59 protein-coding genes (1 of these 59 running past the window's edge) are annotated in these 55,820 nt (G+C 61.3%); 17 read left to right on the forward strand and 42 right to left on the reverse strand.

What is annotated here, in order from left to right; translation table 11 throughout:
- Positions 1-183 precede the first annotated feature (183 nt).
- The 3 genes from ACODTD_RS25120 to ACODTD_RS25130 form a co-directional block, all read right to left on the reverse strand.
- Positions 184-1,842 (reverse strand): cation acetate symporter, encoded by a 1,659-nt coding sequence (locus ACODTD_RS25120; protein ID WP_011333112.1) that lies wholly within the window; start codon positions 1,840-1,842, stop codon positions 184-186.
- Positions 1,839-2,150 (reverse strand): DUF485 domain-containing protein, encoded by a 312-nt coding sequence (locus ACODTD_RS25125; protein ID WP_011333111.1) that lies wholly within the window; start codon positions 2,148-2,150, stop codon positions 1,839-1,841. Before ACODTD_RS25125 ends, ACODTD_RS25120 begins: the two co-directional genes overlap by 4 nt.
- A 230-nt stretch (positions 2,151-2,380) precedes the next feature.
- Positions 2,381-3,232 (reverse strand): glycine betaine ABC transporter substrate-binding protein, encoded by an 852-nt coding sequence (locus ACODTD_RS25130; RefSeq protein WP_064378654.1) that lies wholly within the window; start codon positions 3,230-3,232, stop codon positions 2,381-2,383.
- Between the two features lie 287 nt (positions 3,233-3,519).
- Between ACODTD_RS25130 and ACODTD_RS25135 the strand changes: the two genes are divergently transcribed.
- Complete coding sequence (locus ACODTD_RS25135; protein ID WP_011333109.1) at positions 3,520-5,115, forward strand: glycoside hydrolase family 17 protein; 1,596 nt, start codon at positions 3,520-3,522, stop codon at positions 5,113-5,115.
- Positions 5,116-5,145: 30 nt separating this feature from the next.
- Here the strand turns inward: ACODTD_RS25135 and ACODTD_RS25140 are convergent, their stop codons facing one another.
- Positions 5,146-5,514 (reverse strand): hypothetical protein, encoded by a 369-nt coding sequence (locus ACODTD_RS25140; RefSeq protein ID WP_201819334.1) that lies wholly within the window; start codon positions 5,512-5,514, stop codon positions 5,146-5,148.
- A gap of 223 nt (positions 5,515-5,737) precedes the next feature.
- Here ACODTD_RS25140 and ACODTD_RS25145 point away from each other — a divergent pair, with 223 nt between their 5' ends.
- On the forward strand, positions 5,738-7,036 hold the full coding sequence (locus ACODTD_RS25145) for a serine/threonine protein kinase (protein WP_201819337.1): 1,299 nt from the start codon (positions 5,738-5,740) through the stop codon (positions 7,034-7,036).
- Positions 7,029-7,817 carry an MlaA family lipoprotein gene (locus tag ACODTD_RS25150; RefSeq protein ID WP_011333106.1) on the forward strand — a complete coding sequence of 263 codons (789 nt, stop codon included), beginning with the start codon at positions 7,029-7,031 and terminating at the stop codon, positions 7,815-7,817. Before ACODTD_RS25145 ends, ACODTD_RS25150 begins: the two co-directional genes overlap by 8 nt.
- Positions 7,818-7,881: 64 nt before the next feature.
- On the opposite strand, the gene ACODTD_RS25155 is transcribed toward ACODTD_RS25150, so the two are convergent.
- Complete coding sequence (locus ACODTD_RS25155) at positions 7,882-8,796, reverse strand: DUF808 domain-containing protein (protein WP_011333105.1); 915 nt, start codon at positions 8,794-8,796, stop codon at positions 7,882-7,884.
- A 134-nt stretch (positions 8,797-8,930) separates the two neighbouring features.
- Between ACODTD_RS25155 and ACODTD_RS25160 the strand changes: the two genes are divergently transcribed.
- A complete protein-coding gene (locus ACODTD_RS25160; RefSeq protein WP_007959290.1) occupies positions 8,931-9,536 on the forward strand; it encodes a TetR/AcrR family transcriptional regulator in 606 nt (201 codons plus the stop codon).
- A gap of 90 nt (positions 9,537-9,626) precedes the next feature.
- On the opposite strand, the gene ACODTD_RS25165 is transcribed toward ACODTD_RS25160, so the two are convergent.
- Positions 9,627-10,067 carry a GlcG/HbpS family heme-binding protein gene (locus tag ACODTD_RS25165; protein WP_011333104.1) on the reverse strand — a complete coding sequence of 147 codons (441 nt, stop codon included), beginning with the start codon at positions 10,065-10,067 and terminating at the stop codon, positions 9,627-9,629.
- 268 nt (positions 10,068-10,335) lie between these two features.
- On the opposite strand from ACODTD_RS25165, the gene gcl reads away from it, so the two are divergent.
- The 8 genes from gcl (at position 10,336) to ACODTD_RS25205 (ending at position 19,786) form a co-directional block, all read left to right on the forward strand.
- The gene (gcl, locus tag ACODTD_RS25170; RefSeq protein WP_064378647.1) at positions 10,336-12,111 is read left to right on the forward strand and encodes a glyoxylate carboligase; all 1,776 of its coding nucleotides are present in this window, start codon (positions 10,336-10,338) and stop codon (positions 12,109-12,111) included.
- A gap of 88 nt (positions 12,112-12,199) precedes the next feature.
- Positions 12,200-12,982, forward strand: coding sequence for a hydroxypyruvate isomerase (hyi, locus tag ACODTD_RS25175; protein ID WP_489105335.1), 783 nt, complete (start codon positions 12,200-12,202; stop codon positions 12,980-12,982).
- 42 nt (positions 12,983-13,024) lie between these two features.
- Entirely contained in the window at positions 13,025-13,918 is an 894-nt protein-coding gene (locus ACODTD_RS25180) for a 2-hydroxy-3-oxopropionate reductase (protein ID WP_085605836.1), read from the forward strand.
- A gap of 170 nt (positions 13,919-14,088) precedes the next feature.
- Positions 14,089-15,363: a glycerate kinase type-2 family protein gene (locus ACODTD_RS25185; RefSeq protein ID WP_221615232.1), complete on the forward strand. Its 1,275-nt coding sequence runs from the start codon at positions 14,089-14,091 to the stop codon at positions 15,361-15,363.
- Complete coding sequence (pyk, locus tag ACODTD_RS25190) at positions 15,360-16,775, forward strand: pyruvate kinase (protein ID WP_011333099.1); 1,416 nt, start codon at positions 15,360-15,362, stop codon at positions 16,773-16,775. Before ACODTD_RS25185 ends, pyk begins: the two co-directional genes overlap by 4 nt.
- 145 nt (positions 16,776-16,920) lie before the next feature.
- Positions 16,921-17,835: an urea transporter gene (locus tag ACODTD_RS25195; protein ID WP_221615231.1), complete on the forward strand. Its 915-nt coding sequence runs from the start codon at positions 16,921-16,923 to the stop codon at positions 17,833-17,835.
- Between the two features lie 21 nt (positions 17,836-17,856).
- On the forward strand, positions 17,857-18,681 hold the full coding sequence (locus tag ACODTD_RS25200; RefSeq protein WP_039769763.1) for an ion transporter: 825 nt from the start codon (positions 17,857-17,859) through the stop codon (positions 18,679-18,681).
- Between the two features lie 106 nt (positions 18,682-18,787).
- Entirely contained in the window at positions 18,788-19,786 is a 999-nt protein-coding gene (locus ACODTD_RS25205) for a sulfate ABC transporter substrate-binding protein (protein WP_489105336.1), read from the forward strand.
- Positions 19,787-19,841: 55 nt separating this feature from the next.
- On the opposite strand, the gene ACODTD_RS25210 is transcribed toward ACODTD_RS25205, so the two are convergent.
- Positions 19,842-20,462: a DUF5666 domain-containing protein gene (locus ACODTD_RS25210; RefSeq protein ID WP_085655459.1), complete on the reverse strand. Its 621-nt coding sequence runs from the start codon at positions 20,460-20,462 to the stop codon at positions 19,842-19,844.
- Positions 20,463-20,703: 241 nt separating this feature from the next.
- Between ACODTD_RS25210 and ACODTD_RS25215 the strand changes: the two genes are divergently transcribed.
- Entirely contained in the window at positions 20,704-21,891 is a 1,188-nt protein-coding gene (locus ACODTD_RS25215) for an MFS transporter (RefSeq protein WP_064378641.1), read from the forward strand.
- Between the two features lie 46 nt (positions 21,892-21,937).
- Here ACODTD_RS25215 and ACODTD_RS25220 read toward each other — a convergent pair whose 3' ends face one another.
- The 12 genes from ACODTD_RS25220 to ccmA all read right to left on the reverse strand — a co-directional run bounded on the left by ACODTD_RS25220 (position 21,938) and on the right by ccmA (position 30,172).
- Positions 21,938-22,342, reverse strand: a complete 405-nt coding sequence (locus ACODTD_RS25220) for a type II toxin-antitoxin system HicB family antitoxin (RefSeq protein WP_011333093.1) — start codon at positions 22,340-22,342, stop codon at positions 21,938-21,940.
- Positions 22,342-22,554 (reverse strand): type II toxin-antitoxin system HicA family toxin, encoded by a 213-nt coding sequence (locus tag ACODTD_RS25225; protein WP_041475177.1) that lies wholly within the window; start codon positions 22,552-22,554, stop codon positions 22,342-22,344. The genes ACODTD_RS25220 and ACODTD_RS25225 overlap by 1 nt, the downstream gene beginning before the upstream one ends.
- A 234-nt stretch (positions 22,555-22,788) precedes the next feature.
- Positions 22,789-23,196 (reverse strand): hypothetical protein, encoded by a 408-nt coding sequence (locus ACODTD_RS25230; protein ID WP_064378639.1) that lies wholly within the window; start codon positions 23,194-23,196, stop codon positions 22,789-22,791.
- 25 nt (positions 23,197-23,221) lie between these two features.
- Positions 23,222-24,424, reverse strand: coding sequence for a c-type cytochrome biogenesis protein CcmI (ccmI, locus tag ACODTD_RS25235; protein ID WP_011333090.1), 1,203 nt, complete (start codon positions 24,422-24,424; stop codon positions 23,222-23,224).
- A complete protein-coding gene (locus ACODTD_RS25240; protein WP_011333089.1) occupies positions 24,421-24,891 on the reverse strand; it encodes a cytochrome c-type biogenesis protein in 471 nt (156 codons plus the stop codon). Before ACODTD_RS25240 ends, ccmI begins: the two co-directional genes overlap by 4 nt.
- Positions 24,888-25,424 carry a DsbE family thiol:disulfide interchange protein gene (locus tag ACODTD_RS25245; RefSeq protein ID WP_011333088.1) on the reverse strand — a complete coding sequence of 179 codons (537 nt, stop codon included), beginning with the start codon at positions 25,422-25,424 and terminating at the stop codon, positions 24,888-24,890. Before ACODTD_RS25245 ends, ACODTD_RS25240 begins: the two co-directional genes overlap by 4 nt.
- The gene (locus ACODTD_RS25250; RefSeq protein WP_011333087.1) at positions 25,421-27,409 is read right to left on the reverse strand and encodes a heme lyase CcmF/NrfE family subunit; all 1,989 of its coding nucleotides are present in this window, start codon (positions 27,407-27,409) and stop codon (positions 25,421-25,423) included. Before ACODTD_RS25250 ends, ACODTD_RS25245 begins: the two co-directional genes overlap by 4 nt.
- Before the next feature lie 3 nt (positions 27,410-27,412).
- Positions 27,413-27,868: a cytochrome c maturation protein CcmE gene (ccmE, locus tag ACODTD_RS25255; protein ID WP_011333086.1), complete on the reverse strand. Its 456-nt coding sequence runs from the start codon at positions 27,866-27,868 to the stop codon at positions 27,413-27,415.
- Positions 27,865-28,041 carry a heme exporter protein CcmD gene (gene ccmD / locus ACODTD_RS25260; RefSeq protein ID WP_011333085.1) on the reverse strand — a complete coding sequence of 59 codons (177 nt, stop codon included), beginning with the start codon at positions 28,039-28,041 and terminating at the stop codon, positions 27,865-27,867. Before ccmD ends, ccmE begins: the two co-directional genes overlap by 4 nt.
- Entirely contained in the window at positions 28,038-28,793 is a 756-nt protein-coding gene (locus ACODTD_RS25265) for a heme ABC transporter permease (protein WP_011333084.1), read from the reverse strand. The genes ccmD and ACODTD_RS25265 overlap by 4 nt, the downstream gene beginning before the upstream one ends.
- A 78-nt stretch (positions 28,794-28,871) precedes the next feature.
- Positions 28,872-29,540, reverse strand: a complete 669-nt coding sequence (gene ccmB, locus ACODTD_RS25270) for a heme exporter protein CcmB (protein ID WP_011333083.1) — start codon at positions 29,538-29,540, stop codon at positions 28,872-28,874.
- Positions 29,537-30,172: a cytochrome c biogenesis heme-transporting ATPase CcmA gene (gene ccmA, locus ACODTD_RS25275; protein WP_011333082.1), complete on the reverse strand. Its 636-nt coding sequence runs from the start codon at positions 30,170-30,172 to the stop codon at positions 29,537-29,539. The genes ccmB and ccmA overlap by 4 nt, the downstream gene beginning before the upstream one ends.
- A 197-nt stretch (positions 30,173-30,369) precedes the next feature.
- Between ccmA and fliK the strand changes: the two genes are divergently transcribed.
- The 3 genes from fliK (at position 30,370) to ACODTD_RS25290 (ending at position 33,814) form a co-directional block, all read left to right on the forward strand.
- Complete coding sequence (fliK, locus tag ACODTD_RS25280) at positions 30,370-31,944, forward strand: flagellar hook-length control protein FliK (RefSeq protein WP_489105337.1); 1,575 nt, start codon at positions 30,370-30,372, stop codon at positions 31,942-31,944.
- Positions 31,941-32,279 (forward strand): EscU/YscU/HrcU family type III secretion system export apparatus switch protein, encoded by a 339-nt coding sequence (locus ACODTD_RS25285; protein ID WP_011333080.1) that lies wholly within the window; start codon positions 31,941-31,943, stop codon positions 32,277-32,279. Before fliK ends, ACODTD_RS25285 begins: the two co-directional genes overlap by 4 nt.
- Positions 32,280-32,410: 131 nt before the next feature.
- Positions 32,411-33,814 carry an RCC1 domain-containing protein gene (locus ACODTD_RS25290; RefSeq protein WP_489105338.1) on the forward strand — a complete coding sequence of 468 codons (1,404 nt, stop codon included), beginning with the start codon at positions 32,411-32,413 and terminating at the stop codon, positions 33,812-33,814.
- Positions 33,815-33,950: 136 nt separating this feature from the next.
- On the opposite strand, the gene ACODTD_RS25295 is transcribed toward ACODTD_RS25290, so the two are convergent.
- From ACODTD_RS25295 to flhA, 14 genes are all read right to left on the reverse strand, one after another.
- On the reverse strand, positions 33,951-34,343 hold the full coding sequence (locus tag ACODTD_RS25295) for a DUF2802 domain-containing protein (protein WP_489105339.1): 393 nt from the start codon (positions 34,341-34,343) through the stop codon (positions 33,951-33,953).
- Positions 34,344-34,829 (reverse strand): chemotaxis protein CheW, encoded by a 486-nt coding sequence (locus ACODTD_RS25300; RefSeq protein ID WP_007959223.1) that lies wholly within the window; start codon positions 34,827-34,829, stop codon positions 34,344-34,346.
- Between the two features lie 73 nt (positions 34,830-34,902).
- Entirely contained in the window at positions 34,903-35,856 is a 954-nt protein-coding gene (locus ACODTD_RS25305; RefSeq protein ID WP_489105340.1) for a CheW domain-containing protein, read from the reverse strand.
- A gap of 2 nt (positions 35,857-35,858) precedes the next feature.
- Positions 35,859-36,647: a ParA family protein gene (locus ACODTD_RS25310; RefSeq protein WP_011333076.1), complete on the reverse strand. Its 789-nt coding sequence runs from the start codon at positions 36,645-36,647 to the stop codon at positions 35,859-35,861.
- A 43-nt stretch (positions 36,648-36,690) separates the two neighbouring features.
- Positions 36,691-37,581, reverse strand: coding sequence for a flagellar motor protein MotD (gene motD, locus ACODTD_RS25315; protein WP_489105341.1), 891 nt, complete (start codon positions 37,579-37,581; stop codon positions 36,691-36,693).
- Positions 37,582-37,593: 12 nt separating this feature from the next.
- Positions 37,594-38,334, reverse strand: a complete 741-nt coding sequence (locus tag ACODTD_RS25320) for a flagellar motor protein (RefSeq protein ID WP_064600715.1) — start codon at positions 38,332-38,334, stop codon at positions 37,594-37,596.
- Positions 38,334-39,470, reverse strand: a complete 1,137-nt coding sequence (locus tag ACODTD_RS25325; protein WP_011333073.1) for a protein-glutamate methylesterase/protein-glutamine glutaminase — start codon at positions 39,468-39,470, stop codon at positions 38,334-38,336. Before ACODTD_RS25325 ends, ACODTD_RS25320 begins: the two co-directional genes overlap by 1 nt.
- Positions 39,471-39,519: 49 nt before the next feature.
- Entirely contained in the window at positions 39,520-41,784 is a 2,265-nt protein-coding gene (locus ACODTD_RS25330) for a chemotaxis protein CheA (RefSeq protein ID WP_011333072.1), read from the reverse strand.
- Between the two features lie 39 nt (positions 41,785-41,823).
- Positions 41,824-42,612, reverse strand: coding sequence for a protein phosphatase CheZ (locus ACODTD_RS25335; protein WP_011333071.1), 789 nt, complete (start codon positions 42,610-42,612; stop codon positions 41,824-41,826).
- A 17-nt stretch (positions 42,613-42,629) separates the two neighbouring features.
- Complete coding sequence (locus ACODTD_RS25340) at positions 42,630-43,001, reverse strand: chemotaxis response regulator CheY (protein WP_003183998.1); 372 nt, start codon at positions 42,999-43,001, stop codon at positions 42,630-42,632.
- Positions 43,002-43,168: 167 nt separating this feature from the next.
- Positions 43,169-43,909 (reverse strand): RNA polymerase sigma factor FliA, encoded by a 741-nt coding sequence (fliA, locus tag ACODTD_RS25345; RefSeq protein WP_011333070.1) that lies wholly within the window; start codon positions 43,907-43,909, stop codon positions 43,169-43,171.
- Positions 43,906-44,736, reverse strand: a complete 831-nt coding sequence (fleN, locus tag ACODTD_RS25350) for a flagellar synthesis regulator FleN (RefSeq protein ID WP_003222917.1) — start codon at positions 44,734-44,736, stop codon at positions 43,906-43,908. The genes fliA and fleN overlap by 4 nt, the downstream gene beginning before the upstream one ends.
- Positions 44,737-44,849: 113 nt before the next feature.
- On the reverse strand, positions 44,850-46,190 hold the full coding sequence (flhF, locus tag ACODTD_RS25355) for a flagellar biosynthesis GTPase FlhF (protein ID WP_007951958.1): 1,341 nt from the start codon (positions 46,188-46,190) through the stop codon (positions 44,850-44,852).
- Between the two features lie 11 nt (positions 46,191-46,201).
- On the reverse strand, positions 46,202-48,331 hold the full coding sequence (flhA, locus tag ACODTD_RS25360) for a flagellar biosynthesis protein FlhA (protein ID WP_011333069.1): 2,130 nt from the start codon (positions 48,329-48,331) through the stop codon (positions 46,202-46,204).
- Positions 48,332-48,859: 528 nt separating this feature from the next.
- On the opposite strand from flhA, the gene ACODTD_RS25365 reads away from it, so the two are divergent.
- Positions 48,860-49,234 carry a DUF6124 family protein gene (locus ACODTD_RS25365; protein WP_201819367.1) on the forward strand — a complete coding sequence of 125 codons (375 nt, stop codon included), beginning with the start codon at positions 48,860-48,862 and terminating at the stop codon, positions 49,232-49,234.
- Between the two features lie 111 nt (positions 49,235-49,345).
- Here the strand turns inward: ACODTD_RS25365 and flhB are convergent, their stop codons facing one another.
- The 9 genes from flhB to ACODTD_RS25410 form a co-directional block, all read right to left on the reverse strand.
- The gene (gene flhB, locus ACODTD_RS25370; protein ID WP_011333061.1) at positions 49,346-50,485 is read right to left on the reverse strand and encodes a flagellar biosynthesis protein FlhB; all 1,140 of its coding nucleotides are present in this window, start codon (positions 50,483-50,485) and stop codon (positions 49,346-49,348) included.
- A gap of 3 nt (positions 50,486-50,488) precedes the next feature.
- Entirely contained in the window at positions 50,489-51,274 is a 786-nt protein-coding gene (gene fliR / locus ACODTD_RS25375; RefSeq protein ID WP_011333060.1) for a flagellar biosynthetic protein FliR, read from the reverse strand.
- A gap of 3 nt (positions 51,275-51,277) precedes the next feature.
- Positions 51,278-51,547 carry a flagellar biosynthesis protein FliQ gene (gene fliQ, locus ACODTD_RS25380; RefSeq protein ID WP_007951951.1) on the reverse strand — a complete coding sequence of 90 codons (270 nt, stop codon included), beginning with the start codon at positions 51,545-51,547 and terminating at the stop codon, positions 51,278-51,280.
- Entirely contained in the window at positions 51,544-52,302 is a 759-nt protein-coding gene (gene fliP / locus ACODTD_RS25385; protein ID WP_221615223.1) for a flagellar type III secretion system pore protein FliP, read from the reverse strand. The genes fliQ and fliP overlap by 4 nt, the downstream gene beginning before the upstream one ends.
- Positions 52,302-52,760, reverse strand: coding sequence for a flagellar biosynthetic protein FliO (fliO, locus tag ACODTD_RS25390; protein ID WP_041475176.1), 459 nt, complete (start codon positions 52,758-52,760; stop codon positions 52,302-52,304). Before fliO ends, fliP begins: the two co-directional genes overlap by 1 nt.
- The gene (gene fliN, locus ACODTD_RS25395) at positions 52,761-53,219 is read right to left on the reverse strand and encodes a flagellar motor switch protein FliN (RefSeq protein ID WP_011333057.1); all 459 of its coding nucleotides are present in this window, start codon (positions 53,217-53,219) and stop codon (positions 52,761-52,763) included.
- Positions 53,220-53,276: 57 nt separating this feature from the next.
- Positions 53,277-54,245 (reverse strand): flagellar motor switch protein FliM, encoded by a 969-nt coding sequence (gene fliM / locus ACODTD_RS25400; RefSeq protein WP_003222890.1) that lies wholly within the window; start codon positions 54,243-54,245, stop codon positions 53,277-53,279.
- Between the two features lie 9 nt (positions 54,246-54,254).
- Complete coding sequence (gene fliL / locus ACODTD_RS25405) at positions 54,255-54,758, reverse strand: flagellar basal body-associated protein FliL (RefSeq protein WP_011333056.1); 504 nt, start codon at positions 54,756-54,758, stop codon at positions 54,255-54,257.
- 145 nt (positions 54,759-54,903) lie between these two features.
- Positions 54,904-55,820, reverse strand: the 3' portion of a protein-coding gene (locus ACODTD_RS25410) for a flagellar hook-length control protein FliK (protein WP_011333055.1). 445 nt of this gene lie beyond the right edge of the window; the window shows 917 of its 1,362 coding nt (coding positions 446-1,362); its start codon lies off the right edge, out of view; the stop codon is at positions 54,904-54,906.

Genomic DNA, 55,820 nt, shown 5'->3' on the forward strand with positions numbered 1-55,820 from the left:
TTTTGGGTTACCTTTTCGGCGTTTGGAAAAGGTGACTCGCCGTAAGGGCGAAACCCTAAGAAGCCGTTACCGCAGCAACGGATATACACCCACCCCCCAAGAACATCCGATAACCGCCCACAAAAAAATGCCCCAATCTCTCGACCAGGGCATTTTCATTCAACTCAACCTACACAAAAAGCCTCAGTGCGAAACCGCCCCACTAGCCCCCAACCCAGTCTGCGAACGCACAAACTGCGGGAAGAACAGCGCACGCTCATTCTCGGCTTCGGCCGACTTATCGGTGACCGAGAAGAACCAGATCCCGATGAACGCAATGATCATCGAGAACAACGCCGGATACTCGTAAGGGAAGATCGCCTTCTCATGATGCAGAATCTGCACCCAGATGGTCGGGCCAAGAATCATCAGACCCACCGCACTCACCAGGCCCAGCCAGCCGCCAATCATGGCGCCACGGGTGGTCAGCTTCTTCCAGTACATCGAAAGCAGCAGCACCGGGAAGTTGCAGCTTGCCGCGATGGAGAACGCCAGGCCAACCATGAACGCAATGTTCTGGCTTTCGAACAGGATGCCCAGGCCAATGGCCAGAACGCCCAGCGCGATGGTGGTGATCTTCGAAACGCGGATCTCATCCTTCTCGTTGGCCTTGCCCTTCTTGATCACGCTGGCGTACAGGTCGTGAGACACCGCCGAAGCCCCGGCCAGGGTCAGACCGGCCACGACCGCCAGAATGGTCGCGAACGCTACCGCCGAGATGAAGCCGAGGAACACGCTGCCGCCCACGGCATTGGCCAGGTGCACCGCCGCCATGTTGTTGCCGCCGAGTAGAGCGCCCGCCGCATCTTTGAAGGCCGGGTTGGTGCTGACCAGCAGGATCGCGCCGAAGCCGATGATGAAGGTCAGGATGTAGAAGTAGCCAATGAAACCGGTCGCGTACAGCACGCTCTTACGGGCTTCTTTCGCGTCGCTAACGGTGAAGAAGCGCATCAGGATGTGCGGCAGGCCGGCGGTACCGAACATCAGCGCCAGACCCAGGGAGAACGCCGAGATCGGGTCTTTGACCAGACCGCCCGGGCTCATGATCGCTTCACCCTTGGCGTGAACCTTGATGGCTTCGGAGAAAAGGGTGTTGAAGTCGAAGTTGACGTGCTTCATCACCATCAGCGCCATGAACGAGGCACCGGACAGCAACAGCACCGCCTTGATGATCTGCACCCAGGTAGTCGCCAGCATGCCGCCGAACAGCACGTACAGGCACATCAGGATACCGACCAGAATCACCGCGACGTGGTAGTCGAGACCGAACAGCAGCTGGATCAGCTTGCCGGCACCGACCATTTGCGCGATCAGGTAGAACGCTACCACCACCAGCGAACCGCAGGCCGACAGGGTGCGGATCTGGGTTTGCCCGAGGCGGTAGGACGCCACGTCGGCAAAGGTGTATTTACCCAGGTTACGCAGACGCTCGGCGATCAGGAACAGAATGATCGGCCAGCCCACCAGGAAGCCGATCGAGTAGATCAGGCCGTCGTAGCCGGAGGTGAACACCAGCGCGGAAATACCCAGGAAGGACGCCGCCGACATGTAGTCACCGGCAATTGCCAGACCGTTCTGGAAACCGGTGATCTTGCCGCCCGCCGCATAGTAGTCGGCCGCCGACTTGTTGCGCTTGGACGCCCAGTAGGTGATGCACAGGGTCGCGCCAACGAACACCACGAACATGACGATCGCGGAAACGTTGAGTGGTTGTTTGTGGACTTCGCCGGTCAGGGCGTCAGCGGCCCAGACGGCCGGAGCGAACGCTGCGATGCTCAAAAGAGCCAGTAGACGCCGGATCATTGCTGAGCCTCCTTGAGAATCGCGTTGTTCAGGTCGTCGAACTCGCCATTGGCGCGGCGCACGTAAATGCCGGTCAGGATGAAGGCCGAGACAATCAGTCCGACACCGATCGGGATGCCCCAGGTGATGGATGATTCGGGGCTGATTTTCGTCCCGAGCACTTGCGGCCCGTACGCGATCAGAAGGATGAAGCCGGAGTAGAGCCCGAGCATGATCGCCGAGAGTATCCAGGCGAACCTTTCTCTTTTCTTGACCAGCTCCTTGAATCGCGGGCTGTTCTGAATCGAGAGGTAAATGCTGTCGTTCATTGTTTTTATCCTCGCAGCACAGATTTTTATTTTTGGAACATATCCACTGTATGCGGCTGCGAGCCGGGTTCCAGACGACCTTAGTAGTAGAACGCCATGACGTTTTTGCCAATTTCCAGACAAGCCGAAAACGCCCATACCTGCTTATTAATAGTGGGCAAACAAAAAAGGTCGCCCGACGGTCATGTCGGGCGGCCCTGGGAAGCGCAGATTAGACGCTTCGGCTTAAATCACTTGGTCCAGTCGGCAACACGCTCAGGGTGCTTGGCAACCCAATCCTTGGCCGCTGCGTCAGGTTTTGCACCGTCCTGAATTGCCAGCATGACTTCGCCGATTTCGTCTTTCGAAGCCCACTGGAAGTTCTTCAGGAACTTGGCCACTTCCGGCGCCTTGGTCGCCAGTTCCTTGCTGCCGATGCTGTTCACGGTTTCAGCCGCGCCATACACGCCTTTCGGGTCGTCGAGGAAGCGCAGTTTCCACTTGGCGAACATCCAGTGCGGCACCCAGCCGGTGACGGCGATGGATTCGTTTTTCTTCTCGGCGCGAGTCAGCTCGGCAATCATGCCGGCGCCGGAACTGGCCTTGAGGGTGTATTTGTCGAGGCCGTAATCCTTGATCGCCTGATCGGTCTTGAGCATCACGCCTGAACCGGCATCGATGCCGACGATGCGATTCTTGAAGGAGTCGTCGGTTTTCAGGTCCTCGATCGACTTGGCCTTGACGTACTCCGGCACGATCAGACCGATTTTCGCGTCCTTGAAGTTCGGGCCGTAATCGACGACCTGATCCTTGTTCTTGGTCCAGTATTCGCCGTGGGTCACTGGCAGCCAGGCCGAGAGCATGGCGTCGAGTTTGCCGGTGGCAACGCCCTGCCACATGATGCCGGTGGCGACGGCCTGCAGTTTCACGTCGTAGCCGAGTTTCTGCTTGATCACTTCGGCTGCCACGTGAGTGGTCGCGACGCTGTCGGACCAGCCGTCAACGTAACCGATGTTCAGGGTCTGTTTTTCAGCGCTGGCGAAAGTGGAGCTCATCGCAAGTACCAGAGCGGCACCTGCGCCTAAAAGTCGTCGCATCTTCATCGTTACTTCCCCGAAATGCTGCGCCCGGCGGATGCCGGGCATCGTCAACGTATTGTTATGGTGCACAGCGCCCCCATCACGCCTGACCGCAAACTCGTTAGAACATCAGCGGAGTACTGACGCTTTTGATCATCAACCTGACGCCCGATAAGACCTGCTCTGCCAGCGACCTCGAAGCAATGAGAAACGACATCAGAAAGCCATTAACTGCGTCCGGATATTTGGCGCCAGACAATCCGCCCGAACTTTGCATGTCAAAATCGTGCGGGCCACCAACCTGCTTATAAATGCAGGTAACATGCGTCGCTTTGCAGCCACTCGGCCTGACCATGTCCGCGACTTCCCGTTTCCCCTTTCTTCCCTATCTGTTCGCCTGCCTGCTCGGGCTGTTTGCCCTGTGCGGTTTCTGGTACGGCCTCGGTAAACCGGTGATCCTGCCGGACGTCGCCACCCCTACCCACAAGCTGCAATGCGCCTCCTATACCCCGTTCGACAAAGACCAGTCGCCGTTCGACGTGCCGTTCAAACTGCGCCCGGAGCGCATGGACGCCGACCTCGCCCTGCTCGCCACCCGCTTTGAATGCATCCGCACCTACTCAATGAGCGGCCTCGAAGCGCTGCCGGATCTGGCGCGCAAACATGGTTTGAAGTTGATGATCGGTGCGTGGGTCAACAGCAATCCGGTGGACACCGAGAAGGAAGTCGACTTGCTGATCGCCTCGGCCAACGCCAACCCGGATGTGGTCAGCGCCGTGATCGTCGGCAACGAAGCCTTGCTGCGCAAAGAGGTTACCGCGACCCAGCTGGTGAAGCTGATCAACAAGGTCAAGAGCCACATCAAGCAGCCGGTGACCTATGCCGATGTCTGGGAGTTCTGGCTCAAGCACCCGGAAGTCGCGCCGGCGGTTGATTTCCTGACCATTCATTTGCTGCCGTACTGGGAAGACGATCCGTCGAACATCGACGCCGCGCTGCATCATGTAGCGGAAGTGCGCCAGGTGTTCGGCAACAAGTTCGCCCCCAAGGACGTGATGATTGGCGAAACCGGCTGGCCGAGCGAAGGTCGCCAGCGCGAGACCGCCCTGCCGAGCCGGGTCAACGAGGCCAAGTTCATTCGTGGTTTTGTCACCCTCGCCGAAAAGGAGGGCTGGCGTTACAACCTGATCGAAGCGTTCGACCAGCCATGGAAGCGCGGCAGCGAAGGCGCGGTCGGCGGTTACTGGGGGCTGTTCGATGCTGATCGCCAAGACAAGGGCGTGCTGGCCGGCCCGGTGTCGAACGTGCCGTACTGGTCGCAGTGGCTGGCGGTCGGCGGGCTGATTTTCCTCGGAACATTGCTGCTGGGCGGTCGGGTTAGTACGACGCGTTCGGCACTGATCCTGCCGCTGCTCGGCGCCCTCGCCGCCTGTTCGATCGGTGCCTGGAGTGATCTGGCCCGTGTCACCACGCGGTTTGCCAGCGAATGGTTGTGGGTCGGGTTGCTGACGGCTTTGAATCTGTTGGTGCTGGCCCATGCCGCGCTGACCTTGAGCGCCCGTAATGGCTGGCGTGAACGGGCGTTCAACGCTTTCGAGCGACGGGCCGGCTGGCTGGTGGCGGCAGCCGGTTTTGCCGCTGCGGTGATGATGCTGGAGTTGGTGTTCGATCCGCGCTATCGCAGCTTCCCGAGCGTGGCGTTCATCCTGCCGGCGCTGGTTTACCTGTGCCGTCCAGTGCGAGTGGCCCGTCGAGAGATTGCCCTGCTGACCTTCATCATCGGCGCAGGCATTGCGCCGCAGCTGTTCCGTGAAGGATTGCAGAATCAGCAGGCGTGGGGTTGGGCGCTGGTCAGCGTGTTGATGGTGGCTGCACTTTGGCGCTGCCTGCGGGTTCGCGAGGGTTGACTCATAGAGATTACCCGCGATGACTGACGATCAGGCGTCGCGGGATTCCCGGACCAGTCGCAACCCGGCAATCACCACCGCAAACACCGCCAGCGTCGTGTTGTACAGCGCCAGCGCCGGCAACCCGAACACCAGCGCCAGCACCGCCAGCCACCACCCTGCCCATCCCGGCACGACAAAACCGATCACCGCAGCCGCGACCGCCGCCCAGCCCAGCATCTGGAAATGAATCATCAGGCCCAGGTTCGAGCGCACCGAGCATTCCCAGCGGCTCGCCTCATCCACGCAGATGCCCACCCACTGCGCGTCCTCCATGAAGCCATAACGCGCGCCATAACTGGCAGCCAGCCACAGCGGCAACAGAACGAGCAGCAGAATCACGGGCAAGCGGCGGGACATGGAACACTCCAATCGATGAAATCGGCGGCCAGCTTAATCTGCCGCCGCGCATACGCAAGGACTAACAACTCTTAACTGGTCATTCCTTCCTTGCAAAGTGTATCGTCCGGCTACTATTACTCCGAATTCCGTCAGTTTGGTGCCGTGGCATGGCACTTTGGCGCAAACCCGGTGGTCATAGCCTGCGAACCTCATTCGGCACCTTCCTCTAAGGGATCTAGTCATGCTCCGTTCCTTGCGCTTCGCCGCCCTGTTTGGCGGCCTTATTCTGAGTGCGTCCGCGCTGGCGGTGGATATCGACGCCGCCAGCTATGGCTATCCCCTGACCAACCCGTTCGAGGCGACCATCGCCACCACGCCGCCGGACTTGCGCCCTGATCTGCCACTGGACGACGACATCGATCAGACTGATCGCAGCGTCACCCTGCGCCCCGAGCGCGAATTCATCCTGCCGGACAATTTCTGGCCGGTGAAAAAACTGACCTACCGCATCGCCACCCAGGACAAGGCCGCACCGCTGATCTTTCTGATCGCCGGCACCGGCGCGCGCTACGACAGCACGCTCAACGAATACCTGAAGAAGCTTTATTACAAGGCCGGTTACCACGTGGTGCAGTTGTCATCGCCGACCAGCTTCGACTTCATGAGCGCCGCCTCGCGTTTCGCCACTCCCGGCGTGACCAAGGAAGACGCCGAAGACATGTACCGGGTGATGCAGGCCGTGCGGGCGCAGAACCCGAAACTGCCGGTCACCGACTATTACCTCAGCGGCTACAGCCTCGGCGCGCTGGACGCGGCGTTCGTCGCCCATCTGGATGAAACCCGGCGCAGCTTCAACTTCAAGAAAGTCCTGCTGCTGAATCCGCCGGTCAACCTCTACACCTCTATCACCAACCTCGACAAGCTGGTGCAGACCGAGGTCAAGGGCATCAACAACAGCACCACCTTCTATGAACTGGTGCTGAGCAAACTGACCCGCTACTTCCAGCAAAAAGGCTACATCGACCTCAACGATGCACTGCTCTACGACTTCCAGCAGTCCAAGCAGCACCTGAGCAACGAACAGATGGCGATGCTGATCGGCACCTCGTTCCGTTTCTCGGCGGCGGATATCGCGTTCACTTCCGACCTGATCAACCGTCGCGGCCTGATCACTCCGCCGAAATTCCCGATCACCGAAGGCACTAGCCTCACGCCGTTCCTAAAGCGTGCGCTGCAGTGCGACTTCGACTGCTACCTCACCGAACAGGTGATCCCGATGTGGCGCGCCCGCACAGACGGCGGCAGCCTGCTGCAACTGATCGATCAGGTGAGCCTGTACGCCTTGAAGGATTACCTGCACGACAGCCCGAAAATCGCCGTCATGCACAACGCCGATGACGTGATCCTCGGCCCGGGCGACCTCGGTTTCCTGCGCCGGACCTTCGGCGATCGCCTGACCGTTTACCCGCTGGGCGGCCATTGCGGCAACCTTAACTACCGCGTCAACAGCGACGCCATGCTGGAGTTCTTCCGTGGCTAAATATCTCCTGCTGATTGCAGCGCTCCTCAGTGCAGGTATGGCCCAGGCCGACAACAGCAAAGCCAATGCACCGGTGGTCATCGACAGCGACGGCTTCAAGGAGCCGCTGTCCAAACTCAAATTCAACCCGGGGCTGGATCAGCGCGAGTTCGAGCGCTCGACCCTCAGCGCGCTGAACGTCTACGACCCGCTGGAAGAGTGGAACCGCCGCGTCTACCACTTCAACTACCGCTTCGACCAATGGGTGTTCCTGCCGGTGGTCGATGGCTATCGCTACATCACCCCGAGCTTCGTGCGCACCGGCGTGAGCAACTTCTTCAACAACATTGGCGACGTGCCGAACCTGGTCAACAGCCTGTTGCAGTTCAAGGGCAAGCGCTCGATGGAAACCACCGCGCGCCTGCTGCTCAACACCACCATCGGCATCGCCGGGCTCTGGGACCCGGCCACCGCCATGGGCCTGCCGCGCCAGAACGAAGACTTCGGCCAGACCCTGGGCTTCTATGGCGTGCCGGGCGGTGCTTACTTCGTGCTGCCAATCCTCGGCCCGTCGAACCTGCGCGATACCGCAGGTCTGGCCGTGGACTACACCGCCGAGTCCGCGATCAACTTCCTCAACGTCTCGGAAGTCAGCTCCAACCATCCGGAAGTCTGGGTACTGCGCGGCGTCGACAAGCGTTACCAGACCAGCTTCCGCTACGGCCAGCTGAACTCACCGTTCGAGTACGAGAAGGTGCGCTACGTCTACACCGAGTCGCGCAAGTTGCAGATCGCCGAGTAAAAATGCCAGCCACAAAAAAGGCCATTCGATGCGAATCGAATGGCCTTTTTGTTTGCTTCAGGATTTAGCCTTTCAGGGCTTTCCAGACTTTGCCGATCACGGACACGCCCGCCAGCACCACCGCACCCGCGATGATCCCCGCCACGCCGTTCAACAGCATCGGCACCACAAACCCGGCGCCACCGGCCGCTGCGCCGACGCTTTCGATCCAGTGATGCACCACCGGCACGCCGTGGGTCAGGATGCCGCCACCGACCAGGAACATCGCAGCAGTGCCGATTACCGACAGGCTTTTCATCATGTACGGCGCCGCACGCAGAATGCTGTTGCCGATGCTTTTGGCCATCTGCCCGGGCTTCTGGGTCAGCCACAGACCGAGGTCATCGAGTTTGACGATGCCGGCCACCAGACCGTAAACGCCTACGGTCATGACGATGGCGATGCCCGACATCACGATCACTTGCTGGGTCAGCGAAGCATCGGCCACGGTGCCGAGGGTGATGGCGATAATTTCCGCCGAGAGGATAAAGTCGGTGCGGATCGCGCCCTTGATCTTGTCCTTCTCGTACGCCACCAGATCGGTTGCCGGATCAGCCACGGCTTCAACCAACTGCGCATGCTCGGCCTCGTCTTCAGCCTTGCTGTGCAGGAATTTGTGCGCGAGTTTTTCGAAACCTTCGAAACACAGGTAGGCGCCACCGACCATCAACAGTGGCGTCACCAGCCACGGCACGAACGCACTGATCGCCAGCGCCGACGGCACCAGAATCAGTTTGTTGACGAACGAGCCCTTGGCCACCGCCCAAACGACGGGGATTTCCCGCTCCGCGCGTACGCCCGAGACCTGCTGGGCATTGAGCGCCAAGTCGTCGCCGAGCACGCCGGCGGTCTTCTTGGCAGCCATTTTGGTCATCAACGCAACGTCGTCCAGAACGGTGGCGATGTCGTCGATCAGCACCAGCAAACTGCTTCCTGCCATGAATCTTGTTTCCTTATGTGAATAATGCCGCGCAGCATACCGCGACTGCAGGCCACACGGGGCATTGTTGAGCGCCGCGCGAGGCCGGTGCTACCATGCGCAACCGCCAGAACAGGCAAGGAACCACCGGGTTTATGAGCACAATCCGCGAGCGCAACAAAGAACTGATCCTGCGTGCAGCCAGTGAAGAGTTTGCCGACAAGGGCTTCGCTGCGACCAAAACCAGCGACATCGCCGCCAAGGCAGGACTGCCCAAGCCCAACGTCTATTACTACTTCAAGTCCAAGGAAAACCTCTACCGCGAGGTGCTGGAAAGTATCATCGTGCCGATCCTGCAGGCCTCGACCCCGTTCAACCCGGACGGCGTACCGAGCGAAGTGCTGAGCGGTTACATCCGCTCGAAGATCCGCATCTCTCGCGACCTGCCCTTCGCCTCCAAGGTGTTCGCCAGCGAAATCATGCACGGCGCCCCGCACCTGAGCGCCGACCTGGTCGAGCAGCTCAACGGCCAGGCCAAGCACAACATCGACTGCATCCAGACCTGGATCGACCGCGGCCAGATCGCCCCGATCGACCCCAACCACCTGATGTTCAGCATCTGGGCCGCAACCCAGACCTACGCCGACTTCGACTGGCAGATCTCCGCCGTCACCGGCAAGGACAAGCTCGACGAAGCCGACTATGAAGCGGCAGCACAAACCATCATCCGGTTGGTGCTCAAGGGCTGCGAGCCGGACTGAAGACCGCCCTCCAGACACAAACAAGCCCGCCCTCACATCATCCTGTGAGGGCGGGCTTGTGCGTTTCAGCGACTATCCGGTTTTAGCCACTCAGGCCGCCACCCCCGCATCCGCCCGCAGGTCCAGAGCCTCCACGGCCTTGATTGCCACCTGCTCATCGATGTCCGACAGATCGCCGCTGATGCCGATCGCACCCAGCACGTTCCCCGCCTGATCCCGAATCAGCACACCACCCGGTGCCGGCACGACGCTGCCCTGCCCCATGCTGTTGAGCGCGGCGATGAACGCCGGGCGTTGTTGCGCGTCCAGCGCCAGCAGGCGTGAGCCCTTGCCCAGGGCGATGGCGCCCCAGGCTTTGCCGATGGCGATGTTCGGGCGCAGCAGGCTGGCGCCGTCTTCGCGTTGCAAGGTGACCAGATGGCCGCCGGTATCCAGTACCGCGATGGTCAGCGGCGCGGCGGAGATGGCCCGCCCTGCATTGATGGCTTCGTTGACCAGCTTGACTGCGACTTTCAAGGTTAAAGCGCTCATGGTGCCGTCCTCATTTTGTTATTGGGAAAGTCGTTGGGCTGCGCTTTTCTGCCGCAGCCAGATGCAACAAATAGAACACAATGAATTATTTTTTTGTATACAATAATTCTCGAAAAGCGCCTCATGCGACGAAAAGCCACAGCAGAACAGGCTTCCGACGAATGAAACAGGCGCTTGAGAAAATGGATTGACCTGCGCCGTCCGCCGTGAATACACTCTGCGCAAAGCCACTTGTATACAATTACAAAACGTAAAGAGGCACAAAACCATGAGCAAAATGAGAGCAATCGAAGCCGCCGTTCTGGTGATGCGCCGTGAAGGGGTTGATACCGCTTTTGGCATTCCAGGCGCTGCAATCAACCCGCTGTACTCCGCCCTGCAGAAAGTCGGTGGCATCGATCACGTCCTCGCTCGCCACGTTGAAGGCGCCTCGCACATGGCCGAGGGCTACACCCGCACCAAGGCCGGCAACATCGGCGTGTGCATCGGTACTTCCGGCCCGGCCGGTACCGACATGGTCACCGGTCTGTACAGCGCCTCCGCGGACTCGATCCCGATCCTCTGCATCACCGGGCAAGCCCCCCGCGCCCGTATGCACAAGGAAGACTTCCAGGCCGTCGACATCACCAGCATCGTCAAGCCGGTGACCAAGTGGGCGACCACCGTTCTGGAGCCGGGCCAGGTGCCTTACGCCTTCCAGAAAGCCTTCTACGAAATGCGCTCCGGCCGTCCAGGCCCGGTGCTGATCGACCTGCCGTTCGACGTGCAGATGGCTGAAATCGAATTCGACATTGACGCTTACCAGCCACTGCCGCTGGCCAAGCCGAGCGCGACCCGCGTGCAAGTCGAAAAAGCCCTGGCGATGCTGGACCAGGCCGAGCGTCCATTGCTGGTGGCCGGCGGCGGCATCATCAACGCCGACGCCAGCGAGCTGCTGGTCGAGTTCGCCGAGCTGACCGGCATTCCAGTAATACCGACCCTGATGGGCTGGGGCACCATCCCGGACGATCACCCGCTGATGGTCGGCATGGTCGGTCTGCAGACTTCGCACCGCTACGGCAACGCCACGATGCTGAAATCCGACGTGGTACTGGGCGTCGGCAACCGCTGGGCAAACCGTCACACCGGCTCGGTCGACGTTTACACCGAAGGCCGCAAGTTCATTCACGTCGACATCGAACCGACCCAGATCGGCCGCGTGTTCACCCCGGACCTGGGCATCGTTTCCGACGCCGCTGCCGCGCTGACCGTGTTCATCGAAGTCGCCCGTGAATGGCAAGCCGCCGGCAAACTGAAAAACCGCAGTGCCTGGCTGCAGGATTGCCAGCAGCGCAAAGCCAGCCTGCAACGCAAGACCCACTTCGACAATGTGCCGGTCAAGCCGCAGCGCGTTTACGAAGAAATGAACCAGGTGTTCGGCAAGGACACTTGCTACGTCAGCACCATCGGTCTGTCGCAGATTGCCGGCGCGCAGTTCCTGCACGTCTACAAGCCGCGTCACTGGATCAACTGTGGCCAGGCCGGCCCGTTGGGCTGGACCATTCCGGCAGCGCTGGGCGTGGTGAAGGCCGATCCGAACCGTAAAGTCGTGGCCCTGTCGGGGGACTATGACTTCCAGTTCATGATCGAAGAACTGGCGGTCGGCGCTCAGTTCAAACTGCCGTACATCCACGTCGTGGTGAACAACTCGTACCTGGGGCTGATCCGTCAGGCCCAGCGCGGGTTCGATATGGACTACTGCGTGCAGCTGTCCTTCGATAACCTGAACGCGCCGGAACTCAACGGTTATGGTGTCGACCACGTGGCAGTCGCCGAAGGCCTTGGCTGCAAGGCACTGCGTGTGTTCGAACCGGCTGACATCGCTCCTGCCCTGCGCAAGGCCGAAGAGCTGATCGAAGAGTTCAAGGTGCCGGTGATCGTCGAGATCATTCTGGAGCGTGTGACCAACATCTCCATGGGGACCGAGATCAACGCCGTCAACGAATTCGAAGACCTGGCGCTGGTCGGCAACGATGCGCCTACCGCGATTTCGTTGCTCGACTGAACGTAACCGGCTCCCTCTCCCTCCGGGAGAGGGGACTTGATCGCGTTCAGTCTGACCAACCGTGTCAAAACTGTTTTAGGAGACCACCATGCCGCGTTTCGCAGCCAACCTGTCCATGCTGTTCACCGAACAGGATTTCCTTGCCCGTTTCGACGCCGCCGCCAAGGCTGGCTTCAGCGGTGTCGAGTACCTGTTCCCGTACGATTTCAGCTCCGCCGAAATCAAGGCCAGACTCGACGCCAACGATCTGACCCAAGTGCTGTTCAACCTGCCGGCCGGCGACTGGGCCAAGGGCGAGCGCGGTATCGCGTGCCTGCCGGACCGGGTCGAAGAGTTCCGCGCCGGGGTCGATCTGGCCATCGCTTACGCACAGGTGCTGGGCAACACCCAGGTCAACTGCCTGGCCGGTATCCGTCCGCAGGGCGTGGACGATGCCACCGTTGAAAAGACCTTCGTCGCCAACCTCAAGTACGCCGCCGACAAGCTGCAAGCCGTCGGCATCAAACTGGTGATGGAAGCGATCAACACACGCGACATCCCGGGCTTCTACCTGAACAACACGGCACAGGCCCTGTCGATTCGCGAGCAAGTCGGCAGCGCCAATCTGTTCCTGCAATACGACATCTATCACATGCAAATCATGGAAGGCGATCTGGCCCGCACCCTGCAATCGCACCTGGCCGAGATCAACCATGTGCAGCTGGCCGACAACCCGGGCCGCAACGAGCCGGGCACTGGCGAAATCAACTACCGCTTCCTGTTCGAACACCTCGATCGCATCGGTTATCAGGGCTGGGTCGGCTGCGAGTACAAACCGCTGACCACCACTGAAGCGGGCCTCGGCTGGCTGAAGACCCACAACGCGATCTGACCCCTATTTGCTTGAGCAAGACAAAAACAAGAGGAATTTCTCATGGCTAAAATCGGATTTATCGGCACCGGCATCATGGGCCACCCAATGGCGGCGAACCTGCAGAAAGCCGGTCACAGCCTGTTCCTGTCGGCGCACCACGATGCTGCCCCTGCCGACCTGGTCGCCGCTGGCGCCGTCGCTCTGGCCAACCCGCGCGAAGTGGCTCAGGAAGCTGAATTCATCATCGTCATGGTGCCGGATACCCCGCAGGTCGAAGACGTGCTGTTCCGCGCCGACGGCGTCGCGGCCGGCATCGGCAAAGGCAAGGTGGTGATCGACATGAGCTCGATCTCGCCGACCGCCACCAAGGCTTTCGCCGCGAAGATCAACGAGAAAGGCGCGCAATACCTCGACGCCCCGGTGTCCGGCGGTGAAGTCGGCGCCAAGGCCGCGACCCTGAGCATCATGGTCGGTGGCGACGCCGATGCCTTCGAACGCGCACTGCCGCTGTTCCAGGCCATGGGCAAGAACATCACCCTGGTCGGTGGCAATGGCGACGGTCAGACCGCCAAGGTGGCGAACCAGATCATCGTTGCCCTGAACATTCAGGCCGTCGCCGAAGCCCTGCTGTTCGCCTCGAAAAACGGTGCCGATCCAGCCAAGGTGCGTGAGGCATTGATGGGCGGTTTCGCCTCCTCAAAGATCCTCGAAGTGCACGGCGAGCGCATGATCAAGGGCACCTTCGATCCGGGCTTCCGTATCAGCCTGCACCAGAAGGACCTGAACCTGGCCCTGCAAGGCGCCAAGGAGCTGAACATCAACCTGCCGAACACCGCCAACGCCCAGCAAGTGTTCAGCACCTGCGCGGCCATCGGTGGCAGCAACTGGGACCACTCGGCGCTGATCAAGGGCCTGGAACACATGGCCAACTTCTCGATTCGCGACAAGAAGTAAGTTGCGTCCCTGACCCGCTCCCTGTGGGAGCGGGCTTGCCCGCGATGGCATCGACTCGCTCGGCCTGAAAGACCGCAGCGCCTGAATCGCTGGCAAGCCAGCTCCCATAAGGATCGCGTCGCTGCATCGCTGTCGCTCTATCCCAATAACAAGAATTCCGGGAGCCCGCCATGTCGGTCGATCCGCAACAACTGCTGCGCGAGCTGTTTGCCACAGCCATCGACGCGGCCCATCCGAACCAGGTCCTCGAAGCTCATCTGCCGGCCGATCGCACAGGTCGCGTGATCGTCATCGGCGCCGGCAAGGCTGCCGCTGCCATGGCGCAAGTGGTCGAGCGCTGCTGGGAAGGTGAAGTCTCGGGCCTGGTGGTGACCCGCTACGGTCACGGCGCCCCGTGCGAAAAAATCGAAGTGGTCGAAGCCGCGCACCCGGTGCCGGACGCTGCCGGGCTGGCCGTGGCCAAGCGCGTGCTGGAACTGGTCAGCAACCTGACCGAAGACGACCGCGTGATTTTCCTGTTGTCCGGCGGCGGCTCTGCCCTGCTGGCGCTGCCGGCCGAAGGCATCACCCTGGCCGACAAACAATCGATCAACAAAGCCCTGCTCAAATCCGGCGCAACCATCGGCGAGATGAACTGCGTGCGCAAGCACCTCTCGGCGATCAAGGGCGGACGTCTGGGCAAAGCCTGCTGGCCAGCGACTGTTTATACCTATGCGATTTCCGATGTGCCGGGCGACCTTGCCACGGTCATCGCCTCCGGCCCGACCGTGGCCGACCCGAGCACCAGCGCCGAAGCGCTGGCGATCATCAAGCGCTACGGCATCGAGATCCCGGCCTCCGTGCGCAGCTGGCTGCAAAGCCCGGAATCGGAAACCGTCAAACCCGGTGATCCGAGCCTGGCCCGCAGTCACTTCCAGTTGATCGCCCGCCCCCAGCAATCGCTGGATGCGGCGGCGGTGAAATGCCGTCAGGCCGGTTTCAGCACGCTGATCCTCGGCGACCTGGAAGGCGAATCCCGCGAAGTGGCGAAAGTCCACGCCGGCATCGCGCGCCAGATCATCCATCACGGTCAGCCGCTGGCGGCGCCGTGCGTGATTCTCTCCGGTGGCGAAACCACGGTGACCGTGCGCGGCAATGGCCGTGGCGGACGCAACGCCGAATTCCTCCTCAGCCTCACCGACAGCCTCAAGGGCCAACCCGGCGTCTATGCGCTGGCCGGTGACACCGACGGCATCGACGGCTCGGAAGACAACGCCGGCGCAATCATGACCCCGGACAGCTACGCCCGCGCCGCCACCCTGGGCCTGAGCGCCAGCGACGAGCTGGATAACAACAACGGCTACGGCTACTTCGCGGCGCTCGATGCGCTGATCGTCACCGAGCCGACTCGCACCAACGTCAACGACTTCCGCGCCATCCTGATCCTCGAGAGCTCTAAATCATGACGCCTGATAAAAAGGTCAAAATCCTCGCCACCCTCGGGCCTGCCGTCGACGGCATCGAAGACATCCGCGAGCTGGTCGAGGCCGGGGTCAATATCTTCCGCCTCAACTTCAGCCACGGCGACCACGCCGACCACGCCAAGCGCTATCAGTGGATCCGCGAAGTCGAGCGCCAGCTCAACTACCCGCTCGGGATCCTGATGGACCTGCAAGGGCCGAAGCTGCGGGTCGGCAAGTTCGCGGACGGCAAGGTTCAGTTGCATCGTGGTCAGGCCTTCCGCCTCGATCTGGATGCGACACCGGGCGACGAACGCCGGGTAAACCTGCCGCATCCGGAAATCATCGCGGCGCTGGAAGCCGGGATGGATCTGCTGCTGGATGACGGCAAACTGCGCCTGCGGGTCGTCACCAAATACTCCGACGCGATCGACACCACCGTGCTCAACGGCGGCGAACTGTCGGACCGCAAAGGCGTGAACGTGCCGCAAGCGGTGCTCGACCTGAGCCCGCTGACCACCAAGGATCGTCGTGACCTGAGCTTCGGTCTGGAGCTGGGTGTGGACTGGGTCGCGCTGTCGTTCGTGCAGCGTCCGCAAGACATCCTCGAGGCCCGCGAACTGATCGGCGACAAGGCGTTCCTGATGGCGAAAATCGAGAAGCCATCGGCCGTCGAGCAGCTGCGCGAGATCGCCGAGCTGAGCGACGCGATCATGGTGGCTCGTGGCGACCTGGGCGTGGAAGTGCCCGCCGAGAGCGTGCCGCAGATCCAGAAAAACATCATCACCACCTGCCGTCATCTCGGCAAACCGGTGGTGGTGGCGACGCAGATGCTCGAGTCGATGCGCTTCTCGCCGGCCCCGACCCGCGCCGAAGTCACCGACGTCGCCAACGCCGTGGCCGAAGGTGCCGATGCGGTGATGCTGTCGGCAGAAACCGCGTCCGGCGAGTATCCGCTGGAAGCCGTGCAGATGATGAGCAAGATCATCCGCCAGGTGGAGAACGGTCCGGACTACCAGACCCAACTCGACGTCAGCCGCCCGAAAGCCGAAGCGACCGTGTCCGATGCGATCAGCTGCGCAATCCGCCGGATCAGCAACGTGCTGCCGGTGGCGGTGCTGGTCAACTACAGCGAGTCCGGCGCATCGAGTCTGCGTGCGGCGCGGGAGCGGCCGAAAGCGCCGATCCTGAACCTGACGCCGAACCTGCAGACCGCCCGCCGCCTGAGCGTGGCATGGGGCATTCATTCGGTGGTCAATGATCGCCTGCGTCAGGTCGACGAGGTGTGCTCGACCGCGCTGGAAATCGCGCAGGCGCAAGGAATGGCCGAGCGTGGCGATACGTTGCTGATCACCGCGGGTGTGCCGTTCGGGCAGCCGGGGTCGACTAATTCGCTGCGGATCGAAACATTGATTTAAGCAACACCTGTGTGGCGAGGGAGCGTGCTCCCGTCGCCCGGCATGACGGTTTCCACAAGAGACGCCGCATGCACCGGGCACGAGCTCCCTCGCCACCGTTTCACGCAAGACCCTTTGATTTTCCTACTGCCCAGATTCTCCAGACATGCCTGCCAATCATTTCAACACCCACTGCCCTGACTGGGCCGAGGCTTTGCTCAACGGCTTCAGTCAAATCTTCCTCCAGCGCCATCCGCTGTGTGGCCTGCTGTGCCTTCTGGCCATTTTATTCACCGCGCCGGTGCTGTTCGCCGGCGCGCTGCTCGGTGCGGTCGCCGGTTTGCTCACCGCGCAACGGCGCAACTACGCCAAGGCGGATCGCCAGGCCGGACTGTTCAGCTACAACGGCGTGCTGGTCGGCCTGTTGCTGAGCCTGTATTTCCCTTGGTCGCCGATGCTGCCGCCGCTGATTCTGGCGGCCGGTGGCCTGAGCGCGATGATCACGCAGCAATGGCTCAAACGCGCACGCCTCACCGAATACCTGCCCGCCTACACCGCGCCGTTCGTGTTGCTGAGCTGGGTGTTCCTGTGTTTCGCCGAGCCTTTGTCCGCCGCACCGGTGCTTGAACTGAACACCGTGAACCTGCTCGGTGCCGCCCTGAAAGGTTTCGGTCAGGTGATGTTCCTCGATCATCCGCTGGCCGGTGGTTTGATCGCTGCCGGTTTGCTGATCGCCGATCGCCGGGCCTTTGCCTGGGCGCTGCTGGCTTCGGCGATTGGCCTGGGTTCCAGCCTGTTGCACCACGACAGTCAGGTCGCGTTGCTCGGTCTGGGTGGCTACAACGCGGTACTTGCCGCCCTCGCCTTCAGCACCCAGCGCCAGCAACCGTGGCTGCCGCTGTTCGGCATCGGCCTGGCGCTGCTGTTGGCGCCGCTGTTCAGCGCCCTGGGTCTGGCGCCCCTCACTGCACCGTTCATTCTCGCCTGCTGGCTGCTGCGCACCGGCATTCGCCTGATGCGCCAACCGGAGATCAATGTCACGCCTTGCGCTCGCGGGGAGAATCAACCTAGGCTGCGCTGATCTTTGATTCAGGCGTGATCCATGGACAGTAACCAGCACTGGCGTGAACAGCTTTACGTCATGATTTTCCAGAGCGACACCCCCGCCGGGCGACGTTTCGACGGCATCCTGCTGTTGATCATTCTCGCCAGCCTGGTGATCGTGATGCTCGACAGCATCGACAGCGTTCACCGCAATTACGCCGATGTGCTGGCGTATATCGAGTGGGGGTTCACCATCATCTTTGCCGGCGAGTACATCCTGCGCCTGTACTGCTCGCCCAAACCGCTGCGCTACGCCTTCAGTTTTTACGGATTGGTGGATCTGCTGGCGATCGTGCCGGGCATCCTCGCGCTGTACTACAGCGATGCGCAGTATTTGCTGATTATCCGGATCATTCGGATGCTGCGAATTTTCCGCGTCCTCAAACTCAGTCCGTACCTCAAGCAAGCCAACTACCTGATGTCGGCGCTGCGCGGCAGCAAGCAGAAGATCGTGGTGTTTCTGGTGAGCGTCTGCACACTCGTGACGGTCTTCGGCACGTTGATGTACGTGATCGAAGGCCCGGAACACGGCTTCACCAGCATTCCCAAGGGCATCTATTGGGCTATCGTGACCCTGACCACCGTCGGCTTCGGCGACATCGTGCCGAAGACTCCGTTGGGCCAGGTGATTTCGTCGCTGGTGATGATCACTGGTTACTCGATCATCGCGGTACCCACCGGAATCTTCACCGCCGAACTGGCCAATGCGATGCGTGGTGAACAGTTGCAACACGACTGCCCGGTTTGTCAGAAAAAAAGCCATGAAAGCGGCGCCGCATTCTGTTCGCGATGCGGCAATCCGTTATTCAAAAAAATGGAATAAGCAAAGTTCTTTTTAATCTTTAAACGACTATGCGTGCCCCGCTATAGTCGCTGGCAAATGGCCTCATCTTTGTAAAAAAACACCCCTACAGAACAAGGAATGCGCAGTGAAAAAACTCTTTGGCGCCTCACTTCTCGCCGCAGGTCTTGCCTTCGGCAGCGCGGCTCAGGCCGCACCGACCCTGCTCAACGTTTCCTACGACGTGATGCGCGATTTCTACAAGGACTACAACGCTGCGTTCCAGAAACACTGGCAAGCCGAACACAACGAAAACATCACGGTGCAGATGTCTTTCGGCGGTTCGAGCAAGCAAGCCCGTTCGGTGATCGACGGCCTGCCGGCTGACGTCATCACCATGAACATGGCCACCGACATCAACGCCCTGGCCGACAACGGCCAACTGGTGCCGAAGGACTGGGTCACCCGTCTGCCGAACAACAGCGCGCCGTTCACCTCGGCCACCGTATTCATCGTGCGCAAAGGCAACCCGAAAGCCCTGAAAGACTGGCCGGACCTGCTCAAGGACGGCGTGCAGGTTATCGTGCCGAACCCGAAAACCTCGGGCAACGGCCGCTACACCTACCTGTCGGCGTGGGGCTATGTGCTGAAAAACGGCGGTGACGAGAACAAGGCCAAGGACTTCGTCGGCAAGCTGTTCAAACAGGCACCGGTGCTGGATACCGGTGGCCGCGCCGCGACCACCACGTTCATGACCAACCAGATCGGCGACGTGCTGGTGACCTTCGAAAACGAAGCCGAAATGATCGCCCGTGAATTTGGCCGCGACCAGTTCGAAGTCATCTACCCGAGCGTCTCCGCCGAAGCCGAGCCGCCGGTGTCGGTGGTCGACAAAGTGGTCGAGAAGAAAGGCTCCCGCGCCGCTGCCGAGGAATACCTGAAGTTCCTGTGGTCGCCGGAAGGTCAGGAAATCGCGGCCGCCAACTACCTGCGTCCACGTGACCCGGCGGTGCTGGCCAAGTACACCGACCGTTTCCCGAAAGTCGACTTCCTGTCGGTCGAGAAGACCTTCGGCGACTGGCGCACCGTGCAGAAGACCCACTTCAACGATGGCGGGATCTTCGACCAGATCTACAACGGCCAGTAAGGCGTGAGCTGATATGAAGAAGGCGACCTGAAGAGGTTGCCTTTTTTATATGCGTTTACATCGGAGGCTTCACGCCATCCTTGCCCGCCGAAATCGATTGCGCGGTCAGCGTGCCGTCCGCGCTCTGGGTCACAAAGGTGACGATCTTCACCCCGACCTTGAGCAGGCTGCGATCGCCCGGGGTCAGGTTGACGATCGGCACGTCCTCCGGCACCAGAATCTTCTGCTGGCCGCCCTTGTAGTTGACGGTCAGCACCCGGCCGTTGCTGACCACCAGATCGCCGACGCTGCCGTTGGTCATGCTGCTGCCCTTGGCCAGGTCGAACGGCCGATGACCGTCGCCGCTGCCGGCCAGCTCCGGCGGAAACACATGAACCTCCAGCGCCTTGAGCGTGCCATCTTCCTGGGGAATGGCGGCCGAGCCGATGTAGCTGCCGGGCTTGATGTCTTCGATATTGGCCAGGGTGACCGCGCGAACCTTGGTGTCCGGGGTCAACTGGACCACCACGTTTTCACCCGTGTTGACGTGAATCTTGAGCGAGTCTGGACCGACCCCGGTGATTTCGCCGCGCACGCCCATGCGCATGCCGGGCGCTTCGGCGGCCTGCACGGCCGTGGCGCCGAGCAGACTGATCAGGGCAATCGTTGTGGTGTGGCGAAGCAACTGACGAAACATCGCAATCCTCCGTTGATGAATGCTGAAACCCGGTCACAACATAAGCACGCTATCGAACAAGATGTAAGTGAATGTATCATCGACGCTCAACGGTCGGACGCAAGGTTCGCCGATGAACAATGGGTTGTTCGGCGCCACCCATTCCGCAACGGAATAACTGATATCGATCAGAAGCCTCTACTGCCGGCTCGGCCCGTCCCTTAGCCTCACCGCATTCCTTTTCGCTGGATCGAGAAACCCTATGACCGCCACAACTCACGCAATGACCCGAGGCATGGTGCTGCTGTTCGCTTTCTGCTGCGGCGCCATCGTTGCCAACATCTACTACGCCCAGCCGATCATCGGCCTGATCGCGCCGGACATCGGCCTGAGCGACACCATGGCCAGTTTCATCGTGTCGCTGACCCAGATCGGCTATGCGCTGGGCCTGTTCTTTCTGGTGCCGCTGGCGGATCTGCTGGAAAACCGCCGTCTGATGATCATCACCACCGTGGTGGCAATTGCCAGCCTGCTGGGTGCGGCGTTTACCGATCAACCGAATGTGTTCCTGCTAATTTCGTTGCTGGTGGGCTTCAGCTCGGTGTCGGTGCAGGTGCTGATTCCATTGGCGGCGCATCTGGCGCCGGAAGAATCCCGTGGCCGGGTGGTCGGCGGGATCATGGGCGGTCTGCTGCTGGGGATTCTGCTGGCGCGGCCAGTGTCGAGCGTGGTCGCCGACCACCTCGGCTGGCGGGCGATGTTCATGATCGCGGCAGGCTTGATGGCCGCGATCAGCGTGGTTTTGGCGCTGACTGTGCCCAAGCGCCAGCCGGATCACAGCGCCTCCTACGGCCAATTACTCGGATCGTTGTGGACGCTGCTGCGCAAACAACCGGTGCTGCGTCAGCGCGCGTTCTACCAGGCCTGCATGTTCGCCACGTTCAGCCTGTTCTGGACTGCCGTGCCGCTGGAACTGGCGCGCAACCATGGCCTGTCCCAGAGTGAAATCGCGATCTTCGCCCTGGTCGGCGCCATCGGTGCCATCGCCGCTCCGATCAGCGGACGTCTGGCCGACGCCGGCCACACCCGCATCGCTTCGTTGCTGGCCATGCTGTTCGCCAGCCTGAGCTTCCTGCCCGCCTTCATCCACCCGGCCTACAGCGTGATCGGCCTGGCCGTGACCGGTGTGGTGCTCGACTTCTGCGTACAGATGAACATGGTGCTCGGCCAGCGCGCGGTCTACTCCCTCGACGCCAAAAGCCGCGGCCGCCTCAACGCGCTGTACATGACCAGCATCTTCGTCGGCGGCGCCTTCGGCTCGTCGGTGGCCAGTGCGGTATACGAGCATGGTGGCTGGTTGTGGATCGTAATTGTTGGCAGCGCGTTCCCGCTGCTGGCGCTGGTGCGGTTTTTGAGTGCTTCGCAGAAGACCGTTCTGGCAACGGCCTAGAACCTGAAAAGCCCTGTTGGATCGCTGATCCGACAGGGCTCGAGGTTCAATGCCGGACCAGTTTTTCCATGGCGGCATCCGCCAGAAAAGAGGAGCGGCTTTTGACATTGTGTTCACGCACATAGCGGTCAATGCGCTGGATGACATAGCCCGGCAACGTCACATTGACCTTTTCGGTCTTGCCCATGTACGGCGAGATGTCCAGTTCGAGCATGCCCCAGCCCATGTCGGCAAATTCCGGATTGTTGCGATGGGTCGCCGCCGAAGTCGGCATCGGGATCGAATCACCATCCGCCGCGATCTCCTGCAGCATGATGTGGGCAATCTCGACGGCCGCGTTGTAGGCATCCTCAAACGTATCCCCGGCAGTAATCGCGCCGGGAATATCGGGGATCTGAATCCCGATGGCGGTGTTCTCGTCACCCCATTCGATGCAGATTGGGTATTGCATTACGGATCTCCTCTGTAACTGGCTGGCGGGTCGTACAACCCGGCACGCCTCCTGATGCTCTTGACCGTCCCGACCGGCAAATCCTTTTTCGGATGCGGGACGGGAATCGTGTATGGGTTGTAACGGTGCGTGAAGATGTGGTGGCTGCCGGTTATCCGGTCCAGCGTCCAGCCTGCCTCCTCCAGCTCCTTGATCAATAACCTGCTCTGCACCAACCGCCTCCTTGCTTCGGCTTAACAAAAGTAACCCTAGAGTTATCTTTACTCAAGCACAGAAATTCGCAGCACGACGTTCGGTTGTTTTGCAGCATGTGATTGATGCACTGCCCCAGCGAGCAGGCAATGACGCTTCTTGCAGAGCAAGCTCAGGCGTTGAGGACAGGATACGAGTGAGGTATTGCTCATTACCCCAGACAGCAAAACGGCGATCCAAGGATCGCCGTTTTTTTACTCCCCGAACTGCTTGCCCAGTCCCGCCGGTACGCCGTGGATGTTGGTTTCTTCCCACGGGCCGTTGGGGCTGATCGAGCGGCTCCAGCCGTTGTTCCAGCGGTAGTAGGTGCGCTGGCGGTAGAAGGTGTTGGTCTGGTCGTCGAGTACGTACACGCCCAGTTTCTGGTCCCAGTGGCTGTTGCCGCCCGGGGGCGGGGCGAAGCTGGCGGAGGTGCGCGGGACGGGTTTGGCGGGTTTGGCCGGAATGCCCGGTTTGCTCGGCGTCGGGGTGGTTGACGGGGTCGGGCCGGGTTGTGACGGCGGGATCGGCGGCAGCCGTGTGGTCGGCTCCGGTCGTTGCACCGCACATGCGCTCAAGCCCAGGGCCAGTGTGAGGACTGTGATTCGGGCGATGGCATTCATGGCGGTGCTTTCCTGTTGGTTCCGGCTATTTGTCCGGGCTGTCGATGGTCAGTGTCTGCGGCGCGGTGGTGCTGCTGGGCAGAGGCCCGCTGCGACCGACCCACTCTCCGGCGGTCGGCTGACCGGCACGGGAGATACGCGCAACCAGTTGGACTTCGGGGAAGTTCGACAGTTTCAATTGCGGCATCATTGCGTCGGCATCGCCCAGTTCGACGGTCACCGGCAGGTCGGCGACGGTCAGGCGCTTGGCCGCCAGCGGTGCCGGCGGGCCCGAGGTGGCCCGGGCAAAAATGAACACGCTATCGCCCGGTTGCACCTTGGCTTTGAGCTCGCTGGCCAGATCCACACGCACTTTCAACAACGCCGCCGCTTTCGCCGCCGGTGCCTGGGCGACCTTGCCGCCGCTGGCCTGCAGCTTTTCGGTGGCGCGGGTGATGCCGCCCTGCAGGGCCTCGCGGGATTTGTCCTGCGGCGGCAGTTGCGCCAGCAGACGGTTCCAGTAGTCGATGGCTTCCTGATAACGCTCGCCTTCGAACGCGGCGATGCCCAGCAGGCCGAGACTGGTGACTTCTTTCGGATCGGCTTTCAGCGCTTCATCGGTCAGAGCCTGAACCTTGTCCGACCATTTTTTGTTGTCGGCAAAGTACTGGGCCTGCGCCCACTGGCCGAGCAGTTCCGGCTGACGACCGGCGAGATTGACCGCGCGTTCGAACATCTTCGCCGCGTCCGCCGGGCGATCCTGGGCCATGTAGGTACGACCGAGGAAATACACGCCTTCAGCCGAATCCGGTTGTGCTGCGACTGCGCGCTCCAGACGTTGGGTCATCTCTTCCATCGACTGTGGCGCCTGGGCGAACTCGCGGGTCAGTTCGACCTTGTCGCTCGCGCCAAAGTGCAAGTACAGACCGAGGCCCAACACCGGCACCAGCACCGCTGCCAGCAATGGCAAAGGCTTGCCCAAACGCGAAACCCGCGCCGGCGCCACGCCTTCGGTGTCGGCCAGCAATTCACGGGCGGCTTCGGCGCGGCCGCTGTCCATTTGTGCGGCGTCGAGAACGCCTTCGGCCTGCTGCGATTGCAGTTCGGCGACGCGTTCCTGATACAGGGCGACGTTGAGAGCGGTTCGATCCTCTTCACGCTGGGCGCGACGTTCGCGCAGGACAGGGATCAGCAGAAAACTCAGGGCGACCAGAAGCAACAGCCCTGCGGCAAGCCAGAAATCAATCATTCTTGGTTTTTATCCAACAGTTGGTCGAGGCGCTGACGCTCTTCAGGGGACAGCGATTGCGGCGTCTCGGCGCGTTGCCCGCGACGGCGGCGGACGATCACGGCAATCACCACGAACCCACCCAGCAGCAGACCGGCCGGGCCGAACCAGAGCAAAGCGGTCTTGGCATTGAGCGCCGGTTTGTAGCGGACGAAATCACCGTAGCGATCGACCATGAAGTCGATGATCTGCTGATTGTCCTTGCCCTCGCCGAGCATGCGGAAAATCTCTTTGCGCAGGTCGGCGGCAATCGGTGCGTTGGAATCGGCGATGTCCTGGTTCTGGCACTTGGGGCAGCGCAGTTCCTTGGTCAGCTCGCGGAAACGCTCGCGATCGCCTTCTTTGGCGAACTCGTAGGTGTCGATGGCGGCGTGGGCCACACCGGCCAGGCTCAAGCCCAGCACCATGGCCGCTAAAAAGCGCTTCATGGCTTGGCCTCGTCAACCAGTGCCTGATACTTGGCCGCCAGTTTTTCCCGCCAGACCTGCTCGTCGATCACGCCGACGTACTTGTCGCGGATGATGCCCTTGGCGTCGATGAAGAAGGTTTCCGGTGCGCCGTAGACACCCAGATTCAAGCCCAGCGAGCCCTCATCGTCACGGATGTCCAGTTGATAAGGGTTGTGGAATTCGGCCAGCCACTTCAGCGCATCGGCGTTGGTGTCCTTGTAGTTGATCCCGTAGATCACTACGCCGCGCTCGGCGAGTTTGTTCAGCACCGGGTGCTCGACCCGGCAGGAAATGCACCAGGTGCCCCAGACGTTGACCAGTGCCGGTTTGCCGAGGATGTCAGCCTTGGTCAGAGTCTTGTCGCCCTGCACCGCCGGCAGGGAAAACTCCGGGAATGGTTTGCCGATCATCGCCGACGGCAGCTCCGCCGGATCCAGGTACAGACCGCGATAAAGGAATACGGCCACCAGCAGGAAAATCGCCAATGGCACCAGCATCAACCAACGTCTCATGCAGCGGCTCCTTCCATGCCCAGCGCTTCACGCACTTTGGCTTTGACCTTCACTCGATAACGCCGATCCAGCGCCGCCAGCAAACCACCGAAACCGGTCAGCAGGCCGCCGAACCAGATCCAGCGCACGAACGGTTTGACGTGGACCCGCACTGCCCAGGCGCCATCGCCCAGCGGTTCACCCAAAGCGACGTAGAGGTCACGGGTGAAACCGGCGTCGATCCCGGCTTCGGTCATCACCGAGTTCTGCACGGTGTACAGGCGTTTTTCCGGGTGCAGCACGCTGACTTCCTGACCGTTGCGGATCACCCGGACGGTGCCCTTGTCGGAAGTGAAGTTCGGGCCTTCGAAGTGCTTGGCGCCTTCAAACACGAACTGATAACCGGCCAGGTCCATTGATTCGCCCGGTGCCAGACGCAGGTCACGTTCGGCACTGTTCTGGCTCGACAACACCACGCCCAGCGCGCAGACGGCGATCCCGAGGTGGGCGATCTGCATGCCCCAGTAGCTGCGGGTCAGGGTCGGCAGGCCTTTGATCAGGCCTTTGTGACGAGTCTTGTCGAAGATGTCGCGCACACCGGCCAGCAACACCCAGGCCGCAAGCAGGAACGTCGCGATCACCGCCCAGTTGAAATCACCATAAGCGACACCGGCCACCACCGCCAGCGCGACGCTGCCCAGCAGCACCGGAGTCAGCATACTGACCAGCCATTTCACCGGGGTGTCCTTCCAGCGCACGATCACGCCGACCGCCATCACCAGCATCAACAGCGCCATCAACGGAATGAACAGCGCGTTGAAGTACGGCGGGCCGACCGACAGCTTGGCGCCGCTGATCGCATCGAGAATCAGCGGGTACAGCGTGCCGAGCAGGATCATCGACGCCGCCACCACCAGCACCAGGTTGTTGCCCAGCAGCAGGGTTTCCCGCGACCACAGGTTGAAGCCGACCTGACTCTTGACCACTGGCGCCCGCAGCGCGAACAGGGTCAGCGAACCACCGACCACAAACAGCAGGAAGATCAGGATGAACACGCCGCGCTCGGGATCGGAGGCAAACGCGTGCACCGAGGTCAGCACGCCGGAACGTACGAGGAACGTACCGAGCAGGCTCAGGGAGAATGCGGCAATCGCCAGCAACACCGTCCAGCTCTTGAACACGCCACGTTTCTCGGTGACCGCCAGCGAGTGAATCAGCGCCGTGCCCACCAGCCATGGCATGAACGATGCGTTTTCCACCGGGTCCCAGAACCACCAGCCGCCCCAGCCGAGTTCGTAGTAAGCCCACCATGAACCGAGGGTGATGCCGATGCCGAGGAAGGCCCAGGCGACGATGGTCCACGGACGCGACCAGCGTGCCCACGCCGCATCGAGACGACCGCCCAGCAATGCGGCAATGGCAAACGCGAAGGCCACCGAGAAACCGACATAGCCCATGTACAGCATCGGCGGATGAACGATCAGGCCGATGTCCTGCAGCAGCGGATTGAGGTCACGACCGTCGGCCGGGATCTGCGGCAGGATCCGCGAAAACGGGTTCGAGGTGAGGATCAGGAACAGCAGAAAACCGGTGCTGATCATGCCCATCACCGCCAGCACGCGAGCGAGCATGACTTGCGGCAACTGCCGCGAGAACACCGACACCGCGAAGGTCCAGCCGCCGAGGATCAGCGCCCACAGCAGCAGCGACCCTTCGTGGGCGCCCCACACCGCGCTGAACTTGTAGTACCACGGCAGCGCGCTGTTGGAGTTCATCGCGACGTAGGCCACGGAGAAATCGTCGGTCATGAAGGCGTAGGTCAGGCAACCGAAGGCGAACAGCAGGAACGCGAACTGCCCCCACGCCGCCGGTTGAGCGAGGCCCATCCACAGACGATCACCGCGCCAGGCACCGAGCAACGGCACCACCGCCTGCACCAGCGCGAAACACAGCGCCAGGATCATGGCCAGATGGCCCAACTCAGGAATGAAAATGCTGGATGTCATCGATCAACCCTCCTTCGCAGGGGTTGGCGCGGATTGACCGCTGTCCTTCAGGGCTTTGGTCACTTCCGGCGGCATGTATTTCTCGTCGTGCTTGGCCAGCACTTCATCGGCGACCACCACGCCATCGGCGTTGAGCTTGCCGAGCGCGACGATGCCCTGCCCTTCGCGGAACAGGTCCGGCAGGATCCCGCGATAGGTGATGGTCACGGACTTGTTGAAATCGGTGACCACGAATTTGACGTCCAGCGAATCTGTGGAGCGTTGCAGTGAGCCCTTCTCGACCATGCCGCCGGCACGGATGCGGGTGTCTTGCGGCGCTTCGCCGTTGGCGATCTGGGTCGGCGTGTAAAACAGGTTGATGTTCTGCTGCAGGGCGCTCAGGGCCAGGCCGACGGCAGCGCCGACCCCGACCAGAATTGCCAGGATGATGATCAGACGCTTTTTACGCAGCGGATTCACTTGCCGTTCTCCCGGCGCAGACGACGCGCCTCTTGTTGCAGATAACGCTTGCGGGCCGCGATCGGCGCCGCCACGTTGAGGATCAGTACCGCCAGACAGATGCCGTAGGCCGACCAGACATACAGGCCGTGATGGCCCATGGCGAGGAAGTCGCCGAATGACGCGAAACTCATCGAGCGGCCTCCAGGCTGTTCTGCACTTCTTCTTTCACCCAACTGGCGCGGGCTTCGCGCTTGAGCACTTCAAGGCGCATGCGCAGCAACAGCACGGCGCCGAAGAAACAGTAGAAACCCAGCACCGTCAGCAGCAGCGGCAGCCACATCTCGACGGGCATCGCCGGTTTTTCGGTGAGGGTGAAGGTCGCGCCCTGATGCAGGGTGTTCCACCACTCCACCGAGTATTTGATGATCGGAATGTTGATCACACCGACGATGGCCAGCACCGCGCAGGCCTTGGCGGCGCTGTCGCGATTGCTGATGGCGTTGCCCAGGGCGATCACGCCGAAATACAGAAACAGCAGAATCAGCATCGAGGTCAGGCGCGCGTCCCAGACCCACCACGACCCCCAGGTCGGCTTGCCCCAGATCGCCCCGGTGACCAGCGCCACGGCGGTCATCCACGCGCCGATCGGTGCGGCGCATTGCAGGGCGACGTCGGCCAGTTTCATCTTCCACACCAGCCCGACCACCCCGCACACCGCCAGCATCACGTAGATCGACTGAGCGAGCATCGCGGCGGGTACGTGGATATAGATGATGCGAAAGCTGTTGCCTTGCTGATAGTCCGGCGGCGCGAAAGCCAGGCCCCAGATGACGCCAACGCAGATCAGCAACAACGCTGCGATGCTCAACCACGGCAGGAACTTGCTGCTGATGCCGTAGAACCACTTGGGCGAGCCGAGCTTGTGAAACCAGGTCCAGTTCATACTGTTTCCATCACGGGTGCCGCTCATCGGTGTGAGCAGTCTCAGGGTCTTTGCTGGTTAAATTTTAACCAGACCTCATTATTCGCCGACGCTGATCTTCAGGCCAGCCGCTATTGCAAAAGGTGTCAGGGTTATCGCCAGGGCGGTCAGGCTGCCAAGCCACAACAGATAACCAAGCGCCGGCATGCCCTGCAACGCCGCCTGCAAGGCGCCACTGCCCAGGATCAACACCGGGATGTACAACGGCAGAATCAGCAGCGCCAGCAACAGGCCACCGCGCTTCAGACCGACCGTCAGCGCCGCGCCCACCGCACCGAGCAAGCTCAGCACCGGTGTTCCCAGCAACAACGAAAGCAGCAATACCGGCAGACACGCAGCCGGCAACCCGAGCATCAACGCCAGTAACGGCGAGAGCAAAACCAGTGCCAGCCCGGAAAAAAGCCAGTGTGCCAGCACCTTGGCCAATACCAGAAGTGGCAGGGGGTGCGGCGAAAGGACCCACTGTTCAAGGGAGCCATCTTCGAAATCACTGCGGAAAAGCCCGTCCAGCGAGAGCAGGACCGACAAAAGTGCCGCCACCCAGACTAACCCCGGAGACAAGTTTTGCAATACTTGAGTTTCCGGTCCGACGGCCAGCGGGAACAGCGCGATGACGATGGCGAAGAAAATCAGCGGATTGGCCAGCTCCGCCGGGCGGCGGAACAGCAGTCGGGATTCACGGGCAACCAGCAGGCCGAACACACTCATACCGCCCAATTCCCCAGATCGATGTCGCGATAACCGGCTGGCATCCGGCTCAGCGTGTGGTGTGTGGTGAGCACCACCAGGCCGCCCCGTTCGCAGTGCCCGGCCAGGTGTTCTTCAAGCTGTGCCACGCCCTGCTTGTCCAGCGCAGTGAACGGTTCGTCGAGAATCCACAACGGCGGGCTGTCCAGATACAACCGCGCCAGCGCCACGCGGCGCTGCTGGCCGGCGGACAGACTGTGGCAGGGAACATCCTCGAAACCGCGCAATCCAACCGCCGCCAGGGCCTGCCAGATCGCGTCGCGTTCGGCGGGTTGATGCAGGGCGCAGAGCCAGGTGAGGTTTTCTTCCGGGGTGAGCAAGTCCTTGATCCCGGCAGCATGGCCGATCCACAACAGATTGCGCGCCAGCTCGCTGCGTTGCTCGCCTAGCGGCTTGCCGTTGAGCAGCACCTGACCGTCGGTCGGCTGCATCAGACCGGCCAGCAAACGCAGCAAACTGGTCTTGCCGCTGCCGTTGGGGCCGCTGATCTGCACCATATCGCCACTGGCCAGTCTCAATTCGAGATTATCGAAGAGCAGTCTGAGATCACGCTCACACGCGAGGGCAACGGTTTGCAGGACAGGACTGGTCAAGGGTTCACGGGCCTTATACGGTTCAAGTCGGCTCTGGCGCGGCCGTTAAAGAGTTGCAGCATAAATGCAATGACGGCTCAATCCAGAGAGCTGCGTCAAACAATTGCTATGTTTTTTGAACGAATGGAAGGGCGGGCGGCATTATACATGGCGCCCCCCGCTCTCCCGAGTGCATTTTCCTCAGGTTGTGTCCGCGTATGACAGGCGAAATGAACATCCTCCCGCTCCCGCCCACCACCCCGGCGACCGTTCGCCCGCAGGCGGGTGAGCTGCTGAAGTTGCTGACGCCGGTCGACGGGCTGATTGCCGCCGGCCAGAGCGCCAAGGCCGAGGTGTTGTCACTCAAGCAGGCGGATCAGACCTTTGAGTTGCTGCTCAAGGTGACACTGGACAGCGGCCGTCAAACCACCGTGCAGGCGACCAGCAATCTGCCGCTGCCTCAGGGCACCAGCCTGGCGATCACCCAGCCGTCGGCGGGCAATCTGGCGATCACCGTGCAACAGGCCATCGCCAGCAGCGTCGCCACCCTCACCCGCATCGACACCGCGCAACTGCCGGTAGGCACGCTGCTGCAAGGCAAGGTACTGACGGCTCAGGTCTTGCCGCAGGTACCGGGACAACCGACGGTGTACCGCTCGATGGTCAGCCTGCTCAACACCGCGTTGAGCGGCAGCACCCTCAGCATCGACAGCCCGCAACCGCTGCGCATCGGCACCCTGCTGTCGGCGCTGGTGCAGGACTCGCAGACCCTGAAGTTCCTGCCGCTGAGCAATCGCCAGGAACAACTGGCGGTCAGCCAGCAATTGGTCAGTCAACAAAGCCGTCAGGGCTCGCTCGACGGCTTGCTGAAAATGCTCCAGAGCCTGCCCCCCGCCACCGATCAGACCTCCCAGGATTTGCGCGCCGCCGTGGACAAACTGCTCGCCAATCTTCCGGACGTGCAGCAACTGAGCACACCGAAAGGTCTGGCCCAGGCGCTGGCCAACAGCGGCGTGTTCCTCGAGGCCAAGCTGTTGACCGGGCAGAACCCGACGCTGGCCCCGGACCTGAAAGCCGATCTGCTCAAGCTGATCGCCCAGCTCACCCCCGGCCTGCCCGGCAACACAAACCTGAACGCGATCATCGCCGCCAACACGCTGGCCCAGGCGCTACCAAGCTTCGTGCGCAACGCCCTCGGCATGCTCGGTCAGGTCAGCGCGAAACCGGTGCCGAGCAGTTTCCCGCTGCCCGACCGACTGCTGCAAAGCCTGGAAGGCGAAGGCGATCTGGAGCATTTGCTGCGCCTCGCTGCGGCTGCCGTGTCGCGCCTGCAAAGTCATCAGCTGTCGAGTCTGGAACAGACCGGCGTGACCGACGACTGCCGTCTGCTCAGCACCTGGCAACTGGAAATCCCGATGCGCAACCTGCAGGACATCGTGCCGTTGCAGGTCAAGTTCCAGCGCGAAGAAGCGCCGGAGAAACAGGAAGCGAACGAACAGCGCCGCGATGAGCGCGAACCGAAGCAGCAACTGTGGCGCGTCGATCTGGCGTTCGACATGGAACCGCTGGGGCCGATGCAGATTCAGGCGCAATTGATCAGCGGCAGCCTGTCCAGCCAGTTGTGGGCCGAGCGGCCGTACACCGCGAGCCTGATCGAAAACAACCTGAGCGCACTGCGCCAGCGTCTGCTGGATTCCGGGCTGAACGTCGGCGACCTCGACTGCCACCTCGGCACCCCGCCGCAAGGCATCCAAACCCGCCTCGAACACCGCTGGGTCGATGAAACCGCATGAATGACACCACCGCTCCACGCCAGGCCATCGCCCTCAAATACGACGGCAACCACGCCCCGACCCTCACCGCCAAGGGCGACGAAGAACTGGCCGAAGAAATCCTGCGGATCGCCCGCGACTGTGAAGTGCCGATCTACGAAAACGCCGAGCTGGTGAAGTTGCTGGCGCGGATGGAACTGGGCGACAGCATCCCCGAAGAGCTGTACCGCACGATCGCCGAGATCATCGCGTTTGCCTGGAATCTCAAAGGAAAATTTCCAGCAGGTCAGGACCAGCCTGCAGCAGAGTCGGAAAAGGATGTAACCGATCGCGGAGATGATTACCTCGCACGCTGAGCCATCGCGCGCCCTCACACCCCAACCTTATGTCTCCACTGTCAAATCTGACAGTAGACATCCCGCACTCTGGAGCGCTTAGATGCCTGATCTCCTGTCACTCAGAAGCGGCTGAGGAGGCGCATCCCGAGATGATCAGAAAATCAGCAAAGGTTGATGGTACAGGGCCACAAAACCCCGTCGCAGAAGACGAGCTGCTCGTTCTGGGCGCACGCGCCTGTCATCGAGTGGTCGGCACCTTTCGCTCCAACAGCTACAGACTTGTGTCTCTGAACGCCCGGAACCTTGAGCCAATTGAGGCTGTCTGGCAATACGAAGATCACGATCAATCTGTAACGGGAATCGATTTCTTTGATACCAACCCCTCGACACCCCTGCTTGTCACCTCGGGGAAGCAGAGGCTGGTCCTCTCCCGTTCGAACATCATTGGCAACTTCCCTGCCCTGTGCGCTCTTCGTAATGATCAAAAACTGCACGCATGGGGCTGGGGGGAAAATGGCGGTAATTTGCCTCCCCGACTGGCCTGCCTCAGGGATATTCGCGAAGTGGCATCTTCCATGGCCGCTTTTGCGGTCAGGCGCGCAAAAGGGAACGTCCTGGCCTGGGGCAGCGCTGGAAATCCCAGCTCCTGCGTCCCCGAGGAGATTGCAAAGCGAACCGACATTGTCGCTCTGTACGGAGGGGCCTATGCATTTGCGGCACTCCTGTCCACGGGAAATCTCGTGACATGGGGATTAAAGGAAACGGGAGGGGATCTTCCAGACAGGATTGCCCGACTCTCCGACATTGTGCATGTCCAGGGATCAGAGTTTGCATTTGCAGCCATACGCAAGAATGGTCACGTGGTGACTTGGGGCCACCCGGATTATGGCGGTGCTTTGCCTGATGACATCGGCAAGATGAGCGGTGTCGTTCAATTGGCAAGCAGCGGCTTCGCTTACGCCCTGCGCCGCGATGACGGAAGTGTTGCCGTCTGGGGCCGTATTGCCCCCATGCCTGAACGTATTGCCGGGTTGAGGGACATTGTCGATATACAGGGTAATGCGGGTGCATTCGCAGTACGTCAGGCGAGTGGCCAAGTTGATGGCTGGGGAGACTTCACTTGGGATACGCCTCCCGCCCCCATTACTGAATACAGAGACATCGTGCATTTTAGTCCGACATCGGATGGTTTTGTGGTACTGCGCGCCAATGGTCAGGTGGATGCATGGGGAGCCGGCGCGGCTGCCAACGTGCCGGATACGATCAAAGCGCTGACAGATGTGGTGGGGATAAGTACCAATCATGAGGCAGCCGTCGCCTTACGCAGCAACGGGGAAGCCGTCGCCTGGGGAGACCCTGAGGCAGGCGGTGACAGCAGCAACGTTGCTCCTCTGCTTCAAAACGTACGGGCTGTCTATGGAGGGACTCGAACATTCGTCGCACTGAGGGAGGATGCAAGAGTAGTGGCTTGGGGTGACGCACACAAAGGTGGCACCGGCGAACAAAAAGCACTCTACCGACGGATCGCTTACTCAAGGAAGGTTGCGCCTTGACCAGGAAGGGGCCTGGCACTCAATCATGGCGATAACGAGATGACGGAAAAAATCGCAGCGTTCGTCAGCGCCTACAGGGATCGAACACCTCTGTAGGCGCTGCCGAAGGCTGCGATCTTTTGATCTGGTCTTTGCTTCAGCTTTTATGCAGCTTGCGCATCAACTCCGCCTCAGCCTGGGTCAACCCGCAGGACTGGGTCAGCTCATCGACACTCGCGCCCATTCCCACCAGTTTCGCCGCCTGGGCGAATGACAGGCTGGAAGGATCGCGCTGTTCGAGCCGGGAAAGCTTGTCCGGAATCGGACTGACTACCGCGCGCAGCTCGTGCAGGGCTTCGCCCATGCGCACGTTGCCGTTCTGGTAATCGTCGACACGTTTGGCCAGGTCCCTGATGCGCTGATCACGCAGCGCATCGCCCTGGGCCTGTTGCGCAGCGATCACGCGCTGCGCCTTGATGTACGCCAGAAACATTGCCAGCGTGCCTGCCCAGAACAGGAACAGGACAATGACCGCTACCTCGAGAATCAATCAGATGTTCTCCAGTTCCGACCACTCTTCTTCGCTCATCATCTTGTCCAGCTCGACCAGGATCAGCAACTCGTTGTTCTTGTTGCAAACGCCCTGGATGAACTTGGCCGACTCTTCGTTACCGACGTTCGGTGCGGTCTCGATTTCCGACTGACGCAGGTAAACCACTTCAGCCACGCTGTCGACCATGATGCCCACGACCTGCTTGTCGGCTTCGATGATGACGATACGGGTGTTGTCGCTGATCTCACCGCTCATCAGGCCGAAGCGCTGACGGGTATCGATCACGGTCACCACGTTGCCGCGCAGATTGATGATGCCCAGTACGTAGCTTGGCGCACCCGGAACCGGAGCGATCTCGGTGTAGCGCAGGACTTCCTGAACGCGCATCACGTTGATGCCGTAGGTTTCGTTGTCCAGCTTGAAGGTCACCCATTGCAGGATCGGATCTTCGGAACCCTTTGCCGCCGTAGCCTTGTCGTTCATACCCTAGCCCCTCGAAAAACCGCGCCTGGCGGTGTGTGTTTCGTTCGCCGGCATTTGAATGCCGGTACTGTCTTTATGTCGGTTTGTGGTTCGGCTTACTGCCGGACATGTGCTTTGCCCCACCGCTGGCGATCAACTCGGCCAGTGCGGAAACATCGAGCAAGGCGCACATGTGTTCAATCACCGTGCCGGCGAGCCATGGCCGCTGACCCCGGTGACTTCTCCATTTGATTTCATTCGGGTCCAGGCGCAACGAGCGACTGACCTGATGCACCGCCAGGCCCCACTCGTAACCCTGAACCGAAATCACGTATTGCAGACCCTGACGGAAATCGTCGCGATAACGGTCCGGCATGACCCAGCGTGCGGTGTCCAGCACCTTCAGATTTCCGGCCTGGCTCGGCAGAATCCCGAGGAACCATTCCGGCTGACCGAACAGCGGCGTCAGCTCATGGCCGGCCAGCGAATAGATCGACCCCAGGCACACCAGCGGCACCGCCAGCGTCAACCCGGCGACGTCGAACAGCAGGCATTCGAACGCTTCCGAAGCCCAGGCCGGACGACCGTCGGTTTCTACCGGTGGCGGCGTGTTGCTGGGTGGCAGATGCACTTCGACCAGTGGCGCAACCAGGGTCGGTTCGACCGGGATTGGCGCAGGCGCTACAGAATCAGGCTCTGGCGCCGCCGGAACCGGAGGCGTTTGCAGAAGTTGAGTTTGCAACAGCGGTGCCAGGGGCGAGATCACGCGCACCGGCTCAGGCTCTTTGATCAGGGTCGCGGGCGCTTTGGCCGCCACAGCGGCAGGCGCTGCAACCGGGGCGATCGGCCGGGCGGCTTTTTGCGCATCCCGGGCCTGCTCTTCAAGCACGGCAGCCTGGAATTCATCGAGTGCCGCAGTGGTCTCGACCACCTCGACCGGCGCTGCGATTTCCTGCTCGACCTCGTCCGTCACTTCCTGCAGCAAGCCGTCCAGATAGGACTGCAGCGCCAGTTGCGGCTTCGACGTCAGCTTGATCGGCCGATTCATGCTCAAGCCACCTGCGGAACGAGTTGCTGCGCCAGCAGATGCTTGAGCAGCGCGCGATAAGCCAGCACGCCACGGCTCTTGCCGTCGAACTGCGAAGGGGTGACACCGGCACGACTGGCGTCGCGCAGACGGGTATCGACCGGGATGTAACCCTGCCATATCTCGTCGGGGAATTTGTCACGCAGCACGCGCAAGGTGCCCATCGACGCCTGAGTGCGGCGGTCGAACAGGGTCGGCACGATGCTGAACGGCAGCGCCTGTTTGCGCGAGCGGTTGATCATCGCCAGGGTGTTGACCATGCGCTCCAGGCCTTTGACGGCCAGGTGCTCGGTCTGCACCGGGATCACCAGTTGCTGACTCGCGGCCAGGGCGTTGACCATCAACACGCCGAGCAACGGCGGGCTGTCGATGATCGCGTAATCGAAGTCCTGCCACAGCTGCGCCAGACTCTTGGCGATCACCAGACCCAGGCCACTCTGCCCCGGCGATTGGCGCTCGAGAGTGGCCAGCGCGGTGCTCGACGGCAACAGGGAAATGCGTTCGTCGCTGGTCGACAGCAGCAGTTGGCCCGGCAGACCTTGTGGCACGCCGCCCTTGTGCAGAAACAGGTCGTAGTTGCTGTGTTCCAGGCTGTCGGGGTCGTAACCGAAATAGCTGGTCATCGAGCCGTGTGGGTCGAGATCGACCACGACCACGCGCTTGCCCGCCTCTGCCAGCAAACCGGCTAAAGCGATGGAAGAAGTGGTTTTACCAACACCACCCTTTTGATTGGCGACTGCCCAGACTCTCATTCAGATCGTTCCTCCCGGCCGGGATACTCGGCCGAGACATGGTTCAGCGTATTAATGCGGGCGACGGAGAATTGACGGCACTCTCGCGTCCCGGCGTCTTGACCGGGGTCGGTGCAGTTTGTGTGCCAGCACGCTTCAACGCGGCATCCGGTTGCGCATGGGCGGTTCCGGTGCCGGTCAGGCTGCGACGAACATCCAGATTGCGCGACACCACCAGCACCACACGACGGTTCTTCGCCCGGCCTTCGGCGGTGGCGTTGTTGGCCACCGGCTGGAATTCGCCGTAGCCCACTGAGGCCAGGCGACCAGGGTTCACGCCCTGCATCGCCAGCATGCGCACGATGCTCGCCGAACGCGCCGAGGACAGTTCCCAGTTGGTCGGGTACTGCGCCGTGCGGATCGGCTGATCGTCGGTGAAGCCTTCAACGTGGATCGGGTTGTCGAACGGTTTGAGGATCGCTGCGACCTTGTCGATGATGTTGAACGCGATGTCGCTCGGCATCGCATCACCGCTGCCGAACAACAGGCTGGAGTTAAGTTCGATCTCGACCCACAGCTCGTTGCCGCGCACGGTCATCTGGTTCGAGGAGATCAGGTCGCCGAACGCGGCGCTGATGTCATCGGCGATGCTTTTCAGCGGATCGCTGGCCCCGGCCATGCCGGCGTCGACCTGTTCGGCGTCCTTGACCAGCGGCTTGGCCGGGGTCACGGTCTTCGGTCGTTCTTCACCGATCGGGATCGGCTTGAGCGCGCGGTCGGAGTCGGTGAAGACCCCGATCAGCGCTTCGGAGATGATCTTGTACTTGCCTTCGTTGATCGACGAGATGGAGTACATCACCACGAAAAAGGCAAAGAGCAAGGTGATGAAGTCGGCGTAGGAAACCAGCCAACGTTCATGGTTTACGTGCTCTTCATGCTGGCGACGACGTGCCATGAGGTTAGTCCCTTAATCCATGAAGCCCTGAAGCTTCAACTCGATGGAGCGTGGGTTTTCACCTTCAGCGATCGACAAGATCCCTTCCAACAACATTTCGCGATAACGCGACTGTCGCAACGCGATTGACTTGAGCTTGGCGGCCACCGGCAACAGGATCAGGTTGGCACTGGCCACACCGTAGATGGTAGCGACGAACGCGACCGCAATACCGTTGCCCAGTTGCGACGGATCGGCCAGGTTGCCCATCACGTGGATCAGGCCCATCACCGCACCGATGATGCCGATGGTCGGCGCGTAGCCGCCCATGCTTTCAAACACTTTGGCCGCTTCGACATCGCGGGCTTCCTGAGTGTAGAAATCCACTTCGAGGATGCTGCGGATCGCTTCCGGCTCGGCGCCGTCGACCAGCAGTTGCAGGCCTTTGCGCGAGTAGGCGTCGGGCTCGGCATCCGCCACGCCTTCCAGGCCCAGCAGGCCTTCCTTGCGCGCGGTGAGGCTCCAGTTGACCACGCGGTCGATACCGCCGGCCAGATCCACACGCGGCGGGAAAAAGATCCAGGCCAGAATCTGCATGGCGCGCTTGAACGCGCTCATCGGCGATTGCAGCAGCGCGGCGCCGACGGTGCCACCGAGCACGATCAGCGCCGCCGGGCCGTTGGCCAGCGCGCCGAGGTGACCACCTTCCAGGTAGTTGCCGCCGATGATGGCGACGAACGCCATGATGATCCCGATAAGGCTTAGAACATCCATCAGACGCATGCCTCGACGATGTGCTTGCCGATATCGTCCAGGCTGTACACCGCGTCGGCGAGGTCAGCTTTGACGATGGCCATCGGCATGCCGTAGATCACGCAACTGGCTTCGTCCTGGGCCCAGACCGTGCTGCCGCCCTGCTTGAGCAGGCGTGCGCCTTCACGGCCGTCGGCGCCCATGCCGGTCAGTACGACCGCCAGAACTTTGTCGCTGTAGGATTTGGCTGCGGAACCGAAGGTGATGTCCACGCACGGCTTGTAGTTCAGACGCTCGTCGCCCGGCAAGATTTTCACTGCGCCTCGGCCGTCGATCATCATCTGCTTGCCACCCGGTGCCAGCAGCGCCAGGCCCGGACGCAGGATGTCGCCATCCTCGGCTTCCTTGACGCTGATGCGGCACAGCTTGTCCAGACGCTCGGCGAAGGCCTTGGTGAAGGCCGCCGGCATGTGCTGGATCAGCACGATCGGCGCCGGGAAGCTGGCCGGCAACTGGGTCAGAACCCGTTGCAGGGCTACCGGGCCGCCGGTCGATGTACCAATCGCCACGAGCTTGTAGTTCTTGCGTTTCGGGGCCGGCGACGAAGCGCTGGCCGCTGGCGCGCGAGTCGGTGCAGGCGCAGGAGCCGGACGGGCCGGAGCGCTGTGGCTGCCAAAGCTCGACGGCGCTGCTGCCGGAATCGGTGCAGGCGTAGGTGCAGCGGCAGGCGCCGGCGCACTGTAGGCACTGAAACGACGGTTGCTGCGCGAGATGCTGTGCACCTTCTCGCACAGCAGTTGCTTGACCTTCTCCGGATTGCGGGAGATGTCTTCGAAATTCTTCGGCAGGAAATCCACCGCGCCGGCATCCAGCGCATCCAGGGTGACCCGGGCGCCTTCGTGCGTCAGCGAGGAGAACATCAACACCGGGGTCGGGCAGCGCTGCATGATGTGCCGCACGGCCGTGATGCCATCCATCATCGGCATCTCGTAGTCCATGGTGATCACGTCCGGCTTGAGGGCCAGTGCCTGATCGATCGCCTCTTTACCGTTGGTTGCCGTGCCGACAACCTGGATGCTCGGATCCGCTGAAAGAATTTCCGAGACGCGGCGGCGGAAAAAACCCGAATCGTCCACCACCAGGACTTTGACTGCCATAAACACTCCATTAGGTGCGGCGGGACGTTGTCGCCCCGCCACCCCGGATTCAAATACGCCGTGCGGCGTAACGCTTGAGCATGCTCGGAACATCGAGAATCAGTGCAATGCGGCCGTCACCGGTGATGGTGGCGCCGGACATGCCCGGGGTTCCCTGGAGCATCTTGCCCAATGGCTTGATGACCACTTCTTCCTGACCGACCAGTTGATCGACGACGAAGCCGATCCGCTGGGTGCCCACCGAAAGAATCACCACATGGCCTTCGCGCTGCTCTTCGTGAGCGGCGGAGCTGACCAGCCAGCGCTTGAGGTAGAACAATGGCAGCGCCTTGTCCCGCACGATCACCACTTCCTGGCCGTCCACCACGTTGGTGGTCGACAGGTCGAGGTGGAAGATTTCGTTGACGTTCACCAGCGGGAACGCGAACGCCTGGTTGCCGAGCATCACCATCAGGGTCGGCATGATCGCCAGCGTCAGCGGCACCTTGATGACGATCTTCGAGCCCTGGCCCTTGGTCGAGTAGATGTTGATCGAACCGTTGAGCTGGGAAATCTTGGTCTTCACCACGTCCATGCCGACACCGCGGCCGGACACGTCGGAGATCTCGGTCTTGGTCGAGAAACCCGGGGCGAAAATCAGGTTGTAGCACTCGGTGTCGCTCAGACGATCGGCGGCATCCTTGTCCATCACACCGCGTTTCACGGCGATGGCACGCAGGACGTTCGGGTCCATGCCTTTGCCGTCGTCGGAGATCGACAGCAGGATGTGGTCGCCTTCCTGCTCGGCCGCCAGGATCACCTTGCCGCCACGGGCCTTGCCCGAGGCTTCGCGTTCTTCCGGCGACTCGATGCCGTGGTCGACGGCGTTGCGCACCAAGTGGACCAGCGGGTCGGCCAGTGCCTCGACGAGGTTCTTGTCGAGGTCGGTCTCTTCGCCCACCAGTTCCAGGTTGATCTCTTTCTTGAGCTGGCGTGCCAGGTCGCGAACCAGACGCGGGAAGCGGCCGAAGACTTTCTTGATCGGCTGCATCCGGGTCTTCATCACCGCGGTCTGCAAGTCGGCGGTGACCACGTCGAGGTTCGACACGGCCTTCTGCATCGACTCGTCACCGCTGTTCAGGCCCAGGCGCACCAGACGGTTACGCACCAGCACCAGCTCGCCGACCATGTTCATGATTTCGTCGAGACGTGCGGTGTCCACACGCACGGTGGTCTCGGCTTCAGTCGTCGGTTTTTCCGGTGGCGGCGTCGCCGGTGCACGGGCCGGAGCCGGTGCCGCAGCGGCTGGCTTGGCCGGTTCAGCTTTCGGCTCAGGTGTTTTTGCAGCAGGTTTTGCCGCAGCGGCCGGGGCCTTCGCAGCAGGCGCTGCAACTGCCGAAGCATTGCCGGCAGTCACGACGGCACCGGTGGCGACGTCAGTGAACTTGCCTTTGCCATGCAGATCGTCGAGCAGCGATTCGAACTCGTGGTCGGTGATCAGATCGCTACCGGCCGCAGCCGCTGCCGGAGCAGCCGGCGCAGGCACCGAAGCAATCGCCGATTCCAGCGCATCAACAGCAAAGTTGCCCTTGCCATGCAACTGATCGAGCAAGGCTTCGAATTCGTCGTCGGTGATGTCCGAGCTGTCGCCCGCCGCCGGAGCAGCAGGTGCCGCAGCAGCCGGAGCCACGGCGTCGGCCGCGAACTGGCCCTTGCCATGCAACTGGTCGAGCAGCGACTCGAACTCGGCGTCGGTGATTTCATCGCTGGCCGCTCCGGTGGAAGCAGGTGCAGCAGCAGCCGGGGCTTCGGCTTCGGCCTTGACGGCGTTCAGCGAGTCCAGCAGCTGTTCAAATTCGTTATCGGTGATGTCGCCCGAATCGCCTTCGACGACCAGTTCTTCGATCATCTCGGCAACCGGCGAAGCCGGGGCTTCATCCGCCGATTGCGGTTCGGCCAGACGCGCCAGGGCGGCCAGCAGTTCCGGGGTGGCGGCGGTGATCGGGCTGCGATCGCGGACTTCGCTGAACATGCTGTTCACCGCGTCCAGCGCTTCAAGCACCACGTCCATCAGTTCTGCATCGACGCGTCGTTCACCCTTGCGCAGGATGTCGAACACGTTTTCGGCGATGTGACAGCACTCCACCAGCTCGTTGAGCTGAAGGAAGCCGGCGCCCCCTTTTACAGTGTGGAAACCGCGAAAAATTGCGTTGAGCAGATCTGCGTCATCCGGGCGGCTTTCCAGCTCGACCAGTTGTTCGGACAGTTGCTCAAGAATCTCGCCGGCCTCAACCAGGAAATCCTGAAGGATCTCTTCATCGGCGCCGAAGCTCATTAATGGGGTGCTCCTACAGGTCTAAAAACCCAAAAAAACTCAAAATCCAAGGCTGGATAACAAATCGTCCACATCGTCCTGACCGGACACAACGTCTTCTCGTTTATCGGCATGAATCTGCGGACCTTCACCCTGCGAGAGATGTTTTTGTGGATCTTTTTCAGCAAGCATCGCCGCACGGTCATGTTCGATGCCCGCAAAGCGGTCCACCTGGCTGGCCATGAGCACGAGCTTGAGCAGGTTGCTTTCGACTTCGGTGACCAATTGGGTCACGCGCTTGATCACCTGACCGGTGAGGTCCTGGTAATCCTGGGCGAGCAGAATGTCGTTCAGATTGCTCGACACCGCGCGGTTGTCCGCGCTGCTGCGTGCCAGAAAACCGTCGACCCGGCGCGCCAGCTCACGGAACTCTTCAGCCCCGACCTCACGGCGCATGAAGCGGCCCCAATCGGCGCTCAAGGCCTGGGCTTCGTCAGCCAGGCCATTGACCACGGGGGTCGCGCTTTCCACCAGATCCATGGTGCGGTTGGCGGCAGCTTCGGTCAGTTTGACCACGTAGCCCAGGCGCTCGGTAGCGTCGGTGATTTGCGACACTTCCTCAGCCTGCGGCATGTGCGGATCGATCTGGAAGTTGACGATCGCACTGTGCAGTTCACGCGTGAGCTTGCCCACTTCCTGGTACAGGCCACGGTCACGGGTCTGATTGAGCTCATGGATCAGTTGCACGGCGTCGCCGAACTTGCCTTTTTCAAGGCTTTCGACCAGTTCGACGGCGTGTTTTTTCAGAGTCGACTCGAAGTCGCCCTGTGAAGATTCGTTATGCTCCATAGCTCCCCCGCGCGTCATCAGCCGATGCGTTCGAAAATCTTCTCGATTTTTTCTTTCAGCGCCTGAGCCGTGAAAGGTTTGACCACGTAGCCGTTAACGCCGGCCTGGGCCGCTTCGATGATCTGCTCGCGCTTGGCTTCAGCGGTCACCATCAGCACCGGCAGGTGCTTGAGCTTTTCATCGGCGCGCACGTGGCGCAGCAGGTCGATACCGGTCATGCCGGGCATGTTCCAGTCGGTCACCAGAAAGTCGATGCTGCCGCTGTTGAGCACCGGAATGGCAGTAGTGCCATCGTCGGCTTCAACGGTGTTGGTGAACCCGAGATCACGCAACAGGTTCTTGATGATCCGCCGCATCGTTGAGAAGTCATCAACGATGAGGATTTTCATGTCTTTGTTCAATTCGACCTCCAAGCAGTCTTAAACGCGCCCAGCACCTGGACGCGCCATTTCAATCAATCCGGCAAAACACTCGATGACTGTCTGGAGCACAACAGAGCAAGACCGGTGCCGTTCACCACCGCACCAGCCTCGTTCGCAGTGTCCCCACACTGCCTTCAGCGCGCTCGCCACTCCCCCAAACGCCCCCGCAAGCGGGCCGCGCACTGGCTGTGTAACTGGCTGACCCGCGATTCACTGACGCCAAGGACTTCACCGATCTCCTTGAGGTTCAGCTCTTCGTCGTAGTACAGCGCCAACACCAGTCGCTCACGCTCCGGCAAATTGGCAATCGCGTCCGCCAGCGCGGCCTGGAAACGTTCGTCTTCCAGATCGCGCGACGGCTCCAGATGAGCACTGGCGCCATCCTCGTGCAGCCCTTCGTGTTCGCCGTCCTGCAACAGGTCGTCGAAACTGAACAGGCGGCTGCCCAGGGTGTCGTTCAAAATCCCGTAGTAATCGTCGAGACTCAATTGGAGTTCGGCCGCAACTTCGTGATCTTTAGCGTCACGGCCGGTTTTAGCTTCAATCGAGCGAATCGCGTCGCTGACCATGCGGGTATTGCGGTGAACCGAGCGTGGTGCCCAGTCCCCCTTACGGACTTCATCGAGCATCGCACCACGGATCCGGATGCCCGCGTACGTTTCAAAACTGGCGCCCTTGCTGGCGTCGTATTTGGTCGAGACTTCGAGCAGGCCGATCATCCCGGCCTGGATCAGGTCTTCGACCTGCACACTGGCCGGCAACCGCGCCAGCAAGTGGTAGGCGATGCGTTTGACCAGTGGCGCGTAACGCTCGATCAGCTCGTACTGCGCGTCACGCGCCGACTTCTTGTAGAAATTCATACCGCTGGCGGTCATAGCACAGGTCCTGCCGTTTGCTGCACGAGGCGCTCGACGAAAAATTCGAGGTGGCCGCGCGGGTTGGCGGGCAGCGGCCAGGTGTCGACCTTCTGTGCGATCGCCTTGAACGCCAGTGCGCACTTGGAACGCGGGAAGGCTTCATAGACCGCACGCTGCTTCTGCACCGCCTTGCGCACGCTTTCGTCGTAGGGCACCGCGCCGACGTATTGTAGGGCGACGTCGAGGAAGCGATCCGTGACCTTGGTCAACTTGGCGAACAGATTGCGACCTTCCTGCGGGCTCTGGGCCATGTTGGCCAGGACGCGGAAGCGGTTCATGCCGTAATCGCGGTTGAGCAGTTTGATCAGCGCGTAGGCGTCGGTGATCGAGGTCGGCTCGTCGCAGACCACCAGCAACACTTCTTGCGCTGCGCGAACAAAACTGACTACCGAGTCACCAATACCCGCAGCGGTGTCGATCACCAGCACGTCGAGATTGTCGCCGATGTCGCTGAAGGCCTGAATCAGGCCGGCATGCTGGGCCGGGCTCAGGTGAACCATGCTCTGGGTGCCGGAAGCGGCCGGCACGATGCGGATCCCGCCGGGGCCCTGTAACAGGACGTCGCGCAGCTCGCAGCGGCCTTCGATCACGTCGGCCAGGGTTCGTTTGGGTGTGAGGCCCAGCAGAACGTCGACGTTCGCCAGCCCCAGGTCGGCGTCCAGCAGCATGACCCGACGGCCAAGCTCTGCCAGGGCCAGGGACAAGTTCACTGACACATTAGTCTTGCCGACGCCACCTTTGCCGCCGGTCACCGCGATCACCTGTACGGGATGCATGCTGCCCATGTTATTTCTTTACCTTGTCTTGCATAGACGGAGGCCACATTACTGGCTGCGCGTTCACAACCGGAACAATGCGTGGCAGGCCATCGATGTAGGTACGAAAACTGTTCATTACCTCAGCCAACCTGCTTGGTCGGACTGTGGTAGATATCAGCGAACATGTCAGCCATGGCTTCTTCGCTGGGTTCTTCCTGCATTTGCACGCTGACGGCGCGACTGACCAGTTGATGACGCCGCGGCAGATGCAGATCATCCGGAATCCGTGGGCCATCGGTCAGGTAGGCAACCGGCAGTTCGTGACTGATCGCCAGGCTCAACACTTCGCCCAGACTGGCCGTCTCATCCAGTTTAGTCAGGATGCAGCCGGCCAGCCCGCAACGCTTGTAACTGTGATAAGCGGCGGTTAGAACCTGTTTTTGGCTGGTGGTTGCCAGAACCAGATAATTTTTTGACCGAATGCCACGACCGGCCAGACTTTCCAGCTGCATGCGCAGGGCCGGATCGCTGGCCTGCAGGCCGGCGGTGTCAATCAGCACCACGCGCTTGCGCAGCAGTGGATCCAGCGCCTGCACCAGGGACTGGCCCGGATCGACGTGGGTCACCGAAACGTTAAGGATGCGGCCCAGCGTCTTGAGCTGCTCCTGCGCGCCGATACGGAAACTGTCCATGCTCACCAGCGCGATGTTCTGCGCGCCGTACTTGAGCACGTAGCGGGCGGCCAGTTTGGCCAGGGTGGTGGTCTTGCCCATGCCGGCAGGACCGACCATCGCAATCACCCCACCCTCTTCCAGCGGCTCGACTTCCGGCACGGCAATCATCCGCGCCAGGTGCGCCAGCAGCATGCGCCAGGCCTGACGAGGCTCGTCGATCTCGGTGATCATCGACAGCAGATCCCGGGACAACGGGCCGGACAAACCGATGCGTTGCAGACGACGGTACAGATTGGCCTGGGCCGGACGGCTGCCTTGCAGCTGGTTCCAGGCCAGGGTGCCGAGTTGCACTTCCATCAGTTCGCGCAGGCTGTTGAGTTCGAAACGCATCGAGTCCAGAGCACGCGGATCGACGCCAGCGGAAACCGCTGCAGGCGCTGGTGCCGGACGAGCCGGAGCTTCGTAGGTCGGTTCGGTCAGCGGCTCGGCAGCGGTCAGCGGCAGGCCGGCCGTCAACGGCAGCCCGGCGAACAACTGGCGATTGGTGTTGCCGTCGGCTTCGCCACGCAGGCTCAGCTCGGCCTGGGCGGTGACGATGCGCGACTGGGTCTTGCGCAGCTCATCCTCGAGTTCCATGTTCGGAACGCGCGGGGCCAGCGCAGACAGTTTGTAATCGAGCGCCGCCGTCAGCTCGACGCCGCCGGCGATGCGGCGGTTGCCAATGATGGCGGCATCAGCGCCCAGCTCATCACGAACCAGCTTCATGGCCTGACGCATATCGGCGGCGAAAAAACGCTTAACTTGCATAAACCACTACCTCAGCCGTTGGGCCCTACTGTCGCAACGATGGTCACTTGCTTGTTGTCCGGAATTTCCTGGTAGGCCAGCACATGCAGTCCGGGAACTGCCAGGCGACCAAAGCGCGAGAGCATCGCGCGAACCGGGCCTGCTACCAACAGAATCACCGGCTGACCTTGCATTTCCTGGCGCTGCGCCGCTTCAATCAGCGAACGCTGCAGCTTCTCGGCCATGCTCGGCTCCAGCAGAACGCCCTCTTCCGAGCCTTGTCCTGCCTTCTGCAGACTATTGAGCAATATTTGTTCCAACCTTGGCTCCAGCGTGATAACTGGCAGCTCCGACTCAGTCCCTACAATGCTTTGGACGATGGCGCGCGATACGCCAACCCGCACAGCAGCCACCAAAGCGGCGGTATCTTGACTCTTGGCGGCATTGTTGGCGATGGCCTCGGCAATGCTGCGGATATCGCGCACCGGCACGTGCTCGGCCAGCAACGCCTGCAACACCTTGAGCAGTTGCGACAGCGTGACCACGCCCGGCACCAGCTCTTCAGCCAGTTTCGGCGAGCTCTTGGCCAGCAATTGCATCAATTGCTGCACTTCTTCGTGGCCGATCAGCTCGCTGGAGTGCTTGTACAGAATCTGGTTCAAGTGGGTCGCAACCACGGTGCTGGCATCGACCACGGTGTAACCGAGCGATTGCGCCTGGGCGCGCTGGCTGACTTCGATCCACACCGCCTCCAGGCCGAAAGCCGGATCTTTGGCGGTAATGCCGTTGAGCGAGCCGTAGACCTGCCCCGGGTTGATCGCCAGTTCGCGATCCGGGTAGATCTCGGCTTCGGCCAGAATCACGCCCATCAGGGTCAGGCGATAGGCGCTCGGCGCGAGGTCGAGGTTGTCGCGGATGTGCACGGTCGGCATCAGAAAGCCCAGATCCTGCGAGAGCTTCTTGCGCACGCCCTTGATCCGCGCCAGCAATTGCCCGCCCTGGTTGCGGTCCACCAGCGGAATCAGGCGGTAGCCGACTTCCAGGCCGATCATGTCGATCGGGGTCACGTCGTCCCAGCCCAGCTCCTTGGTTTCCATGGCGCGGGCCGGCGACGGCAGCAGTTCCTGTTGACGCTGAACCTCTTGCAGCGCCTGCACTTTGGCGACGTTCTGCTTCTTCCAGAACAGGTAAGCACCACCGGCAGCCAGGGCAGCCATGCTCAGGAACGAGAAGTGCGGCATGCCCGGCACCAGACCCATGACCGCCATCAGACCGGCCGCCACCGCCAGCGCTTTGGGCGAGGCGAACATCTGGCGATTGATCTGCTTGCCCATGTCTTCCGAGCCGGAAGCACGAGTCACCATGATCGCTGCAGCTGTAGATAACAACAGTGATGGCAATTGCGCCACTAAACCGTCACCGATGGTCAGCAAGGCGTAAACCTTGCCCGCGTCGGCGAAAGTCATGTTGTGCTGGAAGATACCGACGGCCATGCCGCCGATCAGGTTGATGAACAGAATCAGCAGGCCGGCGATGGCGTCACCACGGACGAACTTGCTGGCACCATCCATCGAGCCGTAGAACTCTGCCTCTTGAGCCACTTCCTGACGACGGGCCTTGGCCTGCGCCTGGTCGATCAGACCGGCGTTGAGGTCGGCGTCGATCGCCATTTGCTTGCCGGGCATCGCATCGAGGGTGAAGCGAGCGCTCACCTCGGAGATCCGGCCAGCACCCTTGGTCACCACGACGAAGTTGATGATCATCAGGATCGCGAAGACCACGATACCGACCACGTAGTTACCGCCGATCACCACCTCACCGAAGGCCTGGATCACCTTACCGGCGGCGGCGTGGCCGTCCTGACCGTGGAGCATCACCACCCGCGTCGACGCCACGTTCAGCGCCAGTCGCAACAGCGTCGCCACCAGCAGGATCGTCGGGAACACCGCAAAATCCAGCGGCCGCAAGGCGTACACGCAGACCAGCAGCACGACGATCGACAGGGCAATGTTGAAGGTGAAGAACACGTCGAGCAGGAACGGCGGCACCGGCAACATCATCATCGCCAGCATGACCAGCAGCAACAGCGGCACACCCAGATTGCCTCGACTGAGGTCGGCAATGTTCGAGCGAGCACTGTTGATTAACTGAGAGCGATCCACCGGTTTTCCCCGTTCCTTTAAAGCAAACTTTTGACGCCCGAAGCAGGCGCACGGCGGCTACTGCAAGAAGCCTTCCAACTTTTGCCGATGATTGAAACAGAGGGGTTTGGGCGTGTTTTTTCTGCTGGGTGGGATGTCGCTTTCGCTAGAAGTCAGCAAAAACTGCCTTTTAAACTCAGGTGTTTAAAAGACACCTTCAGACACGCCTTACAGGCTACGAATCCTTGCGCCGTTGCCTACGGCTACGCCAGAATCCGCCGGCTTGTGCGCTGTGGGGTCGGGTTCTATTGTGGATCGGTCGCTGACGAATCAGCGATCGGGTTTAGCGACTCGGTTCAATTTAAAGGTGCACCAGCGTGCCAAGCTTCGTTGCGGATCTGTATGTCTGCAATTTCGTTATGGTGGCTGTATGCGGGAGACCCTTGTGGTCTACCGGGTGCCTTTGACCGGTTCGCTAACCTGCGTACAGCCGCCACCCTTCCTGTTTAGCGACTGGATTTGGCGGCTCCACCCCAAAGGAGCTTCACCATGATCAAACCAACACCCAACCCACCCGTAACCGACCCCGCCTCGCCCTACGAATCCGCCGACTCCAGAAAACTTCACGAAGCCGCCGACCGCGCCCTCGACCACTATCTCTGCCCGCCCGGCTCCAGGCCACCACCGCGCAAAACCCGCAGAATGTACGCCGTCACCGCAGACTTCAAAAACGAAGAACTGCTGGCCGATGCCTGCGAAACCCTGGCCTCAGCCAGGACCATCGTCAATGACTTCACCCACCTCATGCCCGCCTCGCAGCGCAGGACGCTGGTGGGGATTGCGCAACTGATCATGCTCGGCGAGCTGGCAGTGAATCGGGTGCTGGATAATCTGGAACTGCCGCCATCGCAGACCTCCGCGTAAAGGCTTGAGAGATGTGTCGCGAAGGCGGCCTCACAGGCAACACAGGTCATCAGGCATAAAAAAAACCGCCACCGGCTGCAACCGGATGGCGGTTTTTTTGCTTCATCACAATCAGGAATCACGCCGCAGATCCGGCGGGATCGGCAGGTCGTCCTTGAGCGGTTCCGGGAACTTGCCCTTGCCCGCGCGGTGCTGGCGGATCTGGTAGACGTAGGCCAGTACCTGGGCGACCGCCAGATACAGCCCCCCAGGGATTTCTTCTTCCAGCTCCGTGGAGTAATAGATCGAACGCGCCAGCGCCGGCGATTCGAGAAGCATGACGTTGTTGGCCACGGCGATTTCGCGGATCTTCAGCGCCAGGAAGTCGCTGCCCTTGGCCAGCAGCATCGGCGCCCCGCCCTTCTCGGCGTCGTACTTGAGCGCCACGGCGTAGTGGGTCGGGTTGGTGATGACCACGTCGGCATCCGGAATCGCCGCCATCATCCGCCGCTGCGACATCTCGCGCTGCAACTGGCGAATGCGCTGTTTGACCTCCGGCCGACCTTCCTGGTCCTTGTGCTCGTCGCGCACTTCCTGCTTGGTCATCTTGAGCTTCTTGATGCTCTCCCAGATCTGCACGGGCACGTCGACGGCGGCGATGATGATCAAACCGCAGGCCAGCCACAGCGAGCTCCAGCCCACCAGTTGCAAGCTGTGAATGATCGCCCGGTCCAGCGGCTCGTGGGCAATGCGCAGCAGGTCGTCAATGTCCGAATTGAGCACCACCAGCGCCACACCCAGCGTGATGAGAAACTTGGCCAGCGCCTTGAGCAGCTCGACCACAGCCTTCATCGAGAACATCCGCTTGAGGCCTGCCGCCGGGTTCATCCGACTGAACTTGGGCGCCAGCGAACCGGCGGCGAACAACCAGCCACCCAGCGCAATCGGCCCCAGAAAGGCCGCCAGCAACAGGGTGATCATGATCGGCTGAATCGCCAGCAACGCCTGCAATCCGGAGCTCATCAGGAACGTCGCCATCGAGCGCTCGTCCATGATCACTTCCCGCGACAGCGTGAAGTTCTGGCGCATCAGGTCCATCAATTCCTGCGCCAGCATCCCGCCGAAAATCAGCAGCGCGGCAGAGCCGGCGAGCATGATCGCCAGCGTGTTGAGCTCCTTGGAGCGCGCAATCTCACCCTTTTCCCGGGAGTCTTTCTTGCGCTTCTCCGTGGGGTCTTCTGTTTTATCCTGACCGCTCTCGCTCTCAGCCATGACTCAGCGCGCCTGTGCCAGTTCGCGTAAAAACTGCAAGGCCTCGGTGGCCAGCGGTTGATACTGATTGAGTATGTCCGCCAGCCCGACCCAGACGATGAACAGGCCGAGTACGAGGGTCAGCGGAAAGCCGATGGAGAAAATGTTGAGCTGCGGCGCGGCGCGGGTCATCACGCCAAACGCGATGTTGACCACCAACAGCGCGGTGACCGCCGGCAGCACCAGCAACAACGCGGCGCCCAGCACCCAGCCGAGTTTGCCGGCCAGTTCCCAGTAATGCGTGGTCATCAACCCGCCGCCGACCGGCAGCGTGGTGAAGCTTTCGGTGAGCACTTCGAAGACCACCAGGTGCCCGTTCATCGACAGGAACAGCAAGGTCACCAGCATCGTGAAGAACTGCCCGATCACCGCCACCGACACGCCGTTGGTGGGGTCGATCATCGACGCGAAGCCCATGCCCATCTGGATCGCGACGATCTGCCCGGCCACCACGAAAGCTTGAAAGAACAATTGCAGCGAGAAACCCAGCACCGCGCCAACGAGAATCTGCTCGGCGATCAGCAGCAGGCCGCTGAGGTCCAGAGGACTGACCGCCGGCATCGGCGGCAGGTTGGGCGTGATCACCACGGTGATCGCGAAGGCGAAATACAGACGGATCCGCCGGGGCACCAGCGTGGTTCCGAAGACCGGCATCACCATCAACATCGAGGCGACGCGAAACAGCGGCAGCATGAACGTCGCCACCCAGGTACTGATCTGGGCATCGGTCAGCTGAAGCAGCGATTGCATGGCTTAGCCGATGACCATCGGAATGTTTTTGTACAACTGGGTGATGTATTCCATGAACGTCTGCACCAGCCACGGGCCGGCGACGATCAGCGTCACCAGCATCACCAGCAGACGCGGCAGGAAGCTCAGGGTCTGTTCGTTGATCTGGGTCGCGGCCTGGAACATCGACACCAGCAGGCCCACCAACAGACTCGGCACCACCAGAATCGCCACCATCATGGTGGTCAGCCACAGGGCTTCGCGAAAGATGTCGACCGCTACTTCTGGCGTCATGGCGATACACCTCCGAAACTGCTGGCCAGGGTGCCGATGATCAGCGCCCAGCCATCCACCAGCACGAACAGCATGATTTTGAACGGCAGGGAAATGATCAGCGGCGACAGCATCATCATACCCATCGCCATCAGCACGCTCGCCACCACCAGGTCGATGATCAGGAACGGGATGAAGATCATGAAGCCGATCTGGAACGCGGTCTTCAGTTCAGACGTCACGAAGGCCGGCACCAGAATCGTCAGCGGCGCAGCATCCGGCGTCGCGATGTCGGTACGCTTGGACAGGCGCATGAACAGCTCCAGATCGCTGGAGCGGGTCTGGGCGAGCATGAAGTCCTTGATCGGCACCTGAGCCTTTTCCACTGCCTGCTGGGCCGTCAGCTTTTCCGCGAGGTACGGCTGCAAGGCATCGTTGTTCACGCGATCGAACACCGGCGCCATGATGAACAGCGTCAGGAACAGCGCCATGCCGGTGAGGATCTGGTTCGACGGTGTCTGCTGCAGGCCCAGGGCCTGACGCAGGATCGAGAAGACGATGATGATCCGGGTGAAACTGGTCATCAGGATAACGGCGGCCGGAATGAAGCTCAGCGCCGTCATGATCAGCAGGATCTGCAGGCTGACCGAATACTCCTGCGCGCCCTCGGCGTTGGTGCCCAGGGTGATCGCCGGGATCGACAACGGATCGGCGGCGAATGCCAGCGGCGCGGCCAGCAACAGGGCCAGGGTCAAGACGATGCGCAACGCACCCATTACTTCTTATCCTTCTGATCCTTGCCGAGGATCTTCAACAGATGCTGGGCAAATTCCGGAGTCGCTTTGTCGGCGGCGCTCGGCACCTCGACCGGCTCTTTGAGCACGTGCAACGCAGTGATGGTTCCGGGGCTGAGGCCGAGCAGAATCTGCTCGTTGCCGACCTGCACCAGCATCAGACGGTCACGTGGCCCGAGCGCGCGGGAACCGATCAACTCGATCACCTGGCCCTTGCCGGCGGGGCCGGCCTGCTGCACCCGGCGCAGCAACCAGGCGAGGAAGAAGATCAACCCCAGCACCAGTAACAGACCCAGCACCAGTTGCGTCAGCTGACCGGCCACGCCGCTGTTGACGGCTGGCGCAGCAGCCGCCGCGGTGGTCGCCACCGGCTCGGCCGCCAGCACGCTGAACGGCAACGCCAGCGCCAGACCGAACAAGGCACCCAGAACCTTTTTCACTCAGCGCAGCTTCTTGATGCGTTCGCTCGGGCTGATCACGTCGGTCAGACGGATGCCGAACTTTTCGTTGACCACCACCACTTCACCGTGAGCGATCAGGGTGCCGTTGACCAGCACGTCCAGCGGCTCGCCGGCCAGACGATCGAGCTCGATCACCGAACCCTGGTTGAGTTGCAGCAGGTTGCGGATGTTGATGTCGGTGCTGCCCACTTCCATCGAGATCGACACCGGGATGTCGAGAATCACGTCCAGGTTCGGGCCGTCGAGGGTCACCGGGTCGTTGTTCTTCGGCACGCTGCCGAACTCTTCCATCGGCAGACGGTTGGAGCTCGAAGTACCTGCGTCGGCGGCCAGCAGCGCGTCGATGTCGGCCTGCCCGGCTTCACCGGTTTCTTCCAGGGCGGCAGCCCATTCATCGGCCAGTGCCTGATCGTCCTGGGTGTTCATATCGTCGTTCATCATTTGTCCTCGGCGGGCAAAAAACCGGTAAAAGAATCAGGGAGTGAGGGCGCCGCTTCAGCGGCGCTCGATCGGCTCGATCACCTGCAACGCAAGGTTGCCTTTGTGCGAGCCCATCTTGACCTTGAAGGCCGGCACGCCGTTGGCGCGCATGATCATGTCTTCCGGCATCTCGACCGGGATCACGTCCCCCGGCTGCATGTGCAGGATGTCGCGCAGTTTCAGCTGGCGACGAGCTACGGTGGCGCCGATCGGCACGTCGACATCCAGCACGTCCTGGCGCAGGGCATTGACCCAGCGCTCGTCCTGGTCGTCGAGGTCCGACTGGAAACCGGCGTCGAGCATTTCGCGCACCGGCTCGATCATCGAGTACGGCATGGTCACGTGCAGATCACCGCCACCGCCGTCGAGTTCGATGTGGAACGTGGAAACCACGATCGCTTCGCTCGGACCGACGATGTTGGCCATGGCCGGGTTCACTTCCGAGTTGATGTACTCGAAGTTGACTTCCATGATCGCCTGCCAGGCTTCTTTCAAATCGACGAACGCCTGCTCCAGCACCATGCGCACCACGCGCAGTTCGGTCGGGGTGAATTCACGCCCTTCGATCTTGGCGTGACGGCCGTCGCCGCCGAAGAAGTTGTCCACCAGCTTGAACACCAGTTTGGCGTCGAGGATGAACAGCGCGGTGCCGCGCAGGGGTTTGATCTTGACCAGGTTGAGGCTGGTCGGCACGTACAGCGAGTGCACGTATTCGCCGAACTTCATCACCTGTACGCCACCGACGGCAACGTCCGCCGAGCGGCGCAGCATGTTGAACATGCTGATGCGGGTGTAGCGGGCAAAACGCTCGTTGATCATTTCCAGAGTCGGCATGCGTCCACGGACGATGCGATCCTGGCTGGTCAGGTCGTAGCTTTTGACACTGCCGGGTTCGGCAGCGTTATCGGTCTGTACCAGACCATCGTCGACGCCATGCAACAGCGCGTCGATTTCATCCTGGGACAGCAGATCCTGCACGGCCATGTCGTGTTCCTACTGCAGTACGAAATTAGTGAAAAGCAACTGTTCGATCACCACTTTGCCCAGCTCTTTCTGCGCCACTTCCTGGACGCTGGCTGTGGCCTTCTGGCGCAACATCTCTTGACCGACCGGGGTCGCCAGCGTGGCGAAATCCTGACCGGAGAAGAGCATCACCAGGTTGTTGCGGATCACCGGCATGTGCACTTTGAGCGCTTCCAGATCCGCCTGATTGCGCGCCAGCATGGTGATGCTCACCTGCATGTAGCGCTGACGGCCGTTCTGGTTGTAGTTGGCCACGAAGGCCGGCGCCATGGGCTCGAAAATCGCCGGTTGCTTGCCGACCGGGGCCGCTTCGGCGGTCGCCGCAGGCTTGCTCTGGGCACTGTGCATGAAGAACCAGGTCGCCCCCACGGACGTGCCGATCGCCAGCAACAGACCCAGCACGATCACGATGATCAGTTTGAGTTTGCCTTTGGTTGCGGGGTCTTTTACTGCTGCAGCTTCGCTCTTCGCCATGCCAATAATCCGTCACTAATCGGGTTTTCACAGTCGCACGGCAAGGCAAGAGCAAGTGTTATGCCAGAAGTGTCGGAGGAAAACGGAGAGCGGTGGCAAAACGGACGAGGGAGCGGACAGGGCCGCTTCCTCGGGGGAGGATGAATCAGGCGTAGTAGTCGACGGCGCTGGAGCCGATCACGTGAGTGGCGGTGGCCGCAGCTTCAGCGACAGCAGTCGGCGTCAACTCTTCTTCAGCCGAATCCAGGCGACCGCCGGCAGCGCTGGTGCGACCACTCTGCCCCTGCTGCGCCTGTTCCTGGCCTTGGCCCTGCCAGCCACGGTTCTGGTCGGAAACGTTGACGTCGACCTGCCCCATGCCTTGCTGGTTGAACATGTCGCGCAGGCGGTGCATCTGACCGTCGAGGGCTTCACGCACGCTCGGATGCGCGCTCATGAAGGTCACCTGGGTCTGCTGGTCCGGGACCATGTTCACCCGGATATCCAGACGCCCAAGCTCCGCTGGCTGCAACTGGATGTCAGCCGCCTTCAGGTTGTTGCTCGACAGGTACATGACCCGGTTGACCACTTCTTCGGTCCAGCCGTTCTGGTGCATGGCAATCGGTTGGTTCACCGGCACCGCGTTGGCGGTTTTCGGCGTGGCAGCCTGGGTCAGCGCCGCCAGACGGTTGGCGAAATCATCCACGCGGGTGTCGCTGGTGGCGGTCTTCAGGTCTTTCAGGCCGTCATCGATCAGGCCGCTGAACGCCTTTTCACCGCCCTGGCTGGTGCTGTCCTTGTCAGCCTGCACATCGAGCATGCTGGCCATGCCGGCAGCGAAGTTCTGCGCCGAGGTCAATTCGCCGTCAGCCTGAGCCTGGGCCGGGGTGGCCTTGGGCTGGGACTGGCTGGAAGCAGAAATGTGACCACTCTGCTCCATGGCCATGCGCACGGCGGGCAGTGAATCGAGCGGATCCGCCTCGGGGTCGAAAGCCGGGTCAGTGGCCGGCGCCGGATCCTTGACCATACCCGGCAATGCCGCCACGGCAGGTTGATCGGTTTCCGTTTTTGCGGCGGTTTCGA

Source organism: Pseudomonas sp. FG35 (assembly GCF_057809295.1).

Coding starts and splice junctions, on each gene's coding strand:
- ACODTD_RS25130 (WP_064378654.1), bottom strand. CDS start 3,232: ATGAAGATGCGACGACTTTTAGGCGCAGGTGCCGCTCTGGTACTTGCG.
- ACODTD_RS25220 (WP_011333093.1), bottom strand. CDS start 22,342: ATGCAATACCCAATCTGCATCGAATGGGGTGACGAGAACACCGCCATC.
- ACODTD_RS25145 (WP_201819337.1), top strand. CDS start 5,738: ATGCTCCGTTCCTTGCGCTTCGCCGCCCTGTTTGGCGGCCTTATTCTG.
- ACODTD_RS25250 (WP_011333087.1), bottom strand. CDS start 27,409: ATGACATCCAGCATTTTCATTCCTGAGTTGGGCCATCTGGCCATGATC.
- hyi (WP_489105335.1), top strand. CDS start 12,200: ATGCCGCGTTTCGCAGCCAACCTGTCCATGCTGTTCACCGAACAGGAT.
- ACODTD_RS25155 (WP_011333105.1), bottom strand. CDS start 8,796: ATGGCAGGAAGCAGTTTGCTGGTGCTGATCGACGACATCGCCACCGTT.
- ACODTD_RS25300 (WP_007959223.1), bottom strand. CDS start 34,829: ATGAACGACAAGGCTACGGCGGCAAAGGGTTCCGAAGATCCGATCCTG.
- ACODTD_RS25365 (WP_201819367.1), top strand. CDS start 48,860: ATGATCAAACCAACACCCAACCCACCCGTAACCGACCCCGCCTCGCCC.
- ACODTD_RS25125 (WP_011333111.1), bottom strand. CDS start 2,150: ATGAACGACAGCATTTACCTCTCGATTCAGAACAGCCCGCGATTCAAG.
- ACODTD_RS25180 (WP_085605836.1), top strand. CDS start 13,025: ATGGCTAAAATCGGATTTATCGGCACCGGCATCATGGGCCACCCAATG.
- ACODTD_RS25245 (WP_011333088.1), bottom strand. CDS start 25,424: ATGAGACGTTGGTTGATGCTGGTGCCATTGGCGATTTTCCTGCTGGTG.
- ACODTD_RS25195 (WP_221615231.1), top strand. CDS start 16,921: ATGCCTGCCAATCATTTCAACACCCACTGCCCTGACTGGGCCGAGGCT.
- ACODTD_RS25305 (WP_489105340.1), bottom strand. CDS start 35,856: ATGAATCGGCCGATCAAGCTGACGTCGAAGCCGCAACTGGCGCTGCAG.
- ACODTD_RS25290 (WP_489105338.1), top strand. CDS start 32,411: ATGATCAGAAAATCAGCAAAGGTTGATGGTACAGGGCCACAAAACCCC.
- ACODTD_RS25210 (WP_085655459.1), bottom strand. CDS start 20,462: ATGTTTCGTCAGTTGCTTCGCCACACCACAACGATTGCCCTGATCAGT.
- ACODTD_RS25310 (WP_011333076.1), bottom strand. CDS start 36,647: ATGAGAGTCTGGGCAGTCGCCAATCAAAAGGGTGGTGTTGGTAAAACC.
- ACODTD_RS25340 (WP_003183998.1), bottom strand. CDS start 43,001: ATGAAAATCCTCATCGTTGATGACTTCTCAACGATGCGGCGGATCATC.
- ACODTD_RS25160 (WP_007959290.1), top strand. CDS start 8,931: ATGAGCACAATCCGCGAGCGCAACAAAGAACTGATCCTGCGTGCAGCC.
- ACODTD_RS25200 (WP_039769763.1), top strand. CDS start 17,857: ATGGACAGTAACCAGCACTGGCGTGAACAGCTTTACGTCATGATTTTC.
- gcl (WP_064378647.1), top strand. CDS start 10,336: ATGAGCAAAATGAGAGCAATCGAAGCCGCCGTTCTGGTGATGCGCCGT.
- fliM (WP_003222890.1), bottom strand. CDS start 54,245: ATGGCCGTGCAGGATCTGCTGTCCCAGGATGAAATCGACGCGCTGTTG.
- ACODTD_RS25325 (WP_011333073.1), bottom strand. CDS start 39,470: ATGGCAGTCAAAGTCCTGGTGGTGGACGATTCGGGTTTTTTCCGCCGC.
- ACODTD_RS25165 (WP_011333104.1), bottom strand. CDS start 10,067: ATGAGCGCTTTAACCTTGAAAGTCGCAGTCAAGCTGGTCAACGAAGCC.
- ccmB (WP_011333083.1), bottom strand. CDS start 29,540: ATGAGTGTGTTCGGCCTGCTGGTTGCCCGTGAATCCCGACTGCTGTTC.
- flhF (WP_007951958.1), bottom strand. CDS start 46,190: ATGCAAGTTAAGCGTTTTTTCGCCGCCGATATGCGTCAGGCCATGAAG.
- motD (WP_489105341.1), bottom strand. CDS start 37,581: ATGGCACGTCGTCGCCAGCATGAAGAGCACGTAAACCATGAACGTTGG.
- ACODTD_RS25320 (WP_064600715.1), bottom strand. CDS start 38,334: ATGGATGTTCTAAGCCTTATCGGGATCATCATGGCGTTCGTCGCCATC.
- fliN (WP_011333057.1), bottom strand. CDS start 53,219: ATGAACGACGATATGAACACCCAGGACGATCAGGCACTGGCCGATGAA.
- ccmD (WP_011333085.1), bottom strand. CDS start 28,041: ATGAGTTTCGCGTCATTCGGCGACTTCCTCGCCATGGGCCATCACGGC.
- ACODTD_RS25185 (WP_221615232.1), top strand. CDS start 14,089: ATGTCGGTCGATCCGCAACAACTGCTGCGCGAGCTGTTTGCCACAGCC.
- ACODTD_RS25120 (WP_011333112.1), bottom strand. CDS start 1,842: ATGATCCGGCGTCTACTGGCTCTTTTGAGCATCGCAGCGTTCGCTCCG.
- ccmI (WP_011333090.1), bottom strand. CDS start 24,424: ATGATTGATTTCTGGCTTGCCGCAGGGCTGTTGCTTCTGGTCGCCCTG.
- ACODTD_RS25335 (WP_011333071.1), bottom strand. CDS start 42,612: ATGGAGCATAACGAATCTTCACAGGGCGACTTCGAGTCGACTCTGAAA.
- fliL (WP_011333056.1), bottom strand. CDS start 54,758: ATGGCGAAGAGCGAAGCTGCAGCAGTAAAAGACCCCGCAACCAAAGGC.
- ACODTD_RS25265 (WP_011333084.1), bottom strand. CDS start 28,793: ATGAACTGGACCTGGTTTCACAAGCTCGGCTCGCCCAAGTGGTTCTAC.
- fliP (WP_221615223.1), bottom strand. CDS start 52,302: ATGGGTGCGTTGCGCATCGTCTTGACCCTGGCCCTGTTGCTGGCCGCG.
- fliK (WP_489105337.1), top strand. CDS start 30,370: ATGACAGGCGAAATGAACATCCTCCCGCTCCCGCCCACCACCCCGGCG.
- flhB (WP_011333061.1), bottom strand. CDS start 50,485: ATGGCTGAGAGCGAGAGCGGTCAGGATAAAACAGAAGACCCCACGGAG.
- pyk (WP_011333099.1), top strand. CDS start 15,360: ATGACGCCTGATAAAAAGGTCAAAATCCTCGCCACCCTCGGGCCTGCC.
- fliQ (WP_007951951.1), bottom strand. CDS start 51,547: ATGACGCCAGAAGTAGCGGTCGACATCTTTCGCGAAGCCCTGTGGCTG.
- fliR (WP_011333060.1), bottom strand. CDS start 51,274: ATGCAATCGCTGCTTCAGCTGACCGATGCCCAGATCAGTACCTGGGTG.
- ACODTD_RS25135 (WP_011333109.1), top strand. CDS start 3,520: ATGCAGGTAACATGCGTCGCTTTGCAGCCACTCGGCCTGACCATGTCC.
- ACODTD_RS25285 (WP_011333080.1), top strand. CDS start 31,941: ATGAATGACACCACCGCTCCACGCCAGGCCATCGCCCTCAAATACGAC.
- fliA (WP_011333070.1), bottom strand. CDS start 43,909: ATGACCGCCAGCGGTATGAATTTCTACAAGAAGTCGGCGCGTGACGCG.
- ACODTD_RS25140 (WP_201819334.1), bottom strand. CDS start 5,514: ATGTCCCGCCGCTTGCCCGTGATTCTGCTGCTCGTTCTGTTGCCGCTG.
- ACODTD_RS25240 (WP_011333089.1), bottom strand. CDS start 24,891: ATGAAGCGCTTTTTAGCGGCCATGGTGCTGGGCTTGAGCCTGGCCGGT.
- ACODTD_RS25230 (WP_064378639.1), bottom strand. CDS start 23,196: ATGAATGCCATCGCCCGAATCACAGTCCTCACACTGGCCCTGGGCTTG.
- ACODTD_RS25215 (WP_064378641.1), top strand. CDS start 20,704: ATGACCGCCACAACTCACGCAATGACCCGAGGCATGGTGCTGCTGTTC.
- fleN (WP_003222917.1), bottom strand. CDS start 44,736: ATGGGCAGCATGCATCCCGTACAGGTGATCGCGGTGACCGGCGGCAAA.
- ACODTD_RS25330 (WP_011333072.1), bottom strand. CDS start 41,784: ATGAGCTTCGGCGCCGATGAAGAGATCCTTCAGGATTTCCTGGTTGAG.